We start from the raw sequence: 56,652 nt of genomic DNA, 5'->3' as shown, positions 1-56,652 counted from the left end.
ATGGTCTCTGCGACCGCACCTGATGAACACACTGTCACGGTCTCTTTTTCAGGTAATCACAGTAGGCAACTTCCCTTATTGATAGCAACTCTCCCTATCGTCTCAAAAGCGTACTACACCCGCTACAACTTCGAAGCGTCAACACTGACGCCGCCGTTGTCATCGGGACCATACATGGTCGGACGCTATGAGATTGGCCGGTACATTGAGTACAAAAAAGTAGAGAATTACTGGGCAAAAGACCTGCCGGTCAACAATGGCCACCACAATTTCGAGATCATTCGCCTCGACTTCTTCCGCGATCGACAAGCAACATTTGAAGCCTTCAAGAAAGGCCGCTTAACGTTCCATGAGGAATTTTCCTCCAAGACCTGGGCGACGGAATACAACTTCCCTGCTTTGACTGAGGGACGTGTTGCCAAGAAGGAGTTTGCTATCCGCCTCCCATCAGGGGCGCAAGGCTGGTTCCTCAACACGCGCAAAGAAAAGTTCTCCAATCCCAAGGTCCGTGAAGCGCTAGGGTACGCCTTCGATTTTGAGTGGTCAAATTCTGCGCTGTTTTATGATCTGTACACCCGAACCCAGTCGTTCTTCGAAAACTCGGAGATGAAGGCAGTTGGCCTGCCAAGCGATGCCGAACTGGCCCTGCTTGAGCCTTACAAGAAAGATCTGCCAGAAGGCGTCTTTGGCGAAGCGATCACGCAACCGGTTTCCAATGGCTCTGGTCAGGATCGCAAACTCCTCAGAGAAGCCTCGCTTCTGCTCAAAGAGGCAGGCTACTATAGACGCGGTGAGCAATTGATCGGGCCTGACGGAAAGCAGCTGCAAATGGAATTCCTTTCCAACTCGCCTGCTTTCGAACGAGTTGTACTACCATATGTCAAGAATCTCAGACTGTTAGGCATTGAAGCAAGCTTCCGCGTCGTTGATCCGGCACAGTTCCAGAAGCGTGTAGATGATTTCGATTATGACATTGTCGGGCATCGTTTCTCGCTAACACCGACACTCGGGCCGAGCATCCGCAACTTCTGGACATCGGCTTCTGCGGAAACCTTCGGATCTTACAATCTCTCGGGCATCAAGGTGCCTGCTGTCGACGATTTGGTGGATAAGGCGCTGAATGCATCCTCACGTGAGGAAATGATAACCGCTGCCAGAGCATTGGATAGAGTTCTGCGCGCAGGCTATTACTGGGTGCCGCAGTGGTTCAAAGCCTTCCACACAGTAGCTGTCTGGGACATGTTCGGCATTCCGAATGATATGCCGGCATATGCCTTCCCCGTAGAAGCGACGTGGTGGGTGGATTCAGAAAAAGCCGCTCGCATCGGCAAGGAAAGTTAGGGACAAAGAAGCCCATGGGCGCCTATATTCTGCGTAGATTGCTTTTGATGATCCCGACCCTTATCGGCATCATGGCGATCAACTTTGTCATTATTCAGTTCGCACCAGGCGGACCAATTGAGCAAGTTATCGCTCAATTGCAAGGGGATAGTGTATCCGCAACCAGCCGCATTTCGGGTGGTGGAAGTGATTTTGGAAGTTCTGCCGCAGCCAATCAAGGCGGTGGAGACAGTGCAGGATCGAAATATCGAGGAGCACAAGGCCTTGATCCGGAGTTCATCAAGGAACTCGAGGCCCAGTTTGGCTTCGATAAGCCCCCTCTGGAGCGTTTCGGGCGCTTGATCTTGGACTACGCGACCTTCAATTTCGGCGAAAGCTATTTCCGTGACATTGCTGTTGTTGATCTGATCGTCGAAAAGCTGCCGGTATCTATCTCGCTAGGCCTATGGATGACGCTCATCTCCTATGGCATCTCGATCCCCCTTGGTATTCGCAAAGCAGTAAAAGATGGCACCTCGTTCGATGTCTGGACCTCCAGCATCATCATTGTTGGCTATGCAATCCCGGGCTTCCTGTTTGCAATCATGCTGATTGTTCTCTTTGCCGGGGGCTCCTTCTGGGACTTCTTCCCGCTCCGAGGTCTCACCTCAGAGGGCTGGAGCGATATGTCATGGCCACAACGGATCCTCGACTATTTCTGGCATCTGGTTCTGCCGCTGACTGCAATGGCACTCTCCGCGTTTGCAACAACAACGCTTTTGACGAAGAACTCTTTCCTCGATGAGATCCGAAAGCAGTACGTTCAGACTGCCCGCGCCAAAGGCCTGACAGAGCGTCAGGTGCTTTACGGTCACGTCTTCCGCAATGCGATGCTTATCGTTGTCGCGGGCTTTCCGGGTGCGTTCATCTCGGCGTTCTTTGCAGGCTCACTCCTCATTGAGACGATCTTCTCGCTTGATGGCCTTGGCTTGCTAGGTTTCGAGTCAGCGCTCAACCGCGACTATGCAGTTATGTTCGCCACGCTTTATATTTTCTCGTTGATGGGTTTGATTGTGAATCTGGTATCGGACCTCACCTACACCTGGATTGATCCCCGGATCGATTTCGAAAGCCGGGAGGTGTAACGAGCAATGGACACACAACTCGAAAAACGCCTTCAGGATCAGGGCTACGAAACAATCAATCCGTTGCCAGAGCAGACGCAACCGCCAGAAAAGCGACAGAAGCTGTCTCCGCTCAATCAGCGCCGCCTGCAAAACTTCAAAGCCAACAAGCGTGGATACTGGTCCCTTTGGATATTCCTCGTCCTGTTTGTGCTCGCACTGGGCGCAGAATTCATCACCAACGACCGCCCAATCCTGGTTTCCTATAAGGGCGAGCTGCTCATGCCGGTCTTTACGGATTATCCGGAGGAAAAGTTCGGCGGTTTCCTTGCAACGACGGACTATCGTGATCCGTTTATTCAGGAAGAGATTGATGCTAACGGCTGGATCCTCTGGCCCCCGATCCGCTACTCCTACCAAACGGTCAACAACGAAATCCCGGTCCCGGCACCAGCTCCTCCAAGCTGGATGATGGACAAGGAACTGCGTTGTGAGCGTTATGCAGAGGGTGTAAACGATCCAAATTGTACAATTGGCAACTGGAACTGGCTCGGCACAGACGATCAGGGCCGCGATGTCCTTGCCCGCCTTGTCTACGGATTCCGCATCTCCGTGCTCTTCGGTCTGGCTCTTACATTGGCGTCTTCGGTCATCGGCATTGGCGCTGGTGCGGTGCAGGGCTTCTATGGTGGTTGGGTTGACCTCGGCTTACAGCGCTTCATTGAAATCTGGACGGCAATGCCGACGCTCTACCTCATCTTGATCATCTCGTCGGTGCTGACGCCGGGATTCTGGATCCTGTTTTCAATCCTGCTCGCCTTCTCATGGGTGGCCTTGGTTGGCGTGGTCCGGGCGGAATTCCTGAGAGGCAGGAACTTCGAATACATCTCTGCTGCGCGTGCGCTAGGCGTTTCCAATGGCACGATCATGCGCCGTCACCTTTTGCCAAATGCGATGGTCGCGACACTCACATTCATGCCGTTCATTCTGAATGGCTCTATCTCCACGCTGACAGCGCTGGACTTCCTCGGCTTCGGCTTGCCTCCGGGCTCCGCCTCGCTGGGTGAGCTGCTCAAACAGGGCAAGAACAACCTTCAGGCGCCGTGGCTTGGTATGACAGGCTTCTTCGTCCTGTCGATTATGCTCAGCCTGCTGATCTTCATTGGTGAATCGGTCCGCGATGCCTTTGATCCACGTAAAACGATGAACTGAAGAAGGGAGGATCGCATATGACTGATAATCAAACGCTCCTCTCTGTTGAGGACCTTTCCATCGCCTTCCGACAAGGCGAAAAGGAAAATCTCGCCGTTGACCAGATCTCTTTCGACATCAAGGAAGGCGAGACCGTCGCACTTGTGGGCGAAAGTGGATCGGGCAAATCTGTTTCAGCACTGTCTGTGCTCAAGCTTTTGCCCTATCCGTCTGCAAGCCATCCAACTGGCAAGATCGTATATCAGGGTGAAGACCTGATAGCTGCGACCGAAAGTGAAATGCGCCGTGTGCGTGGCAACAAGATCTCCATGATCTTTCAGGAGCCTATGAGTTCACTGAACCCGCTACACACCATCGAACAGCAGATCGCGGAGATCCTGAAGATCCACCGCGGCCTCGGTGAGACGAATGCCCGAAAACGTGTGTTGGAACTTCTGGATCAGGTCGGCATTCCAAATCCGGAAGAACGCCTGAAGTCCTATCCGCACCAGCTCTCCGGAGGTCAGCGCCAACGTGTCATGATCGCCATGGCATTGGCAAACGAGCCGGACCTGCTGATTGCGGATGAACCGACAACGGCACTCGATGTCACGGTTCAGGCGCAAATCCTGCAGCTGCTGAAAGACCTGCAGAAGAGCACAGGCATGGCTATGCTCTTCATCACGCACGACCTTGGAATTGTTCGCCGGATCGCTGATCGTGTCTGTGTGATGACACAGGGCAAAATCGTCGAACACGGCGATACCGAAGATATTTTCGAAAGCCCTCAGCACGAATACACCCAGCATCTGCTGGCAGCTGAGCCTAAAGGGCATCCACCTGCCGGCGATACCAGTCAGCCAATTGTCGTGGAAGCCAAAGACCTCAAGGTCTGGTTCCCCGTCAAACGCGGCTTCCTGCGTAAAACTGTCAGTTACATCAAAGCAGTCGATGGCATTGATGTGACCGTTCGCGCTGGGCAGACACTGGGCATTGTGGGTGAAAGTGGATCAGGGAAGACCACGCTGGGTCTTGCTATCCTGCGTATGATCTCCTCAAACGGTCAGATTAGCTTCAGTGGCTCTGATATTCAGGAGCACTCGTGGAAGCAGATGCGTCCACTGCGCCGGGATATGCAAATCGTGTTTCAGGATCCATTCGGTTCCTTGTCGCCGCGTATGTCAGTCTCGGAAATTGTCGGCGAAGGTCTCAAGATCCACATGCCTAACCTCACGGCTAAAGAGCGGGAAGCCAAGGTTGCAGGTGCGCTGGAAGAAGTGGGGTTGGATGCAGCTACTAGGTTCCGTTATCCGCATGAATTCTCAGGCGGGCAGCGCCAACGTGTCTCGATTGCGCGGGCAATGGTGCTGGAACCAAAGTTTGTGATGCTGGATGAACCAACGTCGGCGCTGGATATGAGCGTTCAGGCACAGGTCGTCGACTTGCTTCGCGATCTGCAAAAGGCTCATAGCTTGGCGTATTTGTTTATCTCGCACGACCTCAAGGTCGTCCGTGCACTCGCCAATGATGTGGTCGTTATGCAGCATGGCAAGGTGATGGAGGTAGGGACGTCAGACGAGGTCTTTGACAACCCGCAGACCGAGTACACCAAAGCCCTGATGGCTGCTGCATTCCGTCTGGAAGCAATTGAGGGCGTCATCAGCTCTTGATGTGCTGCTACCTTAGCTCAATGAGTAATAAGAACTTACCCATGGCCGAACATTCGGCCATGGTCATTGCAAATCTACGGTAGAAGTAAGGAACTAGGTTCCAACGACAACATCCTTGCCGACTTTTAGCGTAACCTTGCCACTCGCTTCCATCAGCTGAATTGATGTCCGCTTAACTGCTTCGGCCATTGCCTTCGTGTACCCGCCATCACCTTTCAATGATGTTGGTTTGAAGTTCTTCAGTTTGGAATCTTTGCTCACCTCATCAAGAAACTTATCTTCAGCGCGTTTCTTTTTTTGCTTGAGTTCTTTGAGGAAGGCGTCTTCGGTTTTTTCATCCACCTTAGCTTTTTTGAAAGCAGCCTTGATCTTGCTGGTGTCTTTGTAGACCTTTTCGATGTCTTCGAATGTCAAAAGCACGGCCATCAGGATCTCCCTTTTGTTGTTTCTTTTGGATCAACGGCCAGTATCACGCCAGGGACACTACTTGCGCATTCTTACCATAGAGTAACAAAAGGAAGTGGAGGTTGAAGCATTCAAGGCAAAGTGCTTGTACATCGTGCGGAGAACTTACATCCAGCGCCGGACGCATGCTTTGTAGGCAAGGTACTCTTGACCAAAGTTCTCTTCCAGAAGGTCTTCTTCAGGTTTGATCTGGAACAGGGTGATGTAGACAGCAAAACCCAGAGCAACTGGAATGGCGAACAAGTTCCCCTGAAAGATGGCCCATCCCAACAGGATGAATTGCAAGCCCAGATACATAGGGTTGCGCGTTTTGGAATAAATTCCGTCAGAAACAATCGCACTCGCATTTTCAGGGTGCGAAGGGCTCGTTGTCGTCCGCGCTCTGCGAAACTCAGAGAGCCCGGTCACTCCAAAATAACCACCAGCTCCGATGCCAATCACAAGAAATGCTGTCTCTGCACCATGCAGATTGATATCTCCGGGAAGCATCGTTGCAACCATCCAGATGATAACCGCAAAGCTAAAGAAGACGGCCACAGGCGGGAACCTGAGTTTTAAATTTTCCATTGTGTTCCAGTAGTTTGTTGTTCCAGAAATGCAGGAAGCCTATCAGTTCTCTGAGAGTGCCAGCTTAACACCAAGCGCGCCAAACGTAGCTGCAAAACCTCGTTTGAGCCAAGCCATAACTTTTGGGCGGTTGATCACATAATCGCGGGCCAGCGACGCCATTGCGCCGTACCCGATGAAAACAACAAATGTAAGTGCCATAAAAACAAAGGCATGGAAGAGTAGAGCAGATGTTGCATTTTCACTGTCAGGAGAAACGAACTGAGGGAGGAAAGCGAGGAAAAACAGAGACAGCTTTGGGTTCAGCACATTAAGCAGAATACCGTCGAGTGCAGTGCGATAAAGAGTTCTCTCGCGCTTCTCTCCACTCACTTCCAGCGCACCACCACTGCGCAGGATGCTCCATGACATGTAAAGCAGATAAGCAACACCAAGATACTTCAGGATCTGATAAGCGAGGGCGCTGCTATGAAAGATCGCTGCCACCCCAATAATGCTTGCCAAAGCTGCTGGAACAATCCCGAGCGTACAACCAAACGCAGCAGCAACACTTGGCTTAAGCCCTTTCCCAAGCCCGATAGCAATCGTGTAAAGCACACCTGGTCCGGGCAGCAGGACAACAATGAAGGACGTTAGAAGATACTCAAGTGTCATGGAAGAGCTCACAAATTGATAGCACAGCAACAGAAGCACCAGTCTATCTGATTGCTCAGGTGTGTCCAATGAACTCGAAGAAAATGACCTGAAAGTAGGTAGGAGTGGAAAGGCGAAAGACGCCTTCCCAAATCACATAGCTTAGTTAGTCTTGCTCGTGGTCTTTGCCAGCAATGGCTGCTGCAAAGTCTTTTGCTGAGAATGGCTCAAGGTCTTCTACGCCTTCACCAACGCCGATGAAGTGCACTGGCAGGCCGTATTTACGGGCAATCGCCACCAGAATACCGCCACGTGCTGTGCCGTCCAGCTTGGTCATTACAAGACCAGTTACACCAGCAACCTTGCTGAAAATCTCCACCTGAGAAAGAGCATTCTGGCCTGTGGTCGCATCAAGGGTTAGCAAAGTGGTATGCGGTGCATCAGGAACACGCTTGCGGATCACGCGAATGATCTTCTCAAGCTCATCCATCAGTTCAGCTTTGTTCTGCAAGCGGCCAGCGGTATCAATCAACAGCACATCAGTATCGTTGCTGAGAGCGGCATCAACGGCATCGTATGCAAGGCCAGCAGCATCTGCGCCAGTATCGCGCGCCACAACTTCAGCACCAGTGCGCTCACCCCAAATTTTCAGCTGCTCAACAGCTGCAGCGCGGAACGTGTCGCCCGCTGCGAGCATCACTTTCTTACCCTGCTCATGCAGCAGAGATGACAGCTTACCGATTGTGGTGGTTTTGCCTGTACCGTTTACGCCAACCATCAAGACGATGTGTGGTTTATGACCGCTTTCAAGGTCCAGCGGTTTAGCAACAGGGTCAAGGACGCTTTCAATTTCTTCAGCAAGGATACTGCGGACTTCCTCGCCTGAAATTTCCTTATCATAGCGACCATCAGATACACGGTCGGTAATCGCAATCGCTGTATCAATGCCAAGGTCTGCTTGAATCAGAATATCTTCCAGCTCTTCAAGAGTATCTGCATCCAGCTTGCGCTTGGTGAAGATCGAGCTGATGCCCTCAGATAGGGCATTGGAAGAACGGGAGAGCCCAGCTTTAAGACGCTGGAACCAGCTCGTTTTTACTGGAACATCTTCTCCAGTTTCCTCAATTCCCGGAGTTTTTCCAGCTTCTTCAGCCTCTCGGCTCTCTTCGACCGCTCCAGTTTCCTCGTCTCCTCCGGATCCTCCGCTTTGCCGAACACTTTCAGAGCTTCCTGCTTCTTCAGGTCCTTCCGCTGTTCCTGATGCTTCAGTGATCTCATCTGTGAGAACGGGTTGTCCATCGGCAGTATCCTCAGCAACGGGCGCAGCATAATCGCTGACCTTTGGGGAAAGTATATCTTGCTCAGGCTCAACGTCTGCTGAATTTTCTTCATGCAGATCGTCATTGTCCAGGTAGGCGGTCTCTTCGAGGGCTTTGGTTTCTGCCTCATCCAAATCATGAGGCTTATCAGAAACGTTCTCTTCAGTCGCAGGTTCCGACTCAGGTGTGAGCTCTGGATTTTCCAGATCAAGAGTTTCATCTGCGATTGCTTCAGCCGTTTCTTCAAGGCCTTTAACGGGGTCAAGCGGAACGGATTGAACGCCTTCTAAGGACTCACGCAGCTCTGCACTGTCAGGAGCTTTTTCCTCCTGCAGGCTCTGTGTTTCTTCTGAGGAACCGCCAAACAGGCGACTGAAAAAACCGCGCTTCTTTTCGCTCATGCTGGAAAGATACCTTTGAAATGTAAAAGCTTAAGCTGCTTTGCCAAGTGGCTCTGCAATTAGATGTCTTTCGGTATGCCCTGTAATGCGTGCGGAGACAAGGCTTCCGGCAATATCCGCATCCAGTTCAACCTGAGTAAATTGCTCGGTGCGACCAAGTCCCTCACGCTCAATCAGGACCTCGCGCTTTTTGCCTACTTCGGCACGAAGGTGAGCCAGCAAAGCTTCCTGCCCTTTTTCACGAAGGCGTGCAGCGCGCTCTTTAATGATCTTGCGATCGAGCTGCGGCATACGGGCCGCTGGAGTGCCTGGGCGTGGGGAGAACGGGAACACATGCAGATGTGTCAGCCCACACTCATCAACGATGCGCAGGGTGTTCTCAAACATCTCATCAGTCTCGGTCGGGAAACCGGCAATAATGTCAGCGCCGAAAACAACATCCGGGCGCATCTTGCGTACGTCTTCGCAGAACTGGATAGTGTCCTCACGAGAATGACGGCGCTTCATGCGCTTGAGGATCATGTTGTCGCCAGCCTGCAAGGAAAGGTGCAGATGCGACATTAGACGATGATCATGCGCAATCACTTCCATCAACTCATCATCAGCTTCAATGCTGTCGATAGAGGACAGACGCAGGCGCTTAAGATTCGGAACCATCTTCAAAATCTTGGAACAGAGCGTGCCTAGCTTAGGCGTTCCCGGCAGATCGGCACCGTAAGACGTAATATCAACACCAGTCAGAACAATCTCGCCATAGCCGTTGTCGACAAGGCGTTTGATTTGGTCAATGACCACACCCATCGGCACAGAACGCGAGTTACCACGGCCATAAGGGATGATGCAGAAGGTGCAGCGATGATCACAACCATTCTGAACCTGAACAAACGCACGAGAGCGTCCTTCCAGCCCATCAATCAGGTGACCTGCGGTCTCGCGTACGCTCATAATGTCGTTGACGCGTACCTTCTCGGTTTCTTCAATGCCAAATTGAGCGACACGGCCATAAGAGGCGCGCTCCAGCTTTTCAGAGTTACCGAGAACCAGATCCACTTCACCCATCTCGGCGAAGGTTTCAGATTCCGTTTGGGCCGCACAGCCGGTCACGATGATACGCGCATCCGGATTTTCGCGGCGGGTTTTGCGAATGGTCTGTCGTGCTTGGCGGACAGCTTCGTTGGTCACGGCACATGTGTTGATCAGCACGGCATCCTTAAGGCCCGCGGCCTCTGCTTCGCGCTTCATCACTTCCGACTCATAAGCGTTCAGTCGGCAACCAAATGTCACAACATCAATGCTCACTGCGTAGGCTCCATTGCCGCGTCCCCCGAAGCGGTCTTTGTGTAGGCGAGGGTGTCGAGATTGAGATCGCCCTCGAATTCAATTGCGGTTTCACCGGTCATCATGATGTGGTCGTTGTCCTCACGCCACTCAATACCCAGCGGTCCTCCCGGCAGATGGACGGTGCACTTGCGTGCGGTCCGGCCTGTCCGTGCTGCTGCAACACCGGTTGCGCAGGCTGCGGTGCCACAGGCTCGCGTCAAGCCAACACCACGTTCCCAGACCTTCAGGCGGATTTCGTTTTCGCCAATGATCTGAGCAAGAGAGATATTCGCCTTTTCAGGGAACATCGGATGACACTCAAGCAAAGGTCCAAATCGCTCAAGGTCGTGGGCTTCAATATCGTCCACCCAGAAAATTGCATGCGGATTACCAACATTCACAACGCTTGGCGAGTGCAAAACCGGAGCATCAATTGGCCCGATCTGTAGCTCAATGGCGCGCGTATCGGCAAACTCTTCAGCCAGTGGAATCTGATCCCACTCAAGGCGAGGTGTACCCATATCAACGCTCACCAGCGTTTCAGTGTCAGATGCGTGTGCAATCAGCAAACCAGCGTTGGTCTGAATAGGAACGCTTGGAGTGCCTGCCTCACCCATTAGCAGACGGCCAATGCAGCGTGTTGCGTTACCGCAAGCATCTACTTCGCTGCCATCGCGATTGTGAATGCGCATAAAGGCATAAGCATCAGAACTTGCAGGCTCGACCGTAATCATCTGGTCAAAACCAATACCCTTTTCGCGGTCTCCAATAGCTGCAATTTGCGTCGGAGTTAAGACAACCTTCTTTGCGCGGCCATCAAACACCACGAAATCATTGCCTAAACCGTTCATTTTCAAAAAGGGAACCAGCGTATCCGCCATGAGCTTGCTTCCATTCATGCGTAATCCGTCAAGAAGGCACTATATGGATTAAATTACTTTAGATTACTAGGGAAAATGCAGGGAAAAACCTTGTCTGAGACGATTGTGAGGACAGCTTTAAAGCCTCCCTAATCGAATTCTCTGATTTTGCACTAATCCGCACAGACTTCCAGCATGTCTCCGGGCGCCATTTCCTTCAGGATTTCGCGCATCACTTCCGGATAAACCGCAACGCATCCTTCCGTCGGCAAAAAGCCTTCTCGTGCCACGTGAAAGAAGATCGCGCTGCCTTCGCCTTTGACTGCCGGATACATATTGCAATCCAGCACGACAACAATGTCGTAAAGCCGATCATCTCGCCACATCTTCTCAGGGCTGGGCTCAAACGGCAGATCGACAGGGCGATTATAAAGAGCATCCTGAGGAGAATCACACCATCCATCGCTCTGGGACAGGGGTGAAACTGGCAAATACGTGACTGGACAAGAGCTGCGATCCGAGCGGTAATACACATTCAGCAGTTCAAAACGCCCAATCGGAGTCGCACCGTCACCTTCGCGCTTTGTGTGCGTCAAACCAGATCGTCCAAGTGCACACGCAAATGTTACTGCGCCTAGTGTCAGTGTTCCCGTGTGAGGCTCATCACCTGTATGCCGCACAAATAGGGTCTTCTGGGTCTTCTTAAGTAGCTTTGCGGGGGGAGTGGGTACTGCGAGAGGAAGCATCTATGAACCTGTTGTCCTGCGGAAAACACCGGGAGAAACACTCCCAAATAAAGCGGGGGTCACTTAAGCGTGAAGTAGATTTTACGAAAAACTTTGAGATTTACCACGTTTTTGCTCGCCTTTTTTTCGGCAACCCTTCATGTATTTATGTGAGATAAGTTTTAGGACTAGCACCAAAGATTGGTGATTGGGTGAGAATATGACTGCACGTAAAATTCTGCTTGTAGATGACGATAACGATCTGCGCGAAGCGCTCGTTGAGCAGCTGTCGCTTTATGATGAATTTGAAACCACTCAAGCTGACAGTGCTGCGACTGGCATTAAAAAAGCAAAAGAAGATCACTTCGACCTGGTTCTGATGGACGTTGGTCTGCCGGACATTGATGGCCGTGAAGCTGTGAAGTTGCTGCGTAAAGCAGGCTTTGGCGCTCCAGTCATCATGCTCACCGGTCATGATACAGACAGTGACACAATCCTTGGTTTGGAAGCTGGCGCAAACGACTACGTCACCAAGCCATTTAAGTTCGCTGTTCTGCTTGCTCGCATTCGTGCGCATCTGCGTCAGCATGAACAGAGCGAAGATGCTGTGTTCACCATTGGCCGTTACTCCTTCCAGCCTGCTGCAAAGTCCATGCAGGACGATAATGGCGGGAAGGTTCGTCTGACCGAAAAAGAAACTTCTATCCTGAAGTTCCTCTACCGTGCAGGTGAAAAGCCAGTGACCCGCGATGTGCTGCTGCATGAGGTTTGGGGCTACAATTCCGGCGTCACCACACACACGCTGGAAACCCATATTTACCGTCTGCGTCAGAAAATTGAGCGTGATCCGTCCAATGCGGAGCTGCTAGTGACAGAAGCTGGTGGATATAAGCTTGTGCCGTGAGGCATAAGCAGCTAATCCAAGAACTATGAGTCTAGCCCGCGACATCGAAATCTTAAGACGCGTTCCTCTCCTCTCGCAGTTTTCAGAGGACCAGTTACGCCTGCTCGCATTCAGTGCGGAAACCATGCAGGTGTCTAAAGGTGGAACAATTTTTAATGAGGGTGAGCGGGCAGACGGTGGCATCGTGCTGACAATCGGCAAGGTGCAGCTGGAAACCGGCATGGGGCGCGACGCGCGTCCCAGAGGCACCTACGGCCCCGGTACTCTGTTCGGTGAAAACGCGCTGATGGCTGAGGGCAAACGTCCGGCCCGCGCTGTCGCACTTGAAAATTGCGAATTGATCCGCGTCCGCCGCGCACTCTTCTCCCGCATGCTGCAGGAATTCCCTGAAACGGCACAAAAGCTTTATGTCGATAAAGCAAACCAGTTTACGACAGCTGCCGCCGCTTTGGCGCGCGTTGGTCGCAAGCTGGACGAAGTGGACGCTCTCAATGAACGCCATAAACAAGAAGTTGCTGCCAAGCGCAGTTAAGCCAGCAACCCTTTAAAGCGGCTTCTGCACGCGGCTCTCTTTAAAATCATAGATAATCGAGCTCTCAATCTTGGTGATGTAGGCCCGCTTTGTGAACTTTTCAAAGGCAAGGCTTTTCAGGTGATCGATATCTCGTACACGCAGATGGGCGACGATATCGTATGCTCCACTGATGAGTGTGACGGATTTTACTTCCGGTAGCCCAACGACCTCCTGCATGAATTCCTCCACCAGAAGTGCTTCGTGTCTGTCCAGCTGAATGAAGAACATTGCCTCAAAGCCCACTCCATAGGCTTTCGAGTCCACAACAGCATGGCTACTCTGTAAAATACCACTGTCTTTCAATCGCTTAATACGCTCATGGCAAGCCGATGGGCTCAGGTTAACCTCTGCAGCTACCTGTTTATTGGGAAGCAGTGCATTGTTCTGCAAAATTTCTAATATGACGAAGTCTGTTCGGTCGAGATGGTGAGAAGAGGTCATTTTTCGGAATCAATTCGATATTCGGAGGGTATGCGCCGCAGTATATTCGGAGAAAATTTGGAATAAAACCTCTCATAAGAAAATACTCTCAATGGCAGCGAATACCCTTCTCTTTTTGATCACCATCCTAAGTCTGATTATCGTACCCGGCCCGGATATGCTGTATGTCACCAGCAGGGCACTTGCGAGCGGAAAACCCGCTGCCCTCAAAGCATCTCTCGGCATTTCAGCTGGTTATCTCGTGTTCACCGTCTTGGTTGCTGCGGGTTTTCAGTCCCTCTTTCTGGCGGAACCAAGACTGTTTCAGGCAATTCGTTGGGTGGGTCTGGCCTATCTTATGTACCTGGCCTATCGCCTCTTCTTCGCAAGCGGCATGTGGACTTCAGAAGATGAGCAACAAGCATCTGCAGACACCAATGATCTGAAATTCGGCTTCCTCACCAGTTTGCTGAACCCAAAGGGAATGCTCTTCTATTTCTCCCTGCTGCCGCAGTTCTATGTGCCGGAGGTTATGCCCTTCTGGCTCTATGCGCTGATTTTCGGCATGGCGGCAAGCCTGCTCTGCCTGATTGTCTACTACGGCGTTGGTAGCCTCGTTTCTGGTCCCGCACGCGTGTGGCTTGCAAACAGCAACAACGGCAAACGCATCTCCATGCTCGCCAGCCTTTGCGTCTTTGCCGTCGGCATCTCTATGGTCGTTGCCGATATCGCGTAATGCTTAAGCATACACAGCTGGAGGTAAGCTCTCAGCTGTGTCAGAACTTGAGTTTCGTTAATCCAAACCAATGAATTTTTCCATGTATTGTTGGATTTGCTCGTGCACCTCAACACGATCGGTTCCTTCAGGATCGGTGCAAACCGGATCATCATTATCCGCCTCCAAAAGGGCTGTGCCCTCAGGTTTGCAGGATGGAAGAAACGCAAAGTGATCCCCATGATCAGTTACCGCGTAAGACGCATCCGGTATGAGGGATAAGATATTATTGCCCTCAGCCTCTAGATCAGCTCCAAACGTTCGATCCTGATGACCGATATTGATGAATTGCACAGGAATCTGAATGTCTTTTGCACTGGCTTTATCAAAGGCGACGGTATAGCCAGGATCAATTGAGACAACTTTGGTTACCCTTTCATCCTTCGCATTTCCGATAAAGCCATCAGGTAGGTGGTCAAAATCAACACCACCTTTTGAAAAGAAGATGCAGCCTGGATCAGCACTTTTATAGGTCTTGCAGTATTGACTGAATTTCTCCCGATCCCATCGTGCTCCTGCCAGATTTAGTACACTCGCTCCACCCATGGAAAACCCGGCCGCGATAATCTGGGACTGATCAATATATCGATTAAAGTTTGGGTCGTTTAAAATTGTGTCTAAGGTTGCGCTGAGATCTTTGGCGCGCTCGTCTAACAGTATGGATCGCCTTGGAGAAGAATCCCCCGATGTGCTTCCAGGGTGATTTACCGCGACAACCATCGCCCCTTTTTTCGCAAGAGCAGAAAACAGCCAGCCTGCAGAGAACATGTTACCGCCAGATCCATGAGAAAAAAGGATTAGCGGAAACTTCCCTTCCTTCACCCCTGCACCCACATAGGCGTAATTTCCCACAAAGACGGGATTGTCTCCCCGTAAGCCCTTGTAGGTTTTTGTGCCGACAGGATACCAGATGGAGCCGGCGACAGGGCGTGTCCGATGTGTAGTTTTTACAGTAATCTCGTCAAAGCCAGGAAGTTCATCATTCGCAAAGGCAGAAGAAAAGGTGAGGGTGCATAACGCACTAAGCAACAAACGTTTCATCATGTCATCCATTTTTTGAATTGGGATGACGTTTCTTAGCGCGGACCTGATCACCAAGCGTCCTATCTGCAGAAAAGAGGACTATCTTGTAAGATTGAGGACTATTTTCACAAAAAAGGACGCCGCTAGGGCGTCCTCTATAGGGCAATGGCAAGCGTCTTAATCAGTGCCAAGGATGGCTCAGTCCCAGTTTGTCTTCGTAGCTGTCGATGTGGTGGGTCTTTTCAAAAGTCTGACCAATGTCGTCAAGGCCGTTCAGCAGGCAGTGCTTGCGGTGTGGGTCCAGATCAAACTTGATTGAGCCGCCATCCGGGCCGCGAACTTCCTGTTCTTCCAGATCAACTGTCAGAGTCGCATTCGCACCGCGGGATGCATCGTCCATAAGTTTGTCGAGATCTTCCTGACTCACCACGATCGGCAGAATGCCGTTTTTAAAGCAGTTGTTGTAGAAGATGTCAGCAAAGCTGGTGGAGATCACACAACGAATGCCGTAATCCAGCAGAGCCCACGGCGCGTGCTCACGGGAAGATCCGCAGCCGAAGTTGTCGCCAGCAACAAGGATCTGAGCATTCTCGTAGCTTGGCTTGTTCAGCACAAACTCTTCGTTCTTGGAACCGTCGTCGTTGGTACGCATCTCATGGAAAAGTGCAGTGCCAAGGCCTGAACGCTTGATGGTTTTCAGAAACTGCTTCGGAATGATCATATCGGTGTCGATGTTGACCAGTGGCAGCGGCGCAGCAACGCCTGTCAGTGTACTAAACTTTTCCATGGAATACTCTCCTCGGATCTCTGGAATTCTCTAATTTTTATTAGGCTACAGCGAGATCAATGCTCTCGTTCAGGCCCATCATAATATTCAGGTTTTGGACGGCTGCGCCGGAAGCGCCCTTGCCAAGGTTGTCATAGATTGCGACCAGCAGAGCTTGGTGCCGGTCATCATTGGCAAAAACGTGCAGCTGCATTTTGTTTGTGCCGTTGAAAAGTTCCGGGCTCAGGTCCTCAATTGCATTGACGCTTTCAAACCCTGCGACCTCCACATCTCCAGCAATGCTGGAGAAATGGTCATCAAGCACAGCGTGCAGATCTTTACCTGTCGGTGCGTTACGCAGTTGTCCCAGTTGCAACGGCACGAATGTCATCATGCCCTGCGCGTAGTTGCCAACCGCTGGCTGGAACAAAGGGGCATGGGCAAGGTCAGCATACAGCTGCATTTCCGGCAGATGCTTGTGTCCAAACTGCAAAGCATAAGGCCAGTAAGAAGATGGCTTGTCGCTGGCTTCATACTTTTCAATCATCTGACGACCACCGCCAGTATAACCGGAAACTGCGTTCACAGTGAGTGCGTGCGTGGACGGGATAAGCCCAGCTTCCAACAGCGGACGCACAGTCGCAATCACGCCTTGCGGGTAACAACCCGGATTGGAAACAAAACGCGCGTTGGAAATGATCTCCGCCTGATCCTTCGTCATCTCAGGGAAGCCATAGGCCCAATCTGGATTAACGCGGTGCGCAGAAGATGCATCAATCACGCGAGTGCTGTCGTTCTTGATGAGCGACACACTTTCCAGTGCAGCTGCATCCGGCAAACATAGGATCGCAACATCAGCTGAGTTCAAAAGCTCTGCACGAGCTGCCAGCTCCTTGCGGCGCTCCGGAGCGATGCTGAGGATCTCGATGTCACGGCGCCCGGCCAGACGCTCGCGGATCTGTAGACCCGTCGTTCCGGCTTCTCCATCAATGAACACGCGCACTGACATTTTTGACTCCTTGGAGCTTGTAGTTGGAATTAGGTTCATGGGTTGTACAACGTCCATCACCCATTGTCACAGAATAGGGCGCGTTTTTTTAGGCCTCTGTCCTCAATTGGCAGTTGAGGGGGGCTCAAGCAACTTCATGTTCACAGGAAGGGCTTTTCGAATATTACCAGAATTCCCGTATGTCGCTCACATCCGAACACATTCTGCTGAAAACGATGTTTTTGCGGGATTCTTGTCGCGTTTCGCATTGAAATATTGAGTAAATGCACCTTAATAGGTTTCAAAGGCATAGGCCGCGTCCATGTGGCATGTTCGCGCAGCCTGTGCCGACTATAATGTTGGATGAGGAACGCCTGAATGTCTGTAACGACAGCCGAGGCTAAAGCTGGGCTTATTGCCGATACCTGTGCACTGCTAATTGACGATAACGAAGACGAAGCAAGGTTTGCTGAAGACCTCTTCTCTCACGCCGATGCAGAAGATCTCCTGAACTATACCCCATCGGAGCTTGCGGTCGTATCGCAGGAAGCCTGGGCTGATTTCGCAAATCACCCGCTGGGGACCCATCGTATTCGTGTGTTCAACCCGCAGCCAAACGCTGACGGCAAGCAGCTCGAAGACATTACCATCGTTGAAATCGTCAACGATAACATGGCCTTCCTCGTTTCCTCCGCGATGGGGGCAATCCAGACAGCCGGCTATGAAGTCCGCCTCGTACTGCACCCGCTCTTCATCGTAGAGCGTGATGATGATGGCGGCTTGCAAAAATTCCACGGCACGGTTGGTCTTGGAGGACCATCTGTTCGCCGCGAAAGTCTCATCCACATCCACCTTACACGTTTGAACTCTGATGAGGACATCAAGAAACTCGAAGAGACTCTTGACCTTGTTCTCAATGACGTCCGTCAGGCGGTGCAAGACTGGCGCCCAATGCGCGATCGAATCCAGCTGGCGGTTGAAGAATACCAGCAGGTCCGCGCAAAGGCAGACAACAAGCAGTTTGACGAAGCAATCGCCTTCCTTGAGTGGATGGCGGCTGATAATTTCACCCTCTTGGGTATTCGCGAATTCATTTTTGATGACACCAGCGAAAACAGCGAACTCTCTCTGATCGAAGGCTCTGGTCTCGGCATTCTGACCGATCCGAAGGTCCGCGTGCTCCGCAAGGGTTCTGAATTCGTTGTTATGACACCGGAAATCAGAGAGTTTCTGCTGAAGCCGGAACCACTAATCATCGGCAAAGCCAACATCCGCAGCCGCGTCCACCGTCACGTGCACATGGACTATGTTGGCGTGAAGTTGTTTGATGACGAAGGCAAGCTTCGTGGTGAACTGCGCGTTGTCGGTCTCTTCACCGCAACAGCATACACCCGCTCAACCAGCTCTATTCCTTACATTCGCCATAAGACCGCGAAAGTAATGAAAAAGCACGGCTTTGACCCGGAAAGCCACAGCGGTCGTGCTCTTCGCAACATCTTGGAAGGTTATCCGCGTGATGACCTGTTCCAGATTGATGTTGAAACCCTCTCCAACTTTGCAGATGCGATTCTTCAGCTCAACGAGCGCCCACGTGTCCGTGTTCTGTCCAGAACCGACAAGTTCGATCGTTTCGTATCGATCATCACGTACATCCCGCGTGATCATTTCACCACGAGCATTCGTGAGCGAGTTGGTAAGTATCTGGCAAACGTCTACGAAGGCCGCCTGTCTGCCTGGTACGCAACCTTCCCTGAAGGCCCTCTTGTCCGCGTTCACTACATCATTGGCCGTTACATCGGTGATACGCCTCAACCGTCTCAAGCAGAGCTGGAAGCCTCTATTCAGGTCATCGTCCGCACCTGGACAGACAGCCTGCGAGAAGCGCTCCGCTCAGTTTATGGCAATGCCATCTCTGGCGCACTGCTGAAGCGATACGGCTCTGCGTTTGATGGTGAATACACCTCCGCGACACCAGCGGTGACCGCGACCAAGGATATTCGCCGCGTTGAACAGCTGGGCGAGAAGCGCCCGCTTGTCATCAGCTTCTACAAGCGCGAGCGTGAAGGTAAGGGTCAGATTTCTCTGCGTGCCTACCACCTCAACAAACCGATTCCATTGTCCGCGCGCGTGCCAATGCTCGAAAATCTCGGGTTCCGCGTCATCAATGAGCGAACCTACCGGATCACCCCGTTAGACCGCGAACTCAGTTACCTGCACGACACCACGCTGCATCTGGATGAAAAACGCTTCCGCAACTTCACAGAAGCAGACATCGAGCGCCTCGGTGCATTGTTCCTCGCAGTCTGGAACAAACAGGCTGAAAACGATGGATATAACGCCCTCGCACTGACGGCAGGACTGGCATGGCGTGACATTGCTATGATCCGGGCGCTCTCCCGCTACTTGCGTCAGGCTGGAATCCTCTATTCTGAAGATTATATGTGGGGAACTCTTAACCGCTATCCACAGATCGCTCAGCAGCTCGTTCATCTGTTCCATACACGCTTTGATCCTACACTTGGAACGTTTGAACGTTCGGGTAAGGAGGGGCGTCTGATTGATGAGATTTCCGCAAGCCTTGATGAAGTAACGAGCTTGGATGACGACCGTATTCTCCGTCGTTTCCAGAATTTGATCCTGGCGACACTGCGCACCAACTTCTTCCAGTTGGATGACGCTGGTCAGCCAAAACCAACCTTCGCATTCAAGCTTGACCCGCATAAAGTGGAGGGCCTGCCGAAGCCGCTGCCATATCGCGAAATCTTCGTGTACAGCCCGCGCGTTGAAGGCGTGCACATGCGCTTTGGTCCAGCTGCTCGTGGTGGCCTGCGTTGGTCCGACCGCGCTCAGGATTACCGCACAGAAGTGCTTGGCCTTGTAAAGGCACAGCAGGTCAAAAACGCTGTGATCGTTCCTGTTGGGTCTAAAGGTGGCTTCCTGCCGAAACAGCTACCAAAAACAGGCGGCCGTGATGAGTGGATCGCAGAGGGAACAGAAGCCTACAAGATCTTCATCTCCTCCCTGCTGGATCTGACAGATAATCTGGACGCTGATCTCATCCTGCCACCAGAGCTGGTTGTTCGTCATGATCAGGACGATCCATACCTCGTAGTGGCAGCTGATAAAGGCACCGCGACCTTCTCAGACACCGCCAACGCGATCTCAGAAAGCAAAGGCTTCTGGCTGGGCGATGCATTCGCTTCCGGTGGTTCCGCTGGGTATGATCATAAGAAGATGGGCATCACCGCACGCGGCGGCTGGGAAGCGGTGAAACGTCATTTCCGTGAAATGGATCGTGACATCCAGAAAGAACCATTCACTGCATGTGGTGTTGGTGACATGTCTGGAGACGTGTTCGGCAACGGTATGCTGCTTTCAAAGGCAACCAAACTGGTCGCTGCTTTCGATCACCGCGATATCTTCCTTGATCCGAACCCGGATCCTGCTGTGACCTGGGATGAACGCAAGCGCATGTTCGATCTGGGACGCTCGTCCTGGCAGGACTACAACAAGGAACTGCTCTCAGAAGGCGGCGGTATCTACCCACGTTCTTCTAAGTCTATTCCTTTGACCATTCAGGCTCAGAAGATGCTCGGCCTTAACAAGTCGAAAGCATCTCCTCAGGAGGTCATGACCGCTATCCTGAAGATGCAGGCAGACCTGCTGTGGTTCGGTGGTATCGGTACATACATCCGCGCTTCTGACGAAAACAACAGCGATGTGGGGGATCGTGGCAACGACGCAATCCGCATCACAGCGGCTGAAGTCGGTTCGAAAGTCATCGGCGAAGGTGCAAACCTCGGCATCACTCAGAAAGCTCGTATTGAGTTCTCTCGTGCCGGTGGCCGTTGTAACTCCGACGCGATCGACAACTCCGCTGGTGTGAACTCTTCTGATATGGAAGTGAACATCAAGATCGCGCTGGGCGCAGCAGTCAAGAAGGGTACCCTGACCACTCCGGACCGCAACGTTCTCCTTGCAGATATGACAGATGAAGTTGCTCAGCTGGTGCTGCGTAACAACTACCTGCAAACTCTGGCAATTTCACTCTGTGATCGTCGTGGTCTCGAAGATCTGGGTTATCAGGTCCGTATGATGCGTCAGCTTGAATCTCAGGATCTGCTGGATCGTGTTGTTGAAGATCTGCCGGATGATGTGACTATTGAGGAACGTGAAAAAGCAGGCCAGCACCTGTCTCGTCCAGAACTGGGCGTGCTGCTGGCATACGCAAAGCTCACGCTCCACGACGAGTTGCTGAACAGCTCCGTTCCTGATGATGCCTACCTCGCGAAAGAGCTGTACCGCTACTTCCCGAAACAGATGGCAGAGACCTACACTCAGGAAATCGAAGGACACCGTCTGCGTCGCGAAATCATCGCAACAATGCTGGCGAACTCCATCATCAACCGGGGTGGCCCTGCATTCCTGACCCGCATCATTGATCAGACCGGCGCGTCTGTCGCTGATGTGGCTCGTGCTTTCGCCGTGGTGCGCGATGCGTTTGGATTGACCCAGCTGAACGAAGAGATTGATCGTCTCGACAACACCATCTCCGGTGATCTGCAGCTAGAGCTTTATACTCTGGTTCAGGATCTGGTGCTGGGTATGGTAATCTGGTTCCTGCGCAACGTCTCCTTTGAAGATGGTTTGGAAGCAGCGATCAACCGCTTCCGCGATACCGTCAAGCGTCTGTCTCCACGTTTGGAAACGTTCCTTTCCGAAGAACGGGCAGCAACGCTCAAAGCGGAAACAGATCGTCTGGTAGAAGCTGGTGTTCCAATCATGATCGCGGCTCGCATCGCTCGTCTCATTGGCGAAATGGTGATCCCGGATATCGTTCTGGTCTCCGAAAAAGCCAACCGTGATGTGGACGAAGTTGCAGCTTCCTACTTCCGTGTGGCCGAGCACTTCAAGTTCGGTGCGATTGAAGAGTTGGCTCGTGAGTTTGTCATTCGTGATTACTACGACGGACTGGCGCTCGACCGTTCCCGTTCCATTCTGGCGAATGCTCTGCGTGATCTGGCTGCTCAAGCCCTGGCAGATGCAAACGGCTTTGACGGCTGGCTGGAACGCAACGGCGGTAAAGCTGAAAGAACGCAGCAGGCAACCAACGAGATTCTGGAGAAGAACCTGTCGGTTTCCAAGTTCTCTGTGGCAGCTGGAATGCTGGCAGAGCTTGCAAACTAAAGCGTATTCCCGAAAAGTGGTTCCGGTTTTCGGATGAGAATACGCGCAAAAATAAAGAGTTAGAGCTTGATGCGTGAATGTATTTGAACGCAACATGCTCTAAGCGCTTTGAATAAGACAAAACAAAACCCCGGTGCAGTACCCTGCATCGGGTTTTTTCGTTGCCTGAGACCAAATTTATCTGTTCTTGGCGTTCTTCTCTTTTTCCATTGCCAGCCGCATTTCAAGGTCGGAGATATGTTTCATCGCGGCCTTCTTGTCCTCATCACTGGAGGCGGCGCGATACTTCTCACGCGCTGCGGCGATGTCATGGGTTAGCTGCACTTCGCGAGGGGCGGCGGCATGATCAAGTACGCTCTTGTCTACGCCTTCAATGCGTTCTTCTTCGACCTTAGTTCCTGACTTTGAACGGAGCGCTTCCAACTGCGCTTTGAGTTCCTGTTGGGCGGCGGCGTTCTTATTGTTTTTATTGAGGTCGAACATGCTGGTTCCTTCTCGCGTGTCTGCACATATCCACTCTACTGATATGAATTTAAACCAGCGCATCTTTCCATCACGCCACGAAAAACCTGCTTAATCTCAGCCTAATGGCATGAAGCTCTATCTATTTAAATCCAACCTTTTGAGTGAGGGACTTGCTTGCAAGTCAGTCTGGCTGTTACGGTCACACATTGCTGTGTCTACGACACAAAAAAGCCTCGGAAGCGTCCCGAGGCTTTGTCGTCAAATCTCAAGGCAAGTCTGCCGAAAACTAAAACACTTTCGTCTCTTCTCGTGCCACCAGCTCCGACAGGGTTTTAATACGTGCACCATTTTCCTTGAAGTTCGCAGGTGAAAGCCATTTCTCAAAGGAGGCACGCAAAACGGGCCACTCGCTATCGAGCACAGAGAACCAGGCCGTATCCAAGTTTTTACCTTTGACAACAGATGCTTGACGCAATGTTCCCTCATAACTGAAACCAAGGCGTATTGCCGCTTTGCGGGAGACTTTGTTCAGAGCATTACAGCGCCATTCATAACGACGGTAGCCCCATTTATCGAACACCCGCTGCATCATTAGGAACATCGCCTCTGTGCCACCGCACTTGCGTTGCAGCAGGGGGGAGAAGTGAATGTGTCCAACTTCAATGCTGCCAGTTTCAGGCACAATGTTCATATAACTTGCAACACCCAGAGCTTTTCCGCCTTCTTGCTCAATAATAGCAAAGGAAAACGGGTCGTTCCCGGCAGCGAGCTCCTTGATGTACTGCTCAAAGCTTTCAAAGTCTGGAAAGGGGCCTTCATCCAGATAGGTCCAGTTCCGGCCTTCTGTATCGATGCTGAACGCCTCATACAGGTCTTCCGCATGCTTTTCAGGATCCAATCGCTCCAACCTGCAAAAGTGACCGACCATCGTCTCGTCTGTCGGCAGTTGAGCTGGGCCCCAATCCAACATATCTTCGCCCACGACCTGCCCCAGTTCGTTCTGGTTTTGAGAAGGATCCTTTTCGGATTTCTCTGCGGATTTCAGTGCAGCTAGATATGCAAGCATTTTAGGCCTCCTCGGAATGTCCCGATCTGGAAAGTTTAAAGCACCAAAATGACAAAACCCCGACCTTTCAGTCAGGGTGTATCATCAGGTATTAAAGGCGTTCAGAAGGATCGTTCTTTCTTACAAGAGCAGCACTTCCGCGTTCATCGTTGTCTTTCCTCGAAGACGTAAACGCCCAAAAACTCCGTTTGATGTCGCCTTTGGCAAAGCAGTCGTAAAAGTCGCGACGTCCATACATAGAGTTCTTGCTACAGCCATAGCCGTACCAGTAGCAGGTATCGCTTTTCTTCACCTCGATATGGCCATGACGATTGCGTTTGTCACGGTTATAAACGCAGATTGAGCCGTCAGGCGCACGGTCAGGACTACTTACGCGCAGGCGTTTAAAACCATATTTTGGAAGAGCCTTGATCGCCATGTAAGCTGAGCCACCCGGAATGTAGGTGTCTACCAGACCTTCAGAAATCAGATGCTTCTTCACATAGCGATAGCAGTAAGTCATGCCGCGACGGCGGCGTGCCGAGCGAGCACCGCCAGAGCGTGCTGCTAATACTGCTCCTGCATAGCCGACGTAGCTGTCTTCTTCGCTACCGGCGATCTTGTCTGCTTCGTCACGGCTGAGTTTGGCAACTTCAGTCAGCGTGTAGGTCGAAAAATCTGCTTTAGAAACGTAAATGTCAGAGGTGACGCTGCCTTCTTCGTCCGGTTGGTCAACACCCAGACGAACCAACTCGCCTTTGGTTGGGTCTGTCGCCCAGTCCAATACGCTCAGTTGTGCGCCAACAGGTAGGATTTGTTGAAGAGAGGAGCCCGCCTTGCCGTCTTCAGCTGTCGCCCAGCCTTTAGCAAGAATTGGCTTGGCAACATTATAGTTGCCGGTGGTGGTCATCTTGTTTTGCGGAAGTGTATCTTTGCCGGAAAGCAGAGAAGCTGGCTCCCCTGGCAAGGAAAGGTCACCAAAAGAAGCGTTTGGCCCTGCAGCAACTGCTGTAGTGAGAACCAGAAAACTAAACCCTGCATACGCGGATACTTTTGCAAGTTGTAGCATAATTCCTCCGAAAGCCTTTTTTAGGCACAGCAGCACCGGTTCCCGCGCGCGTTGCATGCGAGATTGCAAGAACTTGACAATAAAGAACGGTCGAGGCGCTCACACGCTTCGTGATTCATGCCAGTCTGATGATGGTGCGCAGCTGTCGTTTTACTGACGCAAGCTCCTGCTCGGGGGCATTTTGCACGCCGGCAGGCAAAACTTTCCAGCAAGCCTTCCTGGGAAAGCCTGCGGGCACTCAACGCTCAAACATATGCAATACAGGCTGGCGCCTGCCTCTCGGTGCCAGTCCGTTAGTCAGCAATGTAAGAGCGCGTTTGCTCGTTTAGATCTTGCGCAGCGCCACGGTTTCGATGCTGTGGTCTGTCCCCTTTGTCAGGATCAGATCAGCGCGTGGTCGCGTCGGCAAGATGTTCTGGCGAAGGTTCTCCAGATTGATGTTCTGCCAAAGGTCCTTCGCGATCTCTTGCGCCTTATCATTCGAAATTGTGGAAAATTTATGGAAATATGAACCGGGATCACGGAATGCTGTCTCACGCAGACGCATAAAACGCTCCAGATACCAGCGTTGCAGCACTTGCTCTTCCGCATCAATGTAGATGGAAAAGTCAAAGAAATCAGAGACAAAGGGCACAGCTTTGGCCGCTTTTGGCTGATGCGAAGTCTGCAAAACATTCAGCCCTTCGACGATCAAAATATCTGGCTGTTCGACTGTGACATGCTGTCCAGGCATCACATCATAGAAGAAATGAGAGTAAATTGGGGCACGAACTTTGCGCTCCCCGCCCTTGATGTCCGTCAGGAATTTGAGCAGTGCAGAGCGGTCATAACTCTCAGGAAAGCCCTTCCGACGCATCAATCCTTCTGTTTCCAAAACAGAGTTTGGATACAAAAAACCGTCGGTGGTAATCAGGTCCACTTTCGGGCTGGCTGGCCAGCGCGAAAGCAGTGCCTGCAACAGACGGGCTGTCGTTGACTTGCCGACAGAGACCGAACCCGCAATACCAATGATGAACGGCGTTCGTGTCAACTGCATGCCCAAAAAGCGCTTCGTCGCAAACTGAAGGCTTTGGGAAGCTTCCACGTAATAGGTCAGCAGACGAGATAGAGGCAGGTAAATATTCTTCACCTGCTCTTGAGACACAAAGTCATTGAGCGATTGCAGGTCTTCAATTTCCTGCATGCTCAACGTCATTGGTGTGTCTGCACGTAAAGACGCCCATTCAGTCTCTGTAAAGACAGAGTAGGGGGACAGGTCCAGCTCTTGCACTGGAGTGAGTTCTTTATGCATAGCGTTAGCGCTCAAGGCCCCTCGTGCCTCCCACTTCGCGTGACAGGAAGAAAACTAGTCGTCCGTACGGGACGCTTTTTCTTCCAGTCCAGTTTGTCCGGTGCGTGCTGCAAGCTTAGCTAGAACTTCATCCAGCGACACATCGGAAACCTTCATAACAACAAGTAGATGATACAGCAGGTCAGCTGCTTCAGAAGCAACGCCGTCCCTATCACCTTCTACGGCTGCAATCGCAGTTTCAACGGCTTCCTCTCCAAGCTTCTGTGCACACTTGGAAACGCCCTTTGAAATGAGTTTGCGGGTATATGACATTTCATCGTCACTGTTCGCACGTGCAGCAACAATAGCCTCTAGGTCCGAAAGGGTAAAATTGGTCATTTGGCTAGCCTTGTTGAGGCCGCTTCAGGTTTACTCTGAATACCTGAGCGAAATTTACTTATCCAGACGCATAGGAATTCCAGCATCTGCCATGTGTTGCTTGGCTTCTTCAATGCTGTAAGTCCCAAAATGGAAGATTGAAGCAGCAAGCACAGCAGTCGCGTGTCCATCACGAACACCCTCAACCAGATGATCCAGAGTTCCAACCCCACCGGAGGCGATCACAGGTACATGTACAGCATCCGCAATTGCACGGGTAAGCGGCAAATTGTAGCCCTCTTGCGTGCCATCACGGTCCATAGATGTAACAAGCAGCTCACCAGCACCCAGATCCACTGCCTTACGAGCGAACTCAACAGCATCAATGCCGGTTGGCGTACGGCCACCATGTGTGAATATCTCAAAGCGCTCTTCTTCGCCTTCAGCCGAAACGCGCTTGGCATCAATGCTGACAACAATACACTGGCTGCCGAATTTCTGAGCGGCTTCCCGAATAAATTCAGGATTTTTCACCGCTGCGGTGTTGATTGAAACTTTGTCAGCTCCGGCGATCAACAGCTTGCGGATATCTTCAACCGTGCGCACACCGCCGCCAACAGTCACTGGCATGAAGCAGGCTTCAGCAGTGCGTTGCACAACATCATAGATGGTGTCGCGGTTGTCACTTGAGGCGGTGATGTCAAGGAACGTCAGCTCATCTGCACCAGCTGCGTCATAAGCTTTAGCTGCCTCAACAGGGTCGCCAGCATCGATCAGGTCAACAAAGTTGACGCCTTTCACGACACGGCCATCCTTCACATCAAGGCATGGAATAATACGTGCCTTCAGGGTCATGCGAGGCCCTCCCGGCTTTTCTTGATCAGATCAAGCGCCTCAGTAGGGTTAAGCCGACCGTCATATAAAGCACGCCCAGAGATCGCGCCCTCCAGAATATCGCAATCCGTTTGCACCAGACGCTCAATGTCCTTGATATCAGCCAGACCACCGGAAGCAATAATCGGAATGTTCACTGCGTTGGCCAGTTCCAGAGTGCTCTCGATGTTGAGGCCCTTCAGCACGCCATCACGGTCGATGTCGGTGTAGATGATGGCTGCAACGCCTGCATCTTCAAACTGCTTTGCCAGCTCAATCACGGTCAGCTCAGAAGTCTCTGCCCAACCTTCAACCGCAACCTTGCCACCTTTGGCATCAATGCCAACAGCAATGCGGTCAGGATACTTCTTGCAAGCTTCTTTCACCAGTTCAGGGTCACGCAGAGCAACGGTGCCAAGAATGACGCGGGCAACGCCCTTCGTCAGCCAGTTGTCGATGTGTTCCATGGTGCGGATACCGCCGCCCAGCTCAACCGGGTTCGTAGTACTGGCAAGGATTGCATCAACCGCTGCGCCGTTCTTGCTTTCGCCCGCAAACGCACCATCAAGGTCAACAACGTGTAGCCATTCAAAACCCTGGTCCTGAAACGCCTTCGCCTGCGCACCCGGGTCATCGTTAAACACGGTTGCCTGATCCATGTCGCCCAGTTTCAAACGAACGCACTCTCCGCCTTTAAGGTCAATCGCTGGAAAAATAATCATAATTCTGTCCTTGGACTTGTCTGTATCACTGAAAGCGGGCAGCCGTTACGGCGCCCAGCTCAGGAAATTGGAAATCAAAGAGAGACCGAGCTTCTGGCTCTTTTCCGGGTGAAACTGCGTGCCAACCATGTTGTCTCGGCCCACCATCGCAGTGAACTCACCCGCATAGTCAAAGCTTGCCAAACGGTGTTCAGGGTTCGCGGTCGCAAAGTGATAGGAGTGCACGAAGTAAGCGTGCAGGCCATCACCGCCGGTATTGATGCCTTCAAGCACCGGATGCTTATCACCGGTAACGTTGATGGTGTTCCAGCCCATGTGAGGAATTTTCAGCTCAGGATTAGCTGGTTTCATCGCTGTGACGTCACCACTGATCCAGTCCAGCCCTTCGGCCTTCTCAAATTCAAGCCCGCGAGTCGCCAACAGTTGCATACCCACGCAAATCCCCATGAAAGGTTTGCCTTTGGTTAGCACAGCTTCCGCCAATGCTTCTTCCATACCGTCAACAGCCTGCAGGCCACGACGACAATCGGCAAATGCGCCCACGCCTGGCAGCACTATGCGGTCAGCCTTGGCAACAACTGAAGGATCAGAAGTTACCGTCACCTCATGAGTATGATGATGGTTATGGGCTGCATGCTCAAACGCTTTTGCTGCGGAGCGCAAGTTGCCAGAACCATAATCAATAATTGCCACACTCATGAAGAAACTCCTGTTATCGCTTGAGTGTCATTCCAACGACGTCAGTGTCGCTGGTTTGTGGAGCCATTGGCCCCTGTGGAAGCCACACTTCACTTTTGGTTTTGGAAACGCGGTCGAAGAAACGAATTTCTGCCTCATCCAGATTGGCGGCAGTGATAAACCCGACAGTCTGCCAGTTTTTGCGGCGCAGGCTCCAGCTTTTCAAGAACCCGGCTTCCATCGCAAAAAACAAAGTGGCCAGCACGGTGATAAAGCCGCCAGTGGTTGACCCAAAGGCTTCAGCAATAAACACCAGCGCAATGATTGCTGCCAGATAACCGAGAAAGACCAACCACATCCGGTTGTACAAAGACCAGAGGAGAGGGAAGAGCATCGCCCACCACGAGAAACCGTCTTTCACGAACTTGATGTTTCGTGCGTCCTCGTCCTTCAGGTGGTCAAGTGAAACCCCTGGTTCGGTCATGACATAATAGACAGCCAATTGCATTCTCCCTGAACAAGCAGAGCTGCGGGCCGAAAAGGTTAGCCGCCAAGCTGACCTTTTGTAGTTGGCACGCGTCCACTCTGGCGTGGATCTGGTTCGATAGCTGTGCGTACAGTACGCGCAACTGCTTTAAAGCATGTTTCCGCAATATGATGGCAATTGGTGCCATATAGGTTTGCAATGTGCAGTGTAAAACCTGCATTCATGGCAAACGCACGGAAGAACTCCTCAAAAAGCTCAACATCAAACGTGCCAACCTTGTCCCTTGGGAAGTCTACCTGCCAGACAAGGAAAGGACGACCGGAGACATCCAGAGCCACACGGGTCAGGGCTTCATCCATCGCAAGGTGCGTGTCTGCATAGCGGGTGATGCCGCTCATGTCGCCAAGCGCTTCTTTAAACGCTTGCCCCAGAGCAATGCCCACATCCTCGGTGGTATGGTGGTCGTCAATATGGGTGTCACCATCTGCGCGGATCGTCATGTCCACGAGCGAATGTCGGGAAAGTTGTTCCAACATATGATCAAAGAAACCAACACCGGTTTTGATGTCGTACTTGCCTGTGCCATCCAGATTGATGGAAACAGAAATCGTCGTTTCTTTTGTGCCGCGGGCAATAGTGGCCTGACGCATGGGATGTCCCTTGATAAGTTTATAGTCCTTATACTCATGCAAAACCCCTGCACAAGCATTTAAAGACGCGCCGTTTTAACAGGCTAAGGGATCGCTGAAAATACCCAAAGATGAAAAAGCTAGTATCTGCTACTCCCTCTGGTATTTCTCGGCACAAACTGTTAGGAACTGAGCCGTTTGCAGCGTATTCCCGAAAAGTGATTTCGGTTTTCGGATAAGAATACGCTTAAAAAATGAGGATGAAGCAGTTCACGTGCATCGCATTAAAAGCAAACGGCTTTATCCGGCAGATATTAGGAGCCTCGCATGTCTTATCGCCCAGCAAGTGCAGTCGATCGCCTGATCCTCCCTCTGGATGTTCCTACAGTTGATGAGGCCCGCCAGCTCGTCAAGCAAACACAAGGGCTTGTCGGCACTTATAAAATCGGCATGCAACTCCAGTTCGCAGGTGGTCTTCAGTTCGCTGAAGAGATGGCGAAAGAAGGGCATTCCATCTTTCTGGATATGAAACTGCTGGATATCGACAACACCATCACCAGCGCAGTGAAAAACGTCGCAAAAATGGGCATGAAATTCATGACCGTGCACGCCTACCCGAAAAACATGCGCGCAGCCGTGAAGGCACTGGAGGAAGTCGGCAACAAAGACCTATGTCTGCTGGGCGTCACCGTGCTCACCTCAATGGATGAGCAAGACCTTAAAGACGCAGGTTATGTCGGCCCTACTGCTGCATTAGTCGAGCAACGCGCTCTTGATGCAGTAAACGCAGGCGTCGGTGGCATTGTCTGCTCCCCGATGGAATCCGCAGCCATGCGTGCCAAGGTTGGCGACAAGCTCTGCATCGTAACACCAGGCGTACGCCCAAAAGGCGCAGATGCAGGTGACCAACGCCGCGTTATGACCCCATACGACGCCATCAAAGCAGGCTCCGACTACCTCGTCATCGGCCGTCCTATCTACCGCGCCGAAGATACCCGCGCTGCAGCTGAGGCTGTCGTTGCTGAGATTGAGAGTGCTCTTTAAACTGCACAAACTCGGGAGTCTCTGTCATGCAGAGGCTCTTTTTGCTTCATCTGTCTTTGTCTTTTGAACAAAGGCTTAAGCTGCACTGGGTACCATTTGCGCGATCTGTACGAGAGGGAGCGCATTCTATGGAAACCATTCTCATCACAGGCTTTGGCGCATACGCCAATACGCCCACCAATCCGGCAGAAAAGCTTGCGCTGGCACTGGATGGTGAAGAGATCGCTGGTGCTAAAATCGTCTCCCGCATCGTCTCTGGCAGCTATTTTCACTGCATAGAAGAAACCGTCGCTGCCATGGAAGAGCTGAAACCCAGCTCTGTCCTCATGCTGGGTGAATATGGTGGTCGCTCCATGATCACGCTGGAGCGCCTCGCACAAACCCTCAACGACTGCGCCCGCTATGGCGTAACCGATACTGCAGGCGTTACACTTCAGGGTGAGCTGACCGTGCCAGATGGGCCAGTTGGCTACTACGCAACTGTTCCTCTGCGCGCCATGACACAAGCCATGCGGGATGCAGGGGTGCCAACGGATATTTCGGACTCAGCTGCCACGTTCTGCTGCAATCATCTCATGTACGGCGTCCTGCACCACATCGCGAAACACAATCTCCCAGTTCGGGCTGGTTGGGTGCATCTGCCTCATTTGCCGGAGGTTGCCGCTATGATCCAGAATCTTGGTGCACCAAGCATGTCCGTCGACACTCTGGTCAAAGGTATGCGTGCCGGCATTGAGGCGTTGCAGGCAAATCATCAGGACCAGAACATCAACATCATCTCCAAGATGCTGATCTGAAAAGGACACACCCGAGCACCAAAAAACAACACATCGGGCACAGAAGCGTCTTTCAACACTTATCCAAACCCTCTGACGCCGAGTTCAGCAGATGTGATCGGTATGAGTTGTGTTTTTCAGATTGCACAACTTACCTGACTGCTTTCGCAGTTTTGCGGATCAGGCTGGATCACAGCAGCGTTATTTAGGTGGTAAGACTAACGATTTTTGAGCGACCATCACGGCTTTGTGTCTCATAGAAGACAGTTTCTGCCCTTATTCCAATTCATAGTGGTGACGAGAACTTCCTACCTCAAAAGCGGGGAGCTCTTAGGAGAATATTCGATGTTTTCCGCCACTATAGAAACAAATGGATTGGATGGTCTGTCTTGCAGAATATGACACCGCAAACACTTATGAATAAGGTTACATCGGATGGCGGCATGGAAGCACCTGTCTTTAATACAGACGGTGAGTGTACGCTGAATACCGATGATATTGAGATTCACATGCGGGCCTGCGACAAGCGCCTGAAGATGATGGCTTACCTCTCAGAGGATACCGACGTACCGCAGCATGTCTTGGTTCAGATGCTGCACGAGAACCATACCGCAAAGAACCGCTTTACCTTCATTCGTGTTGCCCTTGGCCAGCCAGCCGTTGTTTCCTGCATCGCTCTTGAAGAGCTTGATGCCACAGAACTCAAACTGTTCCTCGCAGAATTTAAAGAAATTGTCCGCGCATGGAAGCCAAAGTTTACCCCTGCCTCCCAGCGTCAATGCGAGCGCAAAATGAAGCGCGATGGTATATGTCATTCGCAGGACAGCGCTAAGGCAAAGCTGGAACTGCATTAAGCAGCAGGCCTCCAACTAACAATCCATCCCCCACCATAAAAGAAAAGGGCAGAAAGCTGCCCTTCGATGGATCAATCCAGCTGTGCCAACCAGCTTTGAATATCCGTGATGACTTGGCCGACCGCGCTCTCCCCTTCAGCCCCATCAAAAGAGTGGGTCATATCCGGATAGGGTTTGTAGGTGACATTGGTTTTGTTCAGCTCTGCGAGTTTCGCAATCTGTTGATCAACGGCTTCAGGTGAAACATTGATGTCTTTGCCCCCTTGTACAATCAGAAGTGGATTATCTACCTGCGCAAGAATTTCCAGCTGGTCAGAAGCAAGCATATATCGCCACCAAGCATAACCGTGATCGCCCATGTTCAATTCGAATGGCTCACTGTTCATCACGTGCATCGCAAAGCTGGTAAAGCCCTCTGTATCTTCTTTTTCCTGCTCTTTTGAGTTGGAAGTGTGTTTGATATTATAAAGGATTGTATCCAGAAATTTACGGCCACCTCCATTCAGAGCAATACTGGCCGTCACAAAATCAGTTTTTGCGGCAATCATGTTGGCGACCATTGCGCCTTCACTTCCGCCCACTAAGAACACGCGCTCATAAATCCCGCCTTCTTTCAGCTGACTGATAGTCTTGATGTAATCTGCTGTTCGACGTTCCGGTGAGTCATTCTCGATGTAATCCGCTGGGCAATCAGGGTGAACATCGCTGCTGCGATCCCACGAGAGGTCCGATGTGATCCCGTATTTCTCAACGGTTAGAACATCCGCTTCGGGCAAAACCTGAGAAAACTGCTCATTGATCAGAGTATTGTGAGCAACGCTGTTGCAGTCAGAGCCTTGAATGAGAACAAGGAGGTCGGTCGCATCCTTCGGGCTTTGGGATTTCAGATAGATTGTGATCTCACTACCGTCTTCACGCACAAGATAAAGGCCTGATGCAAAAGCGGCCTGAGCAGTGAAGAGAACGGAATACCCAATAGCAACACGAAGCAAACTAGAGTGCATAAATTCCCCCATGAGCAGACCCAGCAAGCGCACAGAGCCATACAGAAAGGCCTGTCTTGCTGAACCTCACACTCAACGTGATCTGCCCGTAATATGAAAATAGAAACACCGAACTGGTGTAGGAGAATTTTGCTGCAATCATAAGGCGAGAGTGTGGCGCCTAAGATATATAATTATAGTTTCAGGCAAGCCGCGTAACAGAATCTAATCCATTGTCTATAAACGTACTTTAGATTATCCTAAAGAGATGGTCACATTAGTTTTGGCTGCATTGAAGGAGCATCAGAAATGCCGGAAATCTCATCCCTCCCGGTCCCTCAATTGGTTGCTCCACGCGAAGAGCTTAACTTCTATCACGTCAATTCTTTGAAGATAAACGCACAACCAACCGCATTTGAGGTCTCTTGCGCTTTGCTGAGCAAGCGGTCTGTCTGGCTCAACGCTGCCTTTTGGTTGAGAGACCAAATCTCTGCATTGGCTGGCGTCACAAGGATAAAAGGGTTTGGAAAAGAGCGGCCGACCACTCCGCCTGCTGCGGGAGAATATCTCGACTTCTTTTTGGTGGAACATATCGAGGATCGTGAGTTAGTGCTCACCTCAAGAGACAAGCACCTCTCAGTTATGACCACCATCAGTGTCGATGACATTGCGGAAGGGACGTTGGTACGCATCACGTCCTCAGTCATCACCCACAACTGGTTCGGCAACCTCTACATGCTGCCCGTTGGCCCAGCCCACAAGTTCATTTCCTGGCGCATGCTACGTAGCGTAAGTCGTGCATTTTATTCTACTAATTAAAACGCTTAATCAGAATGTATTATTTTCCCAAATGAGATGTTTTATTGCGAATCTCTGCTCTGATTTAAGTTTGTCTGCGATTAGTTGTTGATCTGATTAATCAGTTTACTGATATCTGTAATGTTTGTTTTTAAAGAATATACGAAATAACCAATGTTTTTTATCTGATTAACAAAAGGACTTCATTTCCAGAAAAAGAATTTCTGAACAAGGCTCTATCAAAAGTGCAGCTTTCACACGATTCCAAATGCTACTCGCATGCATGAAATCGGCCCTGTATCGTTAACTGGCCGTAAATAAACAAGGGAAAATGCTTAGCTAGATTTCAGCGGACCCATATTATCATGTTTGCATATTTAGCTAAGCTCAGAATTGTTCATACCATTACACTGCTCTCAATTATTCCAAGTATTGCAGCTCTCGTTTTTCTCTATCAGCTCATCAAGGTGGATACCGAGGACGAGCAGAAGCTGGCAGCACTGTCTCAGCTCACGCGCCTGTCGGTCAAAATCGGCAGTTTGGTGCATGAGCAGCAAAAGGAGCGCGGAGCCACTGCCTTGTTCCTCGCTAGTAAAGGCCAGCAGTTTGCGGTTGACCTGAAGGAGCAACGCCGAGCAACCGATACAGCGCGCATCGACTATTTGCAGTTCCTAAAAGCCTTTGACCTGACCATCTATCAGCCGGAATTTGCAGCAGACCTGGAAGGCATCAACGCACAACTGCAAAAGACTCCAGCCCTGCGTTCTGAAGTGGATGACCTTAACGTGCAGATTGGAGAGGCAGTCAGTTTCTACACCCAACTAAACTCCGAGAAGCTGGATATCATCGGCTCCATGAGCGAGCTCAGCCCCAACGCGGAAATTGTAGATCGCATTGTGAGCTATCATGCCTTCCTTCTGGCAAAGGAACGGGCAGGCTTGGAGCGGGCGGTTGGTGCCGCTGGCTTTGCAAGCAATGCGTTCCCACCTGCAGCTATGAAGAAGTTTCAAAAGCTGATCGTGGAACAAGAGGCCTTTACTCATATCTTCCAGACCTACGCCACACGTGAAATTTTTGCAGACTTCACAAAGGTGCAGGAAGGGGCTGCCAACACGAAGCTGAACACCTACCGCAGCATCGCGCTGGATGATGCAAACTCCACAACTGACCTGGAAGCAATAAGCGGTCCGGAGTGGTTTGAAACGGCCTCTCAAAAGATCAATCAGCTCAAGACACTGGAAAACACCATCGCCGCAAGCCTGATCACAGATACGGAGCATCTTCAGGCCGATGCCAACGGACGCTTGACCCTGCACATGAGCATTGCTGCGGTTGCCTTCCTGTTGGTGTTCTTGATGTCCCTCATCCTTATCAAATCCATCCAACGTTCCTTCGCAGGTATCATTGAAGCCATGGAGCAACTGGCAAGCGGTGATCTCAACATCAAACTGTCAAAGCCTGCCAAAAACGAAGTTGGCCAAATGATCAAGGCGGTTTCCGTGTTTCAGGAAAACATGATCTTGGCGCGTGATCTCAAGCAGGAGCAAGACACTCAGCACGCCGTACAGCTTGAGCGTGGTGAGTTTCTGGAAGGGCGTATTGCCGATTTTGAGCAGGCCGTCTCATACGTGCTGGAGACCATGGGCCGCAACTCGCAGACCATGCAGCTCTCCTCTCAGGAAATGTCGAATATCTCCGAGCTCACAAGCTCCCAATCCAAAGCTGTGGCTTCCGCAGCTGAAGAAGCATCCCGCAGCGTCCAGTCCGTCGCCTCAGCAACGGAGGAACTCGACAGTTCTGTCGCTGAAATCGGTAACCAGATGCACCATTGCCGAAAAGCAGCCTCAGAGGCCGTAGAGCAAGTGCACAGCGCCAATTCCGATGCAGCAGAACTGCGCAAGGCTGCGCAAAGTGTGGGGGATGTGGTCAGCATCATCACAGATATTGCCGAACAAACCAATCTGCTTGCGCTCAACGCCACAATAGAGGCCGCGCGGGCAGGGGTAGCTGGCAAGGGCTTTGCTGTGGTGGCAAGCGAGGTGAAGTCGCTGGCAGAGCAGACATCTCAGGCCACCGAGCAGATCCGCAACGAGATTGCAGATATCCAGCGCGCAACAGAGGGCTCTCTCACTGCTATGGAAGACATCGACAAGATCATTCGTGAGATCGACGAACGTGCCAGTGCTGTCTCCAGTGCAATCAGTGAGCAAAAGTTCGCCACGCAGGAAATCGCAACCAACGTCAGCGAAGTTGCAGGTGGAACGGCGGAGGTCACGGAAAACATCTCCAAGGTCAACGAGGCCGCCATCCAAACCGGCGTAACCTCCAAGCAAGTCCTCATCGCTTCCGAAGAACTCCGAACGGAAGCTGATCACCTCCGCACGGAAATCGACCAGTTCCTCGGTGACATCAAAGCGGCTTAGGTAGACTGAAACAACAAACCAAAGGCAGTTTGCACATCAGTGTAGGCTGCCTTTTTCACTGCCCAACACATCATGAAAACCGCCTGCACAGAAACTGCACAAATCTGCACGCGATCTCATGTGTTTTGCCCAACTCCCTGCAATCGAGGTCTCTAGATCTCCCCTAACTTCATTCATTCAAGTGATTTTGGGGCAAAATCAATGTTATCGACCTCTCGCAAACAACTGCCATGGATGCCAGTCCTTGGCATTCAGGCGCGTCTTATCCTCGGCCTGGGGCTCTGCCTGCTCGCAGATTACTTATTCTTTGGCCACCGCGCAGAAATCGGCTTCAGCATCTTCATCATGGCCGTTGCCTTTGCAATCATGCTGGCAGGTGCGGGCAGAGTAAGTGCTCACCGTGCATGGATCGCAGGACTAACAGTGATTGTTGGCGTTGCGCCAAGTGTGCTCCAGTGGGATTTCCTCAGCGGCCTTATTGCGATCCTATCACTAGCCACAAGCGCACTGATCACGAACTTGCGCATAAACGCCTTCGACCTGAAGTTAATAAGAGTGCTGCTCGTTTTCCTGCGCCGCTGGCCGCTGGGCTTTGTAAAGGACATGATCACTCTAAGTCGCGTGAAGCGTCGCAAACGGCCATTCTCCAACTACGCAAAGCTGGCATTCACCTGGTTCTTACCGCTAACGCTGTTCCCGGTCTTCCTCTACCTGTTTAGCTCATCAAACCCGGTCATTGAGCAGTGGTTGCTCAACATCAATCCTGGAAAGTTCTTCGAAAAACTGAACATGGCACGCATCGTGTTCTGGTCCATTGCCTTCGCAATGATCTGGCCGTTTCTTCGGGTCAAGTTCAGACGAAAGCTAAAGGCAAAGAAGGCTGCCCTACCGAGTGTCAAAACACCGGAGCTGCATATCTGGCCATCTTGAGGTTGTCGAACGTGCTACTGATAAGTATGCAGTTCTTTGCAAACTTTTATTGGAGTGTCTTTGTGAGATCCAAATCTGGAGATCTTACAATGGATTACATTACGATATGCGTACAGTTTTCTCTACCCATAGTAGCTGGGAAATGAACTTACGATAGGCTCTCTAGGCTATCACCAAACTATAGTGATAGTCACCTGACGTTCACTGTGTGAGCATTTCTTATCGTCTTTGTTTTGTGGTCACTTCGCATCGTCAAAACTGAGGATTGGTACACGCGGACCAATCTCACAACGAAATGTCAGCATGCTGCAATATTGGCCTAGTGGACACATAGCTCCGATAATGGCCAATAATTAGTACATATCAAGAACATTTTATTAGCACGTAATTGCTTTGAAGTTTTCATTTCACGGCAAGACAGTTTCTAAGGACTTGGTTGAGTAAGCGCTTTAAGAGCTCACCAGCTTCGTTGCTACCAGAACTTATCAAACCGACTGGCTGCTGTTCGGGTGTAATGAGCATTATGACGGGGGCCTATGCCCAAGATAGTCTTGAATTAGTCTGAGATTATGAACCTTGTTTGCCAAGGCAAAGCCGCAAGAATGACGCAGCATGTGGGGATGGATATGACCTAGCATGACTCGGGTTCCAGCAGATCTGACAATATAATTGACCGCCTGACGGGTTAAAGGCTGCTTGCGCTCCGAGATGAGTAGCCAAGGAAGTGTGTCATCACGGCAAGAAAACCAGCGATGAATTACCCGTAGCACATCACCGACAATAGGTTGTTCCACGCTAAGCCCGTTTTAAAGACGGGATACCCACACGCGTGCAGAGAAAGATCAACGCGATCTTTACGCATGGCTGTGGCCTCAGAAACGCGAAGGCCACATTATGATCAATAGATGATCTAGACCACCGTGACGCCCGTTCTTGGCCGCTGCAAGAAGTAGATCAATCTCTTCCGAATTGAGATAGTCGCGACCGTGCTCGTGAGCATCTGCAGCGTGACTGGGTTCACTTTTTACATTTCGCCGTTTGAGCATGTCTGGCCTCCCATCAAAGATGCCACCCCAGAGCACTGATTCCGCTAGGGAATGTCAATCAGATTGATCGTTCGTAATATGTTCTCATTTTTGGCCACTATCGGAATTATGTGCCTACTAGGCCAGACAGGAAAGGTCGTGATATTGCACTAAAGATTCCGCAGGAGCTTGGGGACGAAAAATATCTGATCTGCTATCCCATCCTTAAGGTAGTATTTCGCCCTCTCGCGCAGGCTAACCAACTGAAATAACTAAAAAATTATCGCACTAATACTGAATAATGTTTCATCGCAGCCACCGACAATTTTTGCAACAGAGCCGATTTTGATGAGGTTACTCATGTGTGTTTCTCTTTCTTCTTGACTTCCAGCATCTAAGTAACAAATTAATACCAACAAACAAGAACGCACCTTAAGGATCTCTGGTATGCTCAAAGTAAGTGTACTGAATAAGAAAGATGCAGAGGATTGCCCGATCCGTAACGTGCTGGACCGCGTCGGCGATAAATGGTCTGTGCTGATCTTATGCGCGCTGGAAGATGGGGAAAAAGGCTTCAATCAAACCAAACGCCTGATCGGCGAGATAACCCAGCGCGTGCTCACCAGCACATTGCGCAAGCTTGAGGCTGATGGTTATGTCTTGCGTGAGGTGGAGCCCACATCCCCTCCCAAAGTGAGCTATTCGCTGACCGACCAAGGAAGGGAATTGTTGGCGCACCTTATGCCACTTGTCCAATGGGCAGAAGAAAACCAAAGTTCGGTCAAGACTAATAGATTGGATTATGATCGCTGAAGCGGCCAGTGTCGAGCGTGTTCAGACCGCCAAAGTCACGGTTGTCTCCTTACCGCTTTTAGTCTCGGTGATCACCATTGAGACGGACTCTGCTTCTTCAGGCGACATTCTAGAATAAATGCTGTCTCGTGAATTTCTCGGATCTCTGGCAATATAAAGCTGCGAGGTCAATAACTCTTGGTTTCCGTCAAGAATCTTTAAGTGAATATGCGGAGTGCGACCAGTATAGGGGACAGGCTTAATTGTCCTAAATCGGAATTTGCCGTCTTCGTTTGTGATGTCATAGCCAAAGCCCTGAAACCCCTGATCGTACTCAATGTTTTTCCTATCACCCGGATGCAGGTACTTTCCGTTCAGATCGCATTGCCAGATTTCAACGCGCAGCCCCGCACGAGGAGAGCCATTGCGATCACAGACTTTACCACGCAAGGTAATCACCTCGCCTCCAGCCTTGCGAACCTGCCCTATAACGCGGACGAGGTCACGGTCGACATCCGCCATCCGCATGTTCGGTCTGGGGTAATACGGCCCTTCGGTAGAATGCGGCGTCATTACCTGTGCATAACCCTTGCTTCCAAACAATACGCCGAATGCAAATGCTGTGATCGAGCCCAAGAGGTTTCGCCGGCTGGTTTTGTTTTCTGTCATGAACTTCATTCCTCAATGAATTGGTGCGGCATATTTTAAGTTTTAGGACAACGTTGCAGTGAGGTAAGCTGGCGATGCAAGCTACGCAAGAATTTTGTTCAACGCTATCTAACCTGATCCAGTGCCTGTCTTGGGCTAAGTTGACAAACCGCGCCGGAAAACCGCCGCGGCTTTTGGCATCGAATGAGTGCACGGTGTCAATTATTCCAGACCAAGCTGGGCCATAACGCTCGGCCAGTCTTCCAAGTGATAGGTGTGGGTCACCATGCCTTCGTCATTGAAATGGTGCACATCAATTGCCTTGGCAGTGAACGATTTGCCAGTGGCAGCGTGGCCTATCATGTCACCCGAATGAACACCTGAGAAGGTCGAACGGGCTACTATAACGTTGCCTTCTTCGATCATCTCTTCAACGGCCCAAGTCCAATCGGAAAAAGACGCTGTGAACATGGGGATGGCTTGTTTGAACGCCTCGCGGCCCTGTTCCTGACCGGGGGCTGCATCATGTGTGACCCAGTCTTCGATCAGCACTTTGTCAAGTGCATCAACCTGGCCCTCGCCGATGGCTAGATAAAAGTTCATCAGGGTTTCTTTGTTCGTGGACATGTCTTCGGCAACGACAGCCGTTGTGAAAATGAATGCCGCGGTGGCGGCGATAACAGTTTTGAGTGTAGAAATCACGTTGATTCTCCTTAGTGTTTATCGGATGCGGTTAAGTAAATACATAGTATAAATATGAGATTTGCAAGAGCGAACCTTAAGTATCCTAGGTATACTCAAAGTAACCGTTCTGACTAAGAAGAGCGTTGAGGATTGCCCGATCCGTATGTGCGGAACCTCAAGGGCGATACCGGTCAAAAGGAAGCCCTTAGATCTTTTGGCTCTGTTGCAATATTGTCGGTGGCGGTGTGATCTCTTTCTTCGCAGCCCCGTAAGAGCCAAGCTTGTCCGTAATCAGAACGCGTGGCATGCCCCAGCGCTTGAATAGCTTATAAAAGAAGCGTTTGGCTGCTTTTTATTACGGCGTGATTGCAGCAGAATATCAAGAGTATCGTCATTGCCGTCCACCACACGCCGCAGCCAGTAGGTTACGCCGTTGATCTTAAACACACACTCATCCAAATGCCACTTGTCACGAGGTGTTGGCTGCTCCTGTCTGATTTTACCGGCAAAATGATGCCCGAACTTGTTCACCCAATCCCGGATTGTCTGATAGCTGAGCACTATTCCCCATGTCGCGAGCAGATCTTCAACATCGCGCAGGCTAATCGCAAATCGATGATAGGCCCAAACCGCCTAGCCGATCATGCTGCGGGGAAACGGAAACCTTTAAGAGCCGGAATAGTGTCAAGGTTAAGCATGGGATCTATATACACAAAGTCACAGCATTCAATCACCTGACAGAAACTGCCCGACCTCCACTGCTTCGCGGGGAGCGTCTAGCCTAAAAAAAATTCTTGCGCTGTTCTTTATAGGACAGCTTGTTTCATGGATCCGCGCGACACTCATCTAAAGCAGCTGCAAAAACAAGGCTGCCACACCGAATACGGTATTGCAGCACTGCATTCGGTTAAAAATAGGTGAGCGTCACCACTTCGGTCAGACAGCAAATTTACCGAGTGGATAAGCCTCCCGAGGTCTTTGAAGTTGCCTCAACACAACAACACTTCAAAGACATCTGGCCGACCTGCGGAAACTGCCAAATTCGTGGGTCGGCTCCCCCTTGGATATGCTGAAAATCGCAGGAAACCGCCCTTATGCACTCCCGCAAACTAGCATTCACGGGAGCGCATTGTATGAGTATCAGGCGTCACCTTTCATGTGTCGGTTACCGCTTTGCACGCGTTTGATCATTTTTGAGAAGTTTTTTGAACGGGACCGGGACTGCGCAACAGTCTCACTGTTGTATTGCTCTTCCCGCACCAGCTTCTGCCAGCGTTTCAACCGGGCAGCATCCAGCTCACCCGACTCAATCGCAGCCTGGATGGCACACCCAGGCTCTGCATCATGGCTGCAATCACCAAACCGGCAGTCCTCAGCAAGATCAACCAGATCCTGAAACACCGCCGAAACGCCTTCGGAAACCTCATAGAGCCTCAGGGCACGCATACCCGGCGTGTCCATAAGCCAGCGTCCTTCGCCAATGGGGTAAAGGCAGCGTGCCGTCGTCGTATGCCGGCCTTTGGCATCATCTTCACGAATACCGGAGGTTTTGGCGGAAGACCCGCTCAAGCTGTTGAGAATGGTAGACTTACCAACACCAGATGACCCAACCAAAGCTGCCGTCTGTCCGGCTTTCCACCAGTCAAAGAGCGGCATGATTTGAGAGGCATCGCGGGTATCAAGAGCTATGACCGGCAACAAAGGATCGATCTTTTGCACCTGCACTTCAAAGTCCCGCGTGTCCTCCACCAAATCGGCTTTGGTCAACAGCACAACAGGTTGAATGCCAGCTTGCTGTGCAACAGCCAGATATCGCTCAAGGCGCGCAATGTTGAAGTCTTTGTTGCAGGAGGTGGTTATGAACAGCACATCCAGATTAGCCGCAATCAGCTGCGTCCGTGCATCTTCCCCCGCGGCCCGTCGTTCCACAACAGTAAGGCGGTCAAGAACACGCGCAACCTGAAACTGAGAATCATAGATGACCCAGTCACCAACGGCATAAGAGCCGGTAGAACCATGGCCTGGGACGCTCAAAGAAAACTCTCCCTCACTGCTGATGGCGACCATTTGGTTCCTATGAACCTGAGTAATGCGCGCAACAGAAAGGGTTTGCAGCTCGTCATCGCGAAGCTGCATCATAAAATGAGCTGACCAACCCAGCTCAATCAATTTATGGGACATTTATCTGCCTGAAATAGAACAGCACCAAAGGGTCGCCGTAGCCATCGCATACGGACCCCAAAGTGGGTCAGGCAGGTAAGGCGTGTTGCCTATTTAAACGAACCTGCCTGAGGCACCTTTATTACAATCATCAAATACCTCCTTTGGTTACGTTTCGGGCATCACACTCTTGTGCAACATCTATGAGCTTATAGAGCTACCGGGTGTTTGGCAAGCAGAATTCCCGTGCGGCATAATGGCCAAAGCGCGTTGTGTCTGATTGGCTTCAGTCAAACTACAAGAAGTCGCTGCACTAAAGATTTTGGAGCGCGATGTGCTCTAAGAGTTCGACCTGGCTTCGAGCACCAGATGGATCATTTTCGCTACGTCCAGCACGTCATCATTCAGCGCTTGCTCAACCAAGCTGATGTCCACCGTCATGTCATAGAGCTCGCCAAAATCGTCTGTAAACGGACTGTTCTTGTATGTGTGGCTGACAACAAATGCACACGGGGAGCTGACCTTCAGCTCGCACGTCTTCTTTTTCTTCTTCAAGCTGATAAAGAAGCCATGCCCCCAGTCATTGGTAAAGGGAAACACGATTTGCCCCCGCAGCTTGGTATTGAGATAAAGCTGGGCCGGGATCGTTGTTGTGCCATAGCAAAGATAGACCCGATCTAACGGTGCGCCTTTGTAATCTGCATGAACGTTCGCAATGGACGCCAGATTCTCACGACACGGATCATGCAGTTTGTCATGCGGTTCATCGAAGTAGACAACGCCTTCAGCGCCAACCACATGAGCAATGATGGCAGTGAAATAACCAAGGCCAGAACCTGACTCAAAAACCGCCATACCCGGCTTGAGGTCTGACCAGTTGAAGATCTGCGCCCATAAAGACGGCTGACCAGTATTGATATTGGCCTCGTGCACAAGCTCTACCAGCATGTCCTGATAAAGGTCCTCTGGATCCTCCAGAACCGCCCTGCGGCCATACCCTTGCGTTGTGATAGCGACACGCCATGGAGGGGGAAAGAGGAAACCTTCTTTGCGAACAGTGGCAAACGCATCCATCAGCAATGCCCGGTTCCCACCGCGCAAATTGTAACAAACTTCTTGCGCGTATGCGTTTTCAGACATCGCAGAAAAACCGCCGCCTCAAGAGAAGAGATAAAGCATGACCCATGTGACCGGATTCAATCAAACCGCATCGGTCTACTCAAATCAAATATTAGAGCGCAGCACGTGAGTGCCACAAACTCCAGGACAGACTAACTTTTCCCAAGAGCAATTGAAGACCAGTTGAAATAAGGGTCCAAACTTTAACGGAGCCCTATTGCGCGGAGCTGGTCCCAAGGCTTGCAAGCTTCTTCGCAGAGGGAGCCCGCCAAACTTGGTAAAGGCCATATCCAATCAATGGGATATAAATAGAGTTTTCAACGAAAGGAGAATTGAGAAGCCAGTTTATTACCTGATCTTTTTCCAAAAGAAATGTAAGCGTAAGCGGATAGTACAATGAAAAGAGTAAGCCGTAAAAACCGATGGCAAATGTAATTCCAAAATAAATAAAGACAAATATTATAAGACTTATTTTCTTTGGTGCAGAAATAAATCCTAGAAAAGAAAATATAATTACACAGGAGAGGAGGAATTTTTTAATAAGTAGATCGAATATTTCTGTCTCAGTAACGATTGAGATGACGTATTCATGTAGTAAAGCTAGCAGGGCCTTTGAGGACAGGACAATAAAAGCATAGCATAGGTATGTGCGGATTAGTTCAGCACGGCTGACACTGAACATTGCGATGTCAGGACGAGGCTGTCCTGCTGGTTCTTCTGGTGTTTTCATAAATCAATATTTCGGTCAGATAAATGCAAATTGACCGATGAGACGGTCCGTGAAATTGCGGACCATCTTATGTTCTATACATGCATATGCAACCTAAAGTGCAAAATCTAAGACTTATGGTAGTAATAGGAAGCGCAGAACCCGGCTCGCCTGATCAGAGGCTCCGTATTTTGCACAGCGCTTATTTGGGTGCAATGTGAAGTTTTATCCAGGCATTTCATAGCTGTAAGAAGCGCAGAAGTTGGATTGGCTCTCCATGCCTTCTACCGTAATAGGCGGCATGTCTCCGTCAAAAACATCGATTGCCAGCATGTTCTTGCTTGGGTAGCTGAGAACGAGATAGCCATCTGTCGTGTCTGGCAAACAGAGATTGTTGTCACGGATCAGCATGAGCATATCAGCGCCCGTAAAGCGGTAGAGATTGGGAACTTCGCTGGTTACAGGCTTAATATGCAACACACTTCCTGTTGCCATAGTGATTGAGGTCATCCCCACGACGATATCACCGGTAATACTCGTCGCGGTGGTGCTGGAGGCACCCCATTTTTTATCAGGAGCCCCGCCAGCATAAGCAAGCGGAATGGAAGCGAGAGACAAGCCCAGAAAGACAGAAGTAATCTTGATTTTCATTTGGAACTACCTTGATTGAAACAGTCAGGGCGTGGGTTGCCCTACGACTTGTTGTAGGTAAACGAGCCGCAGAACCCGGCTTGCTGATCAACGCTCTTGCCAGCTTCAGGCGGTACATCACCTCCGAAGACATCAATCACGAGAAAATCTGGCTGCGACCGGTCGATGATCATGAAACCTTTATCGACGTCTTTCTCGCAGAAAACTTTGCCCTCTGGCAGGTCGAGAGACGTTGCACCAGTGAAGGAGAAGAGGTTGGGGGTATACCCTTCAACGCCCGTGATTGTCAGAATTCCAGATTTGCCCATCTCGATCGTCCCGGGAGCCAGAATAATGTCTCCGGTGATCTGCTCAGCTGAAAAGCTGTAGGCGTGCCAGTCTTCAGGGCCGGCAATTTCCGGCTCGTCCTGAGCCAGGGAACCAACAGGTGTCATCATGAGGGCAACAATGCCCAGAGCACCAGCGATACTTCGTAAGTTTGGATGCCGCATCTTAAGTCTCTTGAGGCCTCTCTCCGTTTATCGCAGAGATCCTAGGCGGCGAACATAAATATCTTCCTAGATCGAAATATCGAATTGCAGGCAAAACAAAAGCCACGCTGGAATCCAACGTGGCTTTGTCAAAGTACCGACGGAATGCCGGAAACTTAAAATTCTTAGTTTGGCTTTGCTTCGCCGTTTTCGCCTGCAGCAGGTGCCTGCTGAGCAGCAGCAGCCTGAGCGAGGTTCTGACGGTACAGAGCTGCAAAGTCGATTGGATCGAGCAGCAGTGGTGGGAAGCCGCCATTGCGTGTGGTGTCTGCAAGGATGTTGCGAGCAAACGGGAACAGCATGCGTGGGCACTCGATCAGGATGAACGGGTGCATATGCTCCTGAGGAACACCGGTGATCTGGAATACGCCACCGTAAACGAGTTCAACAGCAAACAGAACCTGCTCAGGAGTGTTCGCTTTTGCGTTCAGAGTAATAATAACTTCGAACTGGTCTTCGCCAATTGGGTTCGCACCAACGTTTACGTTGATGTCCAGCTTTGGCTGTTCACCTGGCTGAAGAGACTTTGGAGAATTTGGGTTTTCAAAAGAAAGGTCTTTAATGTACTGAGCCAGGATGTTCATGCCTGGTGCAGCTGCTTCACCCTGTTCACCAGCAGTATTAGCTTCACTCATATCGTTTTTCCCGTGTCGCAATAACAATCACTGGTACAACACACTGTCACTCTTAAGTGTTTGTTTGCCGTACCTGCGCAACTAGATGGTGGCTAGCATGCCCCAGAGGCGGATACAAGGCTATGCTAACATTTCAGCGGCAAAACAAGATAGTTCTGCCACATAACCCATTGGCAAGTGGATCACCTGTGATTTATGAAGGGCATCTGTGACATATTGGAGCAAGATTAAATGATGAGCACACCGGAAGGGCAGTCGCGACTGTTAGACCCGCAGATCAAGCTGGATACGCTTGTGCGCCTGCGTTGGTTGGCAGTGGCAGGACAAACTGTCTCTTTGCTTGTGGTGCACTATCTGCTCAACTTCCCGCTGCCCATCGGTTACAGCTACGTTTTGGTGGCCGCATCCGCCTGGCTCAATGTCATCCTCAAAATTCGCTGGCCATCAAGCACGCGCATTTCCAAAAATGCAGCAGCAGCTCAGCTGGCCTACGATATCATTCAGCTCGGTGGTCTGTTCTACCTCACAGGTGGTCTGGGCAACCCGTTCTGTTTCCTCATTCTTGCACCTGTTGTCGTCTCTGCAACCGCGCTCTCTTCCCGCAACACCATCATTCTCGGCGCGCTGGCCGGTGCAGTTGTCACGCTGCTCACCGCGTTCCATATGCCGCTGCCATGGTATGATGGCACGCAGATTGATCTGCCACCGCTCTACCTTGTCGGCGTCTGGTTCTCGCTCATGTGCTCCATGTTCTTCATGGCAACATACTCTTTGCGGGTTGCAGAAGAAGCTCGCCAGCTCTCCAATGCATTGGCGGCCAGTGACATGGTCCTGGCGCACCAGAAGCATCTGTCCGCGCTGGACGGCCTTGCAACAGCTGCCGCGCACGAACTCGGCACACCGCTGGGCACCATCTATCTGACGGCCAAAGAACTCTCCACTGAGTTTGAGAAGGGCGACCCACTGCGTGAAGATGCTGAGCTGGTTTATTCTCAGGCCGCGCGTTGTCGTGAAATTCTGAAGAAGCTCACAAGCCTGTCCAGTGATGCTGATCAGGTGTTCCAGCGTATGCCTATTTCGCTGTTGCTGGCAGATGTATCTGAGCCGCACCGAGGTCTCGGCATTGAAATCAATATCAAGGCTGAAGGCGTCGGACCAGAACCCGTCGGCGTCCGTGACGCTGCCATCAGCTATGGCCTCGGCAACCTACTCGAAAACGCCGTAGACTTCGCAGAAACCACCGTTCTTTTCGAAGCGAAGTGGGATGATAAGCACGTCGAAATCTTCATTCTGGATGACGGCCCAGGCTTTGCGCCGGACGTGCTTGCCAGAATGGGCGAGCCCTATGTTTCCAAACGCTCTGCACCTGCAATTTCAGAGGATGGTGAAGAAGAATTTGACGACGAAGCAGAACGCCAGTCAGGCGGTGGCTTGGGTCTTGGCTTCTTCATTGCCAAAACATTGCTGGAGCGCTCTGGCGGAAGAGTGAATTTTCATAATCGAAAAGATCCTGACCGCGGAGCTTTGGTTCATATACGCTGGCTACGTGAAACTATGGATCAGGGAGCGCAAACTCCAGAATCCTGAGAGTAAATCTCTAGGTATCCTAGTAAAAATACTTTAGCGAAATCTGGCTATAAAAGCCCATGGGAACTTCCCTTAACTGAAAAATATACTAAAGTGTCCTGTGAATACCGTAGATTAATCGGACCTGCAAAATGACAGAACCAGAAGTTGCACCTCTTGGACGCCTTCTAATCGTTGATGACGATCGTGCTTTCCAGCAGCGCTTGGAACGTGCGATGCAGAAACGAGGGTTTCACACGGAAACCGCTGACGGCGTAAGAGAAGCGCTGAGTAAAGTTGCAGCACAGGCACCTGATTATGCTGTCGTAGACATGCGCCTCGAAGATGGCAGCGGTCTGGACGTGGTTGAAGCCATCCGCATGAAAAAGCCGGACGCGCGCGCAATCATCCTGACCGGCTATGGCAACATCGCAACTGCTGTAACAGCAGTAAAGCTTGGTGCCATTGACTATCTCGCAAAGCCAGCTGATGCTGATGATATTCTGGCAGCGCTGACCCGCCGTCCAAACGATAAAGCCCCACCACCAGACAATCCAATGTCTGCTGACCGGGTTCGTTGGGAGCATATCCAGCGCGTTTACGAACTGTGTGACCGCAACGTTTCAGAGACAGCTCGTCGCTTGAACATGCACCGCAGAACGCTTCAGCGCATCCTGGCAAAGCGCGCACCGCGCTAATCCAGAGCCTAGGCTACAGAAATACAAAAGCGCGGCTCAAACCGCGCTTTAATTTTGTCTGCATGTAAGAAAGAGGGGGAGCTTTAGCTCTTCTCTTCTCTCTCAAGGCTGTGCTTCTGGATCAGCGGCAGCTGCATCATGGTGAAGACCATGGTGATCGGCATGAAACCGAAAACTTTGAAGTCCACCCAGAAGTCCGTTGAGAAATTGCGCCAGACAAACTCATTGATCAGCGCCAGTACAAAGAAGAACACGCCCCAGCGCATAGTCAGCTTGCGCCAGCCTTCTGCATCCAGCTTGAAGGCGCTGTCAAACACATAGCCCAGCAGAGATTTACCGAAGAACAGCCCGCCCAGCAAAATAGAGCCGAACAGGGTATTCACAATGGTCGGTTTGAGTTTGATGAAGAGATCGTCCTGCAAATACAGCGTCAGTGCGCCAAACACGAGCACCACACCACCAGACACCAACGGCATCACGGGTAGATGGCGGGTGAGGATGTAGGACACGGTGAGAGAGATGGTGATTGCCACCATAAAGGCGGCCGTCGCAATAAAGATCGGCTGACCAAGAGCACCCAATGCAGGAAACATCTCGGCAAGCTGTGCGCCTCTGGAGTTGGCGATGAAGAAAACGCCCAATGGACCGAGCTCAAGGGCCAGTTTCAAAAGTGGCGAAACGTCTTGGCGCTCAGTTGTCTGCGTAGAGCGTTCTGAATTCATCTGCAAAGGCTTCCTTTTGTTGCTTTTCTCCCGACCTGAGAGATTTAAGCAGCAATTTTGCTATTAAAAGGGCAATTAAGAGCGAAATTGCAAAATCGTCAAGTTTTATGGCACCGATATAGCCGTTTTGAGGGGCTCCAGCCTAAATTATGCTTTAGCCCATACGAGTACAGGCTCGCGCTTGTCCGTTCTATCTCCATTCAAGATGGATTTCGCTTTTGCCGCTTGATGCAAAAGCATGTCTGCAAAAATATCAACTCTTTGGCCAGACATACGTTCGTTAATTTCCGCAAGGGTGATACCTCGGCCACTTGCGCCACTTGATCCATAGTTAGCTTTTAGTGTCTCTGCTTGATTGATGATCTCAGTCAAGATCCGCAGCGGATATCGGATACTGCGCGATTGGCAATACGATGCGATGTGGATTGGAGAGAAATCACAAGCGTCAAGGCCACAGCACTCAATTTCGCACATGTTGGCGCAATATCTTGGTAGGGATATTAGATGATCTTCCATTGTCTTAAATGCTTAATTTCTTAGAGTAATCGTATTGTGAGTTCAAATCGTGTTTTTGCTCTTCTTTTCTATAAATCGGTTGAGCCTTTCTGATGGATTGATACCTCCTCATAAAAATTGCGCAATTGACTCAGTTGTTTTGACCTAGGGATATTTGGCAGAGTGTTTGCCCTTCAACCTTAAACAGATTGTGTCGCACTCTAAACACTAGAATTTCATTTCGCCCGCAACCTCTGAATGAGTTATGCTTTGTGCAAGTGGGAAATCCGGGAACGATGATATTCAAAGGTCTTTCTAAAATGGCTGTTATTGCAATTCTTCTGGTCGCGCTTGTGGTTGGCGTCACAGCAAAACTTATTTGGCAAAACTCCAGAGTGCCGGATTATGTTGGCGTGCATGATGGTCAGTTTGCAGCTCTGCCCAACTCCCCCAATGCCGTCTCTTCTCAAACAGAAGATACAGCCCGCCGTGTGGAGCCTCTGCCCATGCTCTCCTCCTTTGATATCACACAGGCAGCTCTCACCAACACCTTGCAGGAGATGGGTAAGAACAAGATCAGCAAGGTTGAAGGATCATACCTCCACGCCGTCTTCACAAGCTCAAGCATGGGTTACAACGACGATGTAGAGCTCTGGATCGATGAAGAAGCAGGTGTCGTGCACTACCGCTCCCAATCTCGCGTCGGCTACAGCGATATGGGCGCCAACAAGGCTCGCTACGAGCGTTTCAGAAGCATTTATTCCACATTCACTGACGCAGAGAATTGACTCAGAGGCAACTAACACGCCTGTGAGTTTCGTAGAGTCAATATCCCCTTGAAATGACTCATTAATCCACCCGATTGCATACAGCGCAACTGACTCTGTGGGAGATAAACCGCAGAAACCTCGAGACTCACAAAACTGTAAGTAGCCAGTGAGTCTGAAGCGGGTCAGGAGGGCGGCCTACTTGCTGCAGTGGCTCTGGCATTTGAAGAAGATGAAGCTTGGGTTCTTCTGCAGCTTCTCATAATGAATCGGAGATTTTTCCTTCATCTCGGCAGCAGGCATCCCTTCGCGCAAGTCCACAACACACATTCCGGCAGCTGAGAGCCACCCAAACAGCATGGAGAGTGGGCGGCGATAAAAACTCACCTTCACCGGCATACCAATGGTGTTCCATTCCTCCGTCACATGTTCCTGACGCAGATAACTGCCGCTTGGAGAGCACTGTGCATCCACCAGCGGATGATGGGTTGAGAACACGAAGTAACCACCCGGCTTCAACACGTTTCCGATGTCTCTGAAAAGTTTGTTCAGGTCTTCGACGTAATGGATCATCAAAGGACAGATCACCAGATCGAACTTACCTTCCAGTTTCTCCGGCAACCCATTAGACAAGTCGGAGGTGTAGCACTTAACGTTGTCGTCCAGCTTCTCTTTCACGAGCTTCAGCATTTGCTCGGATTCATCAATGCAGGTTACATCGGCACCGTGATCATAGAGAAACTGCGCATACACGCCGGGGCCGCACCCAAGATCCAGAACTTTCAGCCCTTGCAGCGGAGGCAGCATGCCAAGCAGTGTGGGGCGCTCTAAAAGAGCGTTGTAGATGTTCTCCTGAATGGCCTCATCATACTGCTCGGCAAAATCGCTATACAACCGAGATGTCATTCACGTACTCCGCATCAAACACATGTTCCCGAACAAGACCTCTGATCAACGCCTAGAAATATGCGACAAAACCATAATTAAAAGCAGCCGAAACCAACCGGAATAAAGGTAAATACCTTTCAAAATCCGTGTTTCTGCCATGCTGCCAGATGGGCCTTGTATGAGTCTAACGCGAAAAAACTGTGTCGTGATGACGGCAAGCTCAAGCTCATATCACAGCAACTACGAGATGCCGGAGTGCTTGAAAAACGGCAGACCTACCGCTTTTCTCTCAATAACCAGATAAAGAAGACCCCACCAATAAGCCCGGTAATGATGCCAATCGGCATGTCTTCTGGTTTCATCAGTGTCCGTGCAATAACATCTGCAAGCAGCAGGAAGATTGCCCCAAACAGCGCTGAAACAGGGATCAGGCGCCGATAATCACCGCCCACGAACAATCGCACAATATGAGGCACCATAAGCCCCACAAACCCGATCATACCCGAGAACGCCACCATAACACCTGTAATCAGCGCACCAATCACAAAGGTTTCCAGCCGGAAGGCACCAACGGATATGCCAAGTGTTGTCGCCGTCTCATCGCCAATTGTCATCGCGTTGAAATGCCCTGCGCGAAACCACAGCCAGAGCCCGCATAAAGCAAGCACCACCAGCGGGTAGGCGAGATGCCCCCACTGTGCCAGCCCCAATCCACCCAGCATCCAGTAAACCACAGTATGCGTCGCCCGTGGGTCTGCCAGAAAGATGAGAATATTGGCGCCTGCCATCAGCACAAAACTCACCGCCACACCCGTCAGCACCAGACGGTCGGCGCTGGTCGCGCTTGTAAACTTCGCCACCCCAATCACCAGCAGTGTTGCGCCAAGAGCGCCCAGAAACGCCAGTAAAGGCACGGTGAGCATCCCCAAAAATAGCCCCGTATGCAGCAGAGCCAACACCGCTCCAAACGCACCACCAGCTGAAATGCCGATTAGGTGCGGGTCCGCCAGCGGGTTTCGGGTGACGGATTGAAGGCAAGCTCCCACGATGGAAAGCCCGGCCCCCACCATGATCGCCAGCAGTGCACGGGGCAGGCGGATCTCCCAGAGAATGCTCTCCCGCCCCAGCGACCAGCTCGGCTCAACCGTGCCCGGCACCAGTTTGTTGGCAAGAACACCCCATACAGTCTCCATGGAAATGGAAACCGCCCCAACGGAGACCGCAAGGCAGACAGAAAGAACCAGCGCAGCCAATCCCACGCAGCCAATCTGCAGCAAATGATGAGAAGAGCCCTCTTTGGAGGCTACAACAACGCCGGTTCCTTCGCTCATTGTTAGTTACCCCAGAATGCGGTTGCGAGTTTCTTGATCGCCTTGATGTTCCGTGGGCCCGGAGTTGCTTCAGCATATTCCAGCGTCACGAACCGGTCATTCTTCACCGCATCCATATCCGCAAAGGCGGGGTTGTTGAGCATGAACTCACGCTTCTGTGCAGCAGTCACTTCGCCGTAGTTGATAATCACGATCACTTCCGGGTTGGTCTCAACCACAGCCTCCCAGTTCACACGCACCCAGCTCTTATCCAGGGTATCCGTCACGTTGGTGCCGCCAGCAGCCTCAATCAGCGCGGTTGGCATCCCATAACGACCAGCAGTGAACGGAGAATCTTCACCTCCGTCATAAACAAACACACGCAGAGGCGTGTCGCCAGCGCTCAGGCCAGCCTTGAACTGCGCAAGGTCTTCACGATAAGCCTGCACCAACGCTTCCGCCCGCTCTTCAACGTCAAAGATGCGGCCAAGGTTCAAAAGGTCATTGTACATGTCATCCATGGAAACCTTTGGCTTCTCGCCAATATGGATGCAGCTCTCGGTCAGCTCATAAACCTTGATCCCAAACGGTGCCAGAGTTTCCGGCGTAACCGGGCCGCCAACCTTCATGCCGTAATTCCATCCGGCAAAAAAGAAGTCTGCATCAGCCCCAATCAACACTTCTTTGCTTGGGTATTTGGGAGCAAGCTCCGGCAATACAGCCACCTGATCAGTCAATTCAGCATCCAGCGTTTTCCAGCCAGAAATGCCAGTGTAACCTGCCATGTTGTCCTGCAATTCCAACGCCAGCATCATCTCGGTGAGATTGGAATCGTTGGAAATCGCCCGCTGTGGCACACCATCAAATGTGACGGTGCGGTTACAGCTCTTGACGGAAACCTCTGCCAGCGCAGCAGAAGAGGAAAGCAGCGCCACAGCCAGCGCCAAACCAAGTTTTTTCATGAAAAGTACCCTTAAGAATGCAGGTCGAATGTCAGAAGAGAGTGTTGTCGGTCCACCAGCTGATCGCGCGTTGTACGCACCTGAAAAGCCTTGGAAACCAAAGCGGGGGAGAGGATCTGCTCCGGCGCCCCAAAGCCAAGCATCTGCCCGTGGTCCAGCAACAGGATCTGGTCACACACCTCAGCCGCCATGTTCAGGTCATGCAAACTGGTGATGATCGTCAGATCCAGCTCTTCAATGAGCTTCAGAATCTCCAGCTGATGGCGAATGTCGAGATGGTTGGTCGGCTCATCCAGAATGAGCAGCTCTGGCTCTTGCGCCAGTGCCCGCGCCACCATCACCCGCTGCCGCTCCCCGCCAGAAAGCGTGCCAAACAACCGTCCGGCCAGCCCATCCAGCTGCAAAGCGCGGATAGCATGGTCCACCACCTGCCGGTCGCGTTCGCCAGATGCCGCCAGACCGCTGCGATAAGGCGTGCGCCCCAGCTCCACGATCTCACGCACCTTCAGCGCAAAGTCCGTCGGCTGCTCTTGCAACACCGCCGCCACCCGCTGCGCCGTCACTTTGGCGGAGAGGGACCAGATGTCATCACCACCAACGCAAATCTGCCCGCTCTTCGGCTTGTTGAACCGATAGAGCAGCCGCAACAGCGTAGACTTGCCAGCTCCGTTCGCGCCAACCACGCCAAGCACTTGGCCCGCAGCCAGCTCAAAACTCAATGGCTGCAAAACCAACGAACTCTTACGATCAGGTGCCCACGAAACATCGCGAACAGAAACAAAAGCCGCGCTCATGCCAAAGCACCCTTGCGCAGCTCAGCCCCAATCAACCAGCCGAAGGTGCCCAATTGATGAGAAACAGGATCAAGCATCGTACCAACCCACCTGAGTGAAACGCTACACATCATCAATGTAACGTTATAACGTTACATTGATTGTCGAATCCTGAAGCAAAAGTCAAGCGCACACGCGCGTCGACCATCAGCGGTTCGCAAAACGATCCGGGATAAAGTTTAAGTCTTGAGGAAACAGGTAACATAACGCCCTCCGCGCAAAGGCAGGGGCAAACAGAAACCGGATATGTGACAGGCTTTCGCCAATTCAACCATTATGGCCTCCTTCCGGGACGCCCCGCCCGGGTTGAAGTGAAACATAATGGCAGGTCTCCTGACTCGCGGGTCTGTGCTCAGCCAGCCTTCCCGGATCTCTCCAGTGGCATGCTTGGCCTCGCTCTCCGCTTACAGTTGCGGGGGCAGTCACGGAATTAGCGCCTGTTGGCTACACTTCACCGTGTTCCCTTTTAATCCCGAGGCCTTTCGCACCTCAGAAACCATAGGTGCGCATACTGAGTATTGAGCCCCCCAATTGCAAGAGGTTTCGCAAACGAACCTGAAACGCTGTTGATAGCAGCCTTACCCACCCACCGTCATCCCGCACTCGATGCGGGATCCAGATCGGCGGGCGTCGGAACCACTAGCCCTTCACTAGCCTGTTCTTGATGACTTCACCGTGCATCCAATGTGTGTCGCTCTGAACGTGATCAGCTCGCACATATTTGGCCATATGTGTTGCCATATCAGTCTCTTGGAAACTCACAGTGGTTCTGACGACAAAGCCTTCCTGCTTGTTCAGATCCAACTTATTCAACACAGCTTCGACGCTGGTTGGAGTAAACAAACCCCTGTGCAGCACCGGAACAGGGGTAATGCCAAGCTCTGCAAAACGGCCCAATGTCGCATCCCAGCTTTGTGTGACGCCATCAACGATCCAGGCAAAACCCAGAAAGTAGGAGGGTAAACTGTCATAGGAGACTGAATGCTGTGCGAAGAGATATTCACCAACAATCCGCTCATCCTCAGCAAGACACGGCGAAACACCTGCCGCAAAAGCTTTCATCCAATCACGGGATGGATGATACCCACTGTCAGGACTACGCGCATGGCATCCATTCTGCAGAATAGTCGTGTTCTCACCGTCCATCTTCTCGGTAAAGACAACTTCTGCGGCGCTTGCCAGAGCCGCCGAATCCTTCAGGATCTTGTCATCGCTCATAACACCGGGAGAGCTGGGCAAGTGATAGGTGCGGCCATACTTTTTCATCGATCCCGCAGCTCCTTATCTTCAAAGCTAATAAGGGAACTCTGATTGTAATTCCTATGCTCATTGAGCCAGGACATCGCCCCTCCTTTTTATCGGGAGGTGATTACAAGCTTTAACGAACAACCACAACCACCCACCGTCTTCCCGGACAAGCGCGACTAACTGCATCCCTGTCAAAACTACCAGTTTGACAGAGTAATTGCCTCATCCCATCCTCATGCATGAAGCGCACAAGCCCTTTGTTATGGGCGGGAGGGTGGTGAATAAAATACCCTTTCGAGGGGAATAAACCCGCTTGACTGTCTGCAGGTTTCGAACGTCCCGCCCGCCAAAGGGCTCTCACTTCGCCCCTCGTCTTCCCGGACAAGCGCAGCGCAGATCCGGGATACAGAGCGACACGCTCAGGCATAAGCCACGACACAAACACCTCGCAAACCACGTCATCCACAACCTTGTAAAAACTGTCAGTTTGACAACCGCTGGTTTTCATTACACATTCATCTTTGAGGCGTCGAAACCTTTCCAAACAGCGGAAG

General features: G+C 51.3%; 57 protein-coding genes and 1 riboswitch (1 of these 58 cut by a window edge). Of the genes, 18 read left to right on the top strand and 39 right to left on the bottom strand.

Annotation, left to right across the window (positions count from 1 at the left end; translation table 11 throughout):
• The 4 genes in view from PsWM33_RS22545 to PsWM33_RS22530 are tightly spaced (at most 17 nt apart) and all read left to right on the top strand, a layout consistent with a single transcriptional unit that may run on beyond the window.
• On the top strand, positions 1-1,341 hold the 3' portion of the coding sequence (locus PsWM33_RS22545; RefSeq protein ID WP_063301710.1) for an ABC transporter substrate-binding protein. Its footprint begins 531 nt before the window's first position; 1,341 of the gene's 1,872 nt are visible here — the last part of the coding sequence; the start codon falls outside the window, past its left edge; its stop codon occupies positions 1,339-1,341.
• 14 nt (positions 1,342-1,355) lie between these two features.
• On the top strand, positions 1,356-2,465 hold the full coding sequence (locus tag PsWM33_RS22540; protein WP_063301709.1) for a microcin C ABC transporter permease YejB: 1,110 nt from the start codon (positions 1,356-1,358) through the stop codon (positions 2,463-2,465).
• Positions 2,466-2,471: 6 nt separating this feature from the next.
• Entirely contained in the window at positions 2,472-3,656 is a 1,185-nt protein-coding gene (locus PsWM33_RS22535) for an ABC transporter permease (RefSeq protein WP_063301708.1), read from the top strand.
• Positions 3,657-3,673: 17 nt separating this feature from the next.
• Positions 3,674-5,305 carry an ABC transporter ATP-binding protein gene (locus tag PsWM33_RS22530; protein ID WP_063301707.1) on the top strand — a complete coding sequence of 544 codons (1,632 nt, stop codon included), beginning with the start codon at positions 3,674-3,676 and terminating at the stop codon, positions 5,303-5,305.
• A gap of 93 nt (positions 5,306-5,398) precedes the next feature.
• On the opposite strand, the gene PsWM33_RS22525 is transcribed toward PsWM33_RS22530, so the two are convergent.
• The 7 genes from PsWM33_RS22525 to PsWM33_RS22495 form a co-directional block, all read right to left on the bottom strand.
• Complete coding sequence (locus PsWM33_RS22525; protein ID WP_063294795.1) at positions 5,399-5,731, bottom strand: hypothetical protein; 333 nt, start codon at positions 5,729-5,731, stop codon at positions 5,399-5,401.
• Between the two features lie 144 nt (positions 5,732-5,875).
• Positions 5,876-6,337 carry a methyltransferase family protein gene (locus PsWM33_RS22520; RefSeq protein WP_063301706.1) on the bottom strand — a complete coding sequence of 154 codons (462 nt, stop codon included), beginning with the start codon at positions 6,335-6,337 and terminating at the stop codon, positions 5,876-5,878.
• A 42-nt stretch (positions 6,338-6,379) separates the two neighbouring features.
• A complete protein-coding gene (locus PsWM33_RS22515) occupies positions 6,380-6,991 on the bottom strand; it encodes a LysE family translocator (protein ID WP_063294290.1) in 612 nt (203 codons plus the stop codon).
• Between the two features lie 145 nt (positions 6,992-7,136).
• Complete coding sequence (gene ftsY / locus PsWM33_RS22510) at positions 7,137-8,690, bottom strand: signal recognition particle-docking protein FtsY (protein ID WP_063301705.1); 1,554 nt, start codon at positions 8,688-8,690, stop codon at positions 7,137-7,139.
• A gap of 30 nt (positions 8,691-8,720) precedes the next feature.
• Complete coding sequence (gene mtaB / locus PsWM33_RS22505; RefSeq protein WP_063301704.1) at positions 8,721-9,989, bottom strand: tRNA (N(6)-L-threonylcarbamoyladenosine(37)-C(2))-methylthiotransferase MtaB; 1,269 nt, start codon at positions 9,987-9,989, stop codon at positions 8,721-8,723.
• A complete protein-coding gene (dapF, locus tag PsWM33_RS22500; RefSeq protein WP_244276736.1) occupies positions 9,986-10,909 on the bottom strand; it encodes a diaminopimelate epimerase in 924 nt (307 codons plus the stop codon). Before dapF ends, mtaB begins: the two co-directional genes overlap by 4 nt.
• A 134-nt stretch (positions 10,910-11,043) precedes the next feature.
• Entirely contained in the window at positions 11,044-11,550 is a 507-nt protein-coding gene (locus PsWM33_RS22495) for a L,D-transpeptidase family protein (RefSeq protein ID WP_244276735.1), read from the bottom strand.
• Positions 11,551-11,815: 265 nt separating this feature from the next.
• Between PsWM33_RS22495 and PsWM33_RS22490 the strand changes: the two genes are divergently transcribed.
• Entirely contained in the window at positions 11,816-12,499 is a 684-nt protein-coding gene (locus PsWM33_RS22490) for a response regulator transcription factor (protein WP_063286368.1), read from the top strand.
• A 25-nt stretch (positions 12,500-12,524) separates the two neighbouring features.
• Positions 12,525-13,031: a cyclic nucleotide-binding domain-containing protein gene (locus tag PsWM33_RS22485; protein ID WP_057463044.1), complete on the top strand. Its 507-nt coding sequence runs from the start codon at positions 12,525-12,527 to the stop codon at positions 13,029-13,031.
• Between the two features lie 12 nt (positions 13,032-13,043).
• Here the strand turns inward: PsWM33_RS22485 and PsWM33_RS26970 are convergent, their stop codons facing one another.
• Positions 13,044-13,514: an Lrp/AsnC family transcriptional regulator gene (locus tag PsWM33_RS26970; protein ID WP_082827110.1), complete on the bottom strand. Its 471-nt coding sequence runs from the start codon at positions 13,512-13,514 to the stop codon at positions 13,044-13,046.
• 91 nt (positions 13,515-13,605) lie between these two features.
• Here PsWM33_RS26970 and PsWM33_RS22475 point away from each other — a divergent pair, with 91 nt between their 5' ends.
• On the top strand, positions 13,606-14,229 hold the full coding sequence (locus PsWM33_RS22475; protein WP_063294801.1) for a LysE family translocator: 624 nt from the start codon (positions 13,606-13,608) through the stop codon (positions 14,227-14,229).
• Between the two features lie 57 nt (positions 14,230-14,286).
• Here PsWM33_RS22475 and PsWM33_RS22470 read toward each other — a convergent pair whose 3' ends face one another.
• The 3 genes from PsWM33_RS22470 to argC form a co-directional block, all read right to left on the bottom strand.
• Positions 14,287-15,309, bottom strand: coding sequence for an alpha/beta hydrolase family protein (locus PsWM33_RS22470; RefSeq protein ID WP_063294962.1), 1,023 nt, complete (start codon positions 15,307-15,309; stop codon positions 14,287-14,289).
• A 163-nt stretch (positions 15,310-15,472) separates the two neighbouring features.
• Entirely contained in the window at positions 15,473-16,078 is a 606-nt protein-coding gene (leuD, locus tag PsWM33_RS22465) for a 3-isopropylmalate dehydratase small subunit (protein ID WP_063294802.1), read from the bottom strand.
• 40 nt (positions 16,079-16,118) lie between these two features.
• Entirely contained in the window at positions 16,119-17,066 is a 948-nt protein-coding gene (argC, locus tag PsWM33_RS22460; protein ID WP_063301702.1) for an N-acetyl-gamma-glutamyl-phosphate reductase, read from the bottom strand.
• A gap of 357 nt (positions 17,067-17,423) precedes the next feature.
• Here argC and PsWM33_RS22455 point away from each other — a divergent pair, with 357 nt between their 5' ends.
• On the top strand, positions 17,424-22,232 hold the full coding sequence (locus tag PsWM33_RS22455; protein ID WP_063301701.1) for an NAD-glutamate dehydrogenase: 4,809 nt from the start codon (positions 17,424-17,426) through the stop codon (positions 22,230-22,232).
• A gap of 177 nt (positions 22,233-22,409) precedes the next feature.
• On the opposite strand, the gene PsWM33_RS22450 is transcribed toward PsWM33_RS22455, so the two are convergent.
• The 10 genes from PsWM33_RS22450 to hisB all read right to left on the bottom strand — a co-directional run bounded on the left by PsWM33_RS22450 (position 22,410) and on the right by hisB (position 29,869).
• Positions 22,410-22,715 carry a hypothetical protein gene (locus tag PsWM33_RS22450; RefSeq protein ID WP_063301720.1) on the bottom strand — a complete coding sequence of 102 codons (306 nt, stop codon included), beginning with the start codon at positions 22,713-22,715 and terminating at the stop codon, positions 22,410-22,412.
• A 268-nt stretch (positions 22,716-22,983) separates the two neighbouring features.
• Positions 22,984-23,763: a GNAT family N-acetyltransferase gene (locus PsWM33_RS22445; protein ID WP_063301700.1), complete on the bottom strand. Its 780-nt coding sequence runs from the start codon at positions 23,761-23,763 to the stop codon at positions 22,984-22,986.
• A gap of 91 nt (positions 23,764-23,854) precedes the next feature.
• A complete protein-coding gene (locus tag PsWM33_RS22440) occupies positions 23,855-24,811 on the bottom strand; it encodes a hypothetical protein (RefSeq protein WP_063301699.1) in 957 nt (318 codons plus the stop codon).
• A 325-nt stretch (positions 24,812-25,136) separates the two neighbouring features.
• Positions 25,137-26,102: a type I pantothenate kinase gene (coaA, locus tag PsWM33_RS22435; RefSeq protein WP_063301698.1), complete on the bottom strand. Its 966-nt coding sequence runs from the start codon at positions 26,100-26,102 to the stop codon at positions 25,137-25,139.
• A 54-nt stretch (positions 26,103-26,156) separates the two neighbouring features.
• The gene (locus tag PsWM33_RS22430; RefSeq protein ID WP_057463034.1) at positions 26,157-26,480 is read right to left on the bottom strand and encodes a phosphoribosyl-ATP diphosphatase; all 324 of its coding nucleotides are present in this window, start codon (positions 26,478-26,480) and stop codon (positions 26,157-26,159) included.
• A 54-nt stretch (positions 26,481-26,534) separates the two neighbouring features.
• Entirely contained in the window at positions 26,535-27,314 is a 780-nt protein-coding gene (gene hisF, locus PsWM33_RS22425; RefSeq protein WP_057463033.1) for an imidazole glycerol phosphate synthase subunit HisF, read from the bottom strand.
• The gene (gene hisA, locus PsWM33_RS22420; protein ID WP_063301697.1) at positions 27,311-28,054 is read right to left on the bottom strand and encodes a 1-(5-phosphoribosyl)-5-[(5-phosphoribosylamino)methylideneamino]imidazole-4-carboxamide isomerase; all 744 of its coding nucleotides are present in this window, start codon (positions 28,052-28,054) and stop codon (positions 27,311-27,313) included. Before hisA ends, hisF begins: the two co-directional genes overlap by 4 nt.
• Before the next feature lie 45 nt (positions 28,055-28,099).
• Positions 28,100-28,753, bottom strand: a complete 654-nt coding sequence (gene hisH, locus PsWM33_RS22415; protein WP_063301696.1) for an imidazole glycerol phosphate synthase subunit HisH — start codon at positions 28,751-28,753, stop codon at positions 28,100-28,102.
• Between the two features lie 13 nt (positions 28,754-28,766).
• Positions 28,767-29,240, bottom strand: a complete 474-nt coding sequence (locus PsWM33_RS22410; RefSeq protein ID WP_063301695.1) for a DUF2628 domain-containing protein — start codon at positions 29,238-29,240, stop codon at positions 28,767-28,769.
• Between the two features lie 35 nt (positions 29,241-29,275).
• Positions 29,276-29,869: an imidazoleglycerol-phosphate dehydratase HisB gene (gene hisB / locus PsWM33_RS22405; RefSeq protein WP_008548769.1), complete on the bottom strand. Its 594-nt coding sequence runs from the start codon at positions 29,867-29,869 to the stop codon at positions 29,276-29,278.
• A gap of 306 nt (positions 29,870-30,175) precedes the next feature.
• Between hisB and pyrF the strand changes: the two genes are divergently transcribed.
• The 3 genes from pyrF (at position 30,176) to PsWM33_RS22390 (ending at position 32,522) form a co-directional block, all read left to right on the top strand.
• Positions 30,176-30,892 carry an orotidine-5'-phosphate decarboxylase gene (gene pyrF, locus PsWM33_RS22400; RefSeq protein WP_063301694.1) on the top strand — a complete coding sequence of 239 codons (717 nt, stop codon included), beginning with the start codon at positions 30,176-30,178 and terminating at the stop codon, positions 30,890-30,892.
• 128 nt (positions 30,893-31,020) lie between these two features.
• Positions 31,021-31,689 carry a pyroglutamyl-peptidase I gene (pcp, locus tag PsWM33_RS22395; protein WP_063301693.1) on the top strand — a complete coding sequence of 223 codons (669 nt, stop codon included), beginning with the start codon at positions 31,021-31,023 and terminating at the stop codon, positions 31,687-31,689.
• Between the two features lie 395 nt (positions 31,690-32,084).
• The gene (locus tag PsWM33_RS22390; protein ID WP_153039995.1) at positions 32,085-32,522 is read left to right on the top strand and encodes a type III secretion system chaperone; all 438 of its coding nucleotides are present in this window, start codon (positions 32,085-32,087) and stop codon (positions 32,520-32,522) included.
• 71 nt (positions 32,523-32,593) lie between these two features.
• Here PsWM33_RS22390 and PsWM33_RS22385 read toward each other — a convergent pair whose 3' ends face one another.
• Positions 32,594-33,526: an alpha/beta hydrolase family protein gene (locus tag PsWM33_RS22385; protein WP_063301691.1), complete on the bottom strand. Its 933-nt coding sequence runs from the start codon at positions 33,524-33,526 to the stop codon at positions 32,594-32,596.
• A 288-nt stretch (positions 33,527-33,814) separates the two neighbouring features.
• Between PsWM33_RS22385 and PsWM33_RS22380 the strand changes: the two genes are divergently transcribed.
• From PsWM33_RS22380 to PsWM33_RS22370, 3 genes are all read left to right on the top strand, one after another.
• Complete coding sequence (locus PsWM33_RS22380; protein WP_063301690.1) at positions 33,815-34,324, top strand: DUF2867 domain-containing protein; 510 nt, start codon at positions 33,815-33,817, stop codon at positions 34,322-34,324.
• Between the two features lie 344 nt (positions 34,325-34,668).
• Positions 34,669-36,726 (top strand): methyl-accepting chemotaxis protein, encoded by a 2,058-nt coding sequence (locus tag PsWM33_RS22375; RefSeq protein ID WP_063301689.1) that lies wholly within the window; start codon positions 34,669-34,671, stop codon positions 36,724-36,726.
• A gap of 201 nt (positions 36,727-36,927) precedes the next feature.
• On the top strand, positions 36,928-37,656 hold the full coding sequence (locus tag PsWM33_RS22370) for a DUF4153 domain-containing protein (protein ID WP_208994704.1): 729 nt from the start codon (positions 36,928-36,930) through the stop codon (positions 37,654-37,656).
• Positions 37,657-38,177: 521 nt separating this feature from the next.
• On the opposite strand, the gene PsWM33_RS28890 is transcribed toward PsWM33_RS22370, so the two are convergent.
• Entirely contained in the window at positions 38,178-38,450 is a 273-nt protein-coding gene (locus tag PsWM33_RS28890) for a tyrosine-type recombinase/integrase (RefSeq protein ID WP_082827108.1), read from the bottom strand.
• A 678-nt stretch (positions 38,451-39,128) separates the two neighbouring features.
• Here PsWM33_RS28890 and PsWM33_RS22365 point away from each other — a divergent pair.
• Positions 39,129-39,494, top strand: a complete 366-nt coding sequence (locus PsWM33_RS22365; protein WP_063301688.1) for a winged helix-turn-helix transcriptional regulator — start codon at positions 39,129-39,131, stop codon at positions 39,492-39,494.
• A 21-nt stretch (positions 39,495-39,515) separates the two neighbouring features.
• Here PsWM33_RS22365 and PsWM33_RS22360 read toward each other — a convergent pair whose 3' ends face one another.
• The 9 genes from PsWM33_RS22360 to secB form a co-directional block, all read right to left on the bottom strand.
• On the bottom strand, positions 39,516-40,142 hold the full coding sequence (locus PsWM33_RS22360) for a dioxygenase family protein (RefSeq protein WP_063301719.1): 627 nt from the start codon (positions 40,140-40,142) through the stop codon (positions 39,516-39,518).
• A gap of 201 nt (positions 40,143-40,343) precedes the next feature.
• Positions 40,344-40,823, bottom strand: a complete 480-nt coding sequence (locus PsWM33_RS22355) for an ester cyclase (protein ID WP_063301687.1) — start codon at positions 40,821-40,823, stop codon at positions 40,344-40,346.
• A 273-nt stretch (positions 40,824-41,096) separates the two neighbouring features.
• Entirely contained in the window at positions 41,097-41,366 is a 270-nt protein-coding gene (locus PsWM33_RS22350; protein WP_063301686.1) for a DDE-type integrase/transposase/recombinase, read from the bottom strand.
• A gap of 579 nt (positions 41,367-41,945) precedes the next feature.
• Positions 41,946-42,986, bottom strand: a complete 1,041-nt coding sequence (rsgA, locus tag PsWM33_RS22345) for a ribosome small subunit-dependent GTPase A (protein ID WP_063301685.1) — start codon at positions 42,984-42,986, stop codon at positions 41,946-41,948.
• A gap of 318 nt (positions 42,987-43,304) precedes the next feature.
• Positions 43,305-44,105: a protein-L-isoaspartate O-methyltransferase gene (locus PsWM33_RS22340; RefSeq protein ID WP_063301684.1), complete on the bottom strand. Its 801-nt coding sequence runs from the start codon at positions 44,103-44,105 to the stop codon at positions 43,305-43,307.
• 193 nt (positions 44,106-44,298) lie between these two features.
• Entirely contained in the window at positions 44,299-44,814 is a 516-nt protein-coding gene (locus tag PsWM33_RS22335; RefSeq protein ID WP_153039993.1) for a hypothetical protein, read from the bottom strand.
• A gap of 204 nt (positions 44,815-45,018) precedes the next feature.
• Positions 45,019-45,444 (bottom strand): hypothetical protein, encoded by a 426-nt coding sequence (locus tag PsWM33_RS22330; protein WP_063301682.1) that lies wholly within the window; start codon positions 45,442-45,444, stop codon positions 45,019-45,021.
• A 41-nt stretch (positions 45,445-45,485) separates the two neighbouring features.
• On the bottom strand, positions 45,486-45,935 hold the full coding sequence (locus tag PsWM33_RS22325) for a hypothetical protein (protein WP_063294264.1): 450 nt from the start codon (positions 45,933-45,935) through the stop codon (positions 45,486-45,488).
• 164 nt (positions 45,936-46,099) lie between these two features.
• A complete protein-coding gene (secB, locus tag PsWM33_RS22320; RefSeq protein WP_063294263.1) occupies positions 46,100-46,609 on the bottom strand; it encodes a protein-export chaperone SecB in 510 nt (169 codons plus the stop codon).
• A 231-nt stretch (positions 46,610-46,840) separates the two neighbouring features.
• Between secB and PsWM33_RS22315 the strand changes: the two genes are divergently transcribed.
• Positions 46,841-48,196, top strand: a complete 1,356-nt coding sequence (locus PsWM33_RS22315) for an ActS/PrrB/RegB family redox-sensitive histidine kinase (RefSeq protein ID WP_057463015.1) — start codon at positions 46,841-46,843, stop codon at positions 48,194-48,196.
• A gap of 131 nt (positions 48,197-48,327) precedes the next feature.
• Entirely contained in the window at positions 48,328-48,873 is a 546-nt protein-coding gene (locus PsWM33_RS22310; protein ID WP_057463014.1) for an ActR/PrrA/RegA family redox response regulator transcription factor, read from the top strand.
• Positions 48,874-48,956: 83 nt separating this feature from the next.
• On the opposite strand, the gene PsWM33_RS22305 is transcribed toward PsWM33_RS22310, so the two are convergent.
• Positions 48,957-49,595 carry a septation protein A gene (locus PsWM33_RS22305; protein ID WP_063301681.1) on the bottom strand — a complete coding sequence of 213 codons (639 nt, stop codon included), beginning with the start codon at positions 49,593-49,595 and terminating at the stop codon, positions 48,957-48,959.
• Positions 49,596-49,742: 147 nt separating this feature from the next.
• Positions 49,743-50,111 (bottom strand): DUF6331 family protein, encoded by a 369-nt coding sequence (locus PsWM33_RS28720; protein WP_275078573.1) that lies wholly within the window; start codon positions 50,109-50,111, stop codon positions 49,743-49,745.
• Positions 50,112-50,410: 299 nt separating this feature from the next.
• On the opposite strand from PsWM33_RS28720, the gene PsWM33_RS22295 reads away from it, so the two are divergent.
• Entirely contained in the window at positions 50,411-50,878 is a 468-nt protein-coding gene (locus PsWM33_RS22295; protein ID WP_063301718.1) for a DUF1499 domain-containing protein, read from the top strand.
• Positions 50,879-51,055: 177 nt separating this feature from the next.
• Here PsWM33_RS22295 and PsWM33_RS22290 read toward each other — a convergent pair whose 3' ends face one another.
• The 5 genes from PsWM33_RS22290 to PsWM33_RS22270 form a co-directional block, all read right to left on the bottom strand.
• On the bottom strand, positions 51,056-51,763 hold the full coding sequence (locus PsWM33_RS22290) for a class I SAM-dependent DNA methyltransferase (RefSeq protein WP_063301679.1): 708 nt from the start codon (positions 51,761-51,763) through the stop codon (positions 51,056-51,058).
• 257 nt (positions 51,764-52,020) lie between these two features.
• The gene (locus PsWM33_RS22285) at positions 52,021-53,076 is read right to left on the bottom strand and encodes a FecCD family ABC transporter permease (RefSeq protein ID WP_063301678.1); all 1,056 of its coding nucleotides are present in this window, start codon (positions 53,074-53,076) and stop codon (positions 52,021-52,023) included.
• A 2-nt stretch (positions 53,077-53,078) separates the two neighbouring features.
• Positions 53,079-54,017 (bottom strand): ABC transporter substrate-binding protein, encoded by a 939-nt coding sequence (locus PsWM33_RS22280; protein ID WP_063301677.1) that lies wholly within the window; start codon positions 54,015-54,017, stop codon positions 53,079-53,081.
• An 11-nt stretch (positions 54,018-54,028) separates the two neighbouring features.
• Positions 54,029-54,811 (bottom strand): ABC transporter ATP-binding protein, encoded by a 783-nt coding sequence (locus PsWM33_RS22275; RefSeq protein WP_063301676.1) that lies wholly within the window; start codon positions 54,809-54,811, stop codon positions 54,029-54,031.
• A 345-nt stretch (positions 54,812-55,156) separates the two neighbouring features.
• Positions 55,157-55,366, bottom strand: a riboswitch (cobalamin riboswitch).
• A gap of 123 nt (positions 55,367-55,489) precedes the next feature.
• Complete coding sequence (locus PsWM33_RS22270; RefSeq protein WP_063301675.1) at positions 55,490-56,116, bottom strand: RNA ligase family protein; 627 nt, start codon at positions 56,114-56,116, stop codon at positions 55,490-55,492.
• Positions 56,117-56,652 lie beyond the last annotated feature (536 nt).

The organism is Pseudovibrio sp. WM33, from assembly GCF_001623165.1.
Classification (GTDB): domain Bacteria; phylum Pseudomonadota; class Alphaproteobacteria; order Rhizobiales; family Stappiaceae; genus Pseudovibrio.
Note: the sequence above shows the minus strand (reverse complement) of the source record. Positions and strands in the feature narration are given on the sequence as shown.

Excerpts from the sequence above, each read along its gene's own strand:
- dapF (WP_244276736.1), bottom strand. The coding sequence starts at position 10,909 with ATGAATGGAAGCAAGCTCATGGCGGATACGCTGGTTCCCTTTTTGAAA.
- PsWM33_RS22330 (WP_063301682.1), bottom strand. The coding sequence starts at position 45,444 with ATGAAAATCAAGATTACTTCTGTCTTTCTGGGCTTGTCTCTCGCTTCC.
- PsWM33_RS28720 (WP_275078573.1), bottom strand. The coding sequence starts at position 50,111 with ATGGAAGATCATCTAATATCCCTACCAAGATATTGCGCCAACATGTGC.
- hisB (WP_008548769.1), bottom strand. The coding sequence starts at position 29,869 with ATGCGTCAGGCCACTATTGCCCGCGGCACAAAAGAAACGACGATTTCT.
- PsWM33_RS22475 (WP_063294801.1), top strand. The coding sequence starts at position 13,606 with ATGGCAGCGAATACCCTTCTCTTTTTGATCACCATCCTAAGTCTGATT.
- PsWM33_RS22325 (WP_063294264.1), bottom strand. The coding sequence starts at position 45,935 with ATGCGGCATCCAAACTTACGAAGTATCGCTGGTGCTCTGGGCATTGTT.
- PsWM33_RS22375 (WP_063301689.1), top strand. The coding sequence starts at position 34,669 with ATGTTTGCATATTTAGCTAAGCTCAGAATTGTTCATACCATTACACTG.
- PsWM33_RS22305 (WP_063301681.1), bottom strand. The coding sequence starts at position 49,595 with ATGAATTCAGAACGCTCTACGCAGACAACTGAGCGCCAAGACGTTTCG.
- PsWM33_RS22290 (WP_063301679.1), bottom strand. The coding sequence starts at position 51,763 with ATGACATCTCGGTTGTATAGCGATTTTGCCGAGCAGTATGATGAGGCC.
- PsWM33_RS22295 (WP_063301718.1), top strand. The coding sequence starts at position 50,411 with ATGGCTGTTATTGCAATTCTTCTGGTCGCGCTTGTGGTTGGCGTCACA.
- PsWM33_RS22455 (WP_063301701.1), top strand. The coding sequence starts at position 17,424 with ATGTCTGTAACGACAGCCGAGGCTAAAGCTGGGCTTATTGCCGATACC.
- PsWM33_RS22390 (WP_153039995.1), top strand. The coding sequence starts at position 32,085 with ATGAATAAGGTTACATCGGATGGCGGCATGGAAGCACCTGTCTTTAAT.
- PsWM33_RS22340 (WP_063301684.1), bottom strand. The coding sequence starts at position 44,105 with ATGTCTGAAAACGCATACGCGCAAGAAGTTTGTTACAATTTGCGCGGT.
- hisA (WP_063301697.1), bottom strand. The coding sequence starts at position 28,054 with ATGATTATTTTTCCAGCGATTGACCTTAAAGGCGGAGAGTGCGTTCGT.
- PsWM33_RS22335 (WP_153039993.1), bottom strand. The coding sequence starts at position 44,814 with ATGAAAACACCAGAAGAACCAGCAGGACAGCCTCGTCCTGACATCGCA.
- PsWM33_RS22445 (WP_063301700.1), bottom strand. The coding sequence starts at position 23,763 with ATGCTTGCATATCTAGCTGCACTGAAATCCGCAGAGAAATCCGAAAAG.
- PsWM33_RS22410 (WP_063301695.1), bottom strand. The coding sequence starts at position 29,240 with ATGCAATTGGCTGTCTATTATGTCATGACCGAACCAGGGGTTTCACTT.
- PsWM33_RS22285 (WP_063301678.1), bottom strand. The coding sequence starts at position 53,076 with ATGAGCGAAGGAACCGGCGTTGTTGTAGCCTCCAAAGAGGGCTCTTCT.
- argC (WP_063301702.1), bottom strand. The coding sequence starts at position 17,066 with ATGTCAGTGCGCGTGTTCATTGATGGAGAAGCCGGAACGACGGGTCTA.
- PsWM33_RS22515 (WP_063294290.1), bottom strand. The coding sequence starts at position 6,991 with ATGACACTTGAGTATCTTCTAACGTCCTTCATTGTTGTCCTGCTGCCC.
- secB (WP_063294263.1), bottom strand. The coding sequence starts at position 46,609 with ATGAGTGAAGCTAATACTGCTGGTGAACAGGGTGAAGCAGCTGCACCA.
- PsWM33_RS22280 (WP_063301677.1), bottom strand. The coding sequence starts at position 54,017 with ATGAAAAAACTTGGTTTGGCGCTGGCTGTGGCGCTGCTTTCCTCTTCT.
- ftsY (WP_063301705.1), bottom strand. The coding sequence starts at position 8,690 with ATGAGCGAAAAGAAGCGCGGTTTTTTCAGTCGCCTGTTTGGCGGTTCC.
- PsWM33_RS22490 (WP_063286368.1), top strand. The coding sequence starts at position 11,816 with ATGACTGCACGTAAAATTCTGCTTGTAGATGACGATAACGATCTGCGC.
- PsWM33_RS22310 (WP_057463014.1), top strand. The coding sequence starts at position 48,328 with ATGACAGAACCAGAAGTTGCACCTCTTGGACGCCTTCTAATCGTTGAT.
- hisF (WP_057463033.1), bottom strand. The coding sequence starts at position 27,314 with ATGACCCTGAAGGCACGTATTATTCCATGCCTTGATGTGAAGGATGGC.
- PsWM33_RS22380 (WP_063301690.1), top strand. The coding sequence starts at position 33,815 with ATGCCGGAAATCTCATCCCTCCCGGTCCCTCAATTGGTTGCTCCACGC.
- pyrF (WP_063301694.1), top strand. The coding sequence starts at position 30,176 with ATGTCTTATCGCCCAGCAAGTGCAGTCGATCGCCTGATCCTCCCTCTG.
- PsWM33_RS22520 (WP_063301706.1), bottom strand. The coding sequence starts at position 6,337 with ATGGAAAATTTAAAACTCAGGTTCCCGCCTGTGGCCGTCTTCTTTAGC.
- pcp (WP_063301693.1), top strand. The coding sequence starts at position 31,021 with ATGGAAACCATTCTCATCACAGGCTTTGGCGCATACGCCAATACGCCC.
- PsWM33_RS22385 (WP_063301691.1), bottom strand. The coding sequence starts at position 33,526 with ATGCACTCTAGTTTGCTTCGTGTTGCTATTGGGTATTCCGTTCTCTTC.
- PsWM33_RS22360 (WP_063301719.1), bottom strand. The coding sequence starts at position 40,142 with ATGACAGAAAACAAAACCAGCCGGCGAAACCTCTTGGGCTCGATCACA.
- leuD (WP_063294802.1), bottom strand. The coding sequence starts at position 16,078 with ATGGAAAAGTTTAGTACACTGACAGGCGTTGCTGCGCCGCTGCCACTG.
- PsWM33_RS22370 (WP_208994704.1), top strand. The coding sequence starts at position 36,928 with ATGTTATCGACCTCTCGCAAACAACTGCCATGGATGCCAGTCCTTGGC.
- coaA (WP_063301698.1), bottom strand. The coding sequence starts at position 26,102 with ATGCATAAAGAACTCACTCCAGTGCAAGAGCTGGACCTGTCCCCCTAC.
- PsWM33_RS22530 (WP_063301707.1), top strand. The coding sequence starts at position 3,674 with ATGACTGATAATCAAACGCTCCTCTCTGTTGAGGACCTTTCCATCGCC.
- PsWM33_RS22525 (WP_063294795.1), bottom strand. The coding sequence starts at position 5,731 with ATGGCCGTGCTTTTGACATTCGAAGACATCGAAAAGGTCTACAAAGAC.
- PsWM33_RS22275 (WP_063301676.1), bottom strand. The coding sequence starts at position 54,811 with ATGAGCGCGGCTTTTGTTTCTGTTCGCGATGTTTCGTGGGCACCTGAT.
- PsWM33_RS22485 (WP_057463044.1), top strand. The coding sequence starts at position 12,525 with ATGAGTCTAGCCCGCGACATCGAAATCTTAAGACGCGTTCCTCTCCTC.
- PsWM33_RS22365 (WP_063301688.1), top strand. The coding sequence starts at position 39,129 with ATGCTCAAAGTAAGTGTACTGAATAAGAAAGATGCAGAGGATTGCCCG.
- PsWM33_RS26970 (WP_082827110.1), bottom strand. The coding sequence starts at position 13,514 with ATGACCTCTTCTCACCATCTCGACCGAACAGACTTCGTCATATTAGAA.
- PsWM33_RS22470 (WP_063294962.1), bottom strand. The coding sequence starts at position 15,309 with ATGAAACGTTTGTTGCTTAGTGCGTTATGCACCCTCACCTTTTCTTCT.
- PsWM33_RS22535 (WP_063301708.1), top strand. The coding sequence starts at position 2,472 with ATGGACACACAACTCGAAAAACGCCTTCAGGATCAGGGCTACGAAACA.
- PsWM33_RS22540 (WP_063301709.1), top strand. The coding sequence starts at position 1,356 with ATGGGCGCCTATATTCTGCGTAGATTGCTTTTGATGATCCCGACCCTT.
- rsgA (WP_063301685.1), bottom strand. The coding sequence starts at position 42,986 with ATGTCCCATAAATTGATTGAGCTGGGTTGGTCAGCTCATTTTATGATG.
- PsWM33_RS22270 (WP_063301675.1), bottom strand. The coding sequence starts at position 56,116 with ATGAAAAAGTATGGCCGCACCTATCACTTGCCCAGCTCTCCCGGTGTT.
- PsWM33_RS22315 (WP_057463015.1), top strand. The coding sequence starts at position 46,841 with ATGATGAGCACACCGGAAGGGCAGTCGCGACTGTTAGACCCGCAGATC.
- PsWM33_RS22440 (WP_063301699.1), bottom strand. The coding sequence starts at position 24,811 with ATGCTACAACTTGCAAAAGTATCCGCGTATGCAGGGTTTAGTTTTCTG.
- PsWM33_RS22430 (WP_057463034.1), bottom strand. The coding sequence starts at position 26,480 with ATGACCAATTTTACCCTTTCGGACCTAGAGGCTATTGTTGCTGCACGT.
- PsWM33_RS22450 (WP_063301720.1), bottom strand. The coding sequence starts at position 22,715 with ATGTTCGACCTCAATAAAAACAATAAGAACGCCGCCGCCCAACAGGAA.
- hisH (WP_063301696.1), bottom strand. The coding sequence starts at position 28,753 with ATGAGTGTGGCAATTATTGATTATGGTTCTGGCAACTTGCGCTCCGCA.